Here is a 55457-nt window from a genome sequence, read left to right as displayed (position 1 = left end):
GGCCGGGCGGCGAGCGGCTGGAAGTCGGGCGGCGGACGGTGCCGGCCTTTCCGGCGGATCCACCGTCGGGTGGAGCCGGCCTTCCGGCAGACGCACCGTCCGGATGCGGGCCCGGTGGCAGGGCCTGGGCGTGGCGCCGGGGTCCCCCGGGCGTTCAGGTGCGGTGTGGCCTGGGGCGTGCGGTGTGGGATGGGAGAGGGAGGGCCGTGGTGGTCCTCCCTCTCGTTCTCGTGCGCCTCAGCGGGTCCGGGACATCGGCTCCTGGAACTGGGCGACGTCGTTGGCGCCGTCCTGGATCAGCTTGGCCGCCAGATCGGACAGGGCCCGGCCGGCGGCGAGTTCGTCGCCGATCTCCGGTACCGGGCGGTCGATCGGGTTGCGCCGGGCGTGGCCGACGCTCTCGTGCCGTTTGGCGCCCCCGGTGAACAGCACCGCGCGGGCGGTGGTGACGTCGTCGTTGTCGTCCTCGGTGAGGAAGACCTCCACCTTCCACTCTTTGGCCTGCATCGCTTACACCTCCCCCTTCCCTCCGATCCTGCCGCCGCGGCGCGGCCACGTACAGGGACTTTGGGCCCAGGCGGGATGAATAGTCCTGCTGGTAGCGTGCGGGGATGGTCAAGCGAGTGCCGTACACCGGCGGTGAGAAGGAGAGCCTGCACGCCAGCCTGGAGCGGCACCGCTCGGTGGTGCTGTGGAAGCTCGACGGGCTGGACGACGAGCAACTGCGGCGTCCCATGACGCCCTCCGGCACCACTCTGCTCGGCCTGGTCAAGCACCTCGCGAGCGTCGAGTACGGCTGGTTCTGCCAGGTCTTCGGGCGCGAGACCGAGCCGTTGCCGTTCGTGGACGACGATCCGGAGGCCGACCTGCGGGTCGAGCCCGGCGAGACCACCGCCGGCATCCTCGCCTTCTACGCCAGGGCGCGCGCCGCGGCCGATCGGTCCATCGCCGAGACGGGGCTGGAGGAGGCCGGCGTGGTGCCCTGGTCGGGCGCGACCGTGTCGATGCGCTGGACCCTCATCCACATGATCGAGGAGACCGCGCGCCACGCCGGGCACATGGACATCGTCCGCGAGCTCATCGACGGCGCCACCGGCGACCACCCCGGCGATTGACGCGCGCGCGCCCGGCGGCGCCGGATGCCGCCGGGCGCGATCGGGGCCGGTCGGCCACGCCCAGGCATCCCCGGGTGGTTCGGTAGTCGGATCAGTTCTCGCGCGTCCAGACGGGCGTGATCCGCACCTCGCGGATTCGCCAGCCCGCCGGCGTCCGTGCGACGGTGGCGGTCAGTCGCAGCCCGCCGGTGAAGTAGGGCGCCTGGCCGTCGCGGTAGTAGTACACGAGCGAGTTCGCCGAGGCCGCCGCCTGGTCACCCTCGACGCTCACCAGCAGGTCGGTGGTCGTGTGCTGGGCGTACTGCCCCTCGACATCACCCTGTCGCATGAAACCGACGACCTTGTCGATGCCGCGGAGCTCGCCCCCACGCGGCGAGTGCACCGCCACATCATCGGTGAAGACGGTGTCCACATCCTCCCACCGCTTCTCGTCGAGCAGGAGCGCATAGCGGCTGAACAGGTCGGCGATCTCGATGCGGTCGGCGATCAAAGCATCCGTGGACATGACGCAACCTTTCGTTGGCGACTCCAATGTTGGTGCCACCCACTATATACGGATTCATTGGCTGCGCCAACGATTTATGATGGCAGTCGCCGCAGTCACGCCGGCGTGGGGGACCAGGGACACTCGCGCAGCTCCTCGCCGGCGAGGCGGTAACAGGTGATGCCCGCGGGGGAGATCAGGGCGGCGATCTGCCAGGGGTGGCCGAACAGGTCGCGGTGCAGGGCGGTGTCGGCGGGGGAGGGGTGCGGGGGAGCGTCGCCGGGGTGGGTGTGGAACCAGCCGACGAGCCGGTGGCCGTTCATGGCGTCGCGCAGGCCGAGGAGCGATGTGGTGGCGAAGGTCCAGCTTGTCCGGGTGGCCGGGCCGCCGGCGTCCTCGACCGCCCGCAGGACCTCGACGACGTACCGCCCCTCGCGGGCGTGCACGCGTCCCAGCAGGAAGCCGCCCCGCTCCACGCCGGCCTGCTCGTACCGCTCCAGGCGCACGCCGGCGCCGATCACGACCGCCGTCTCGCGCGGCGCGCGATCAGCGCGCCGGTCCGGCCCGGCCGCCTCACCGTAAGCCCCGCGTGGCCGATGCGGCGGCCGTGGAGACCGGTTCGAGCGTGGGCGAAGGCTCCACTCAAGCGCTTGTCGCGGCGGGTGCCCGGCCACAGGCGAAGCTCTGCGGAGACCCGGCCCGTCAGCGGGGTGGCCGGGCCGCTGGTACACGGCGGCCGACGCGCGGGTGCGCCCGGCGGCGCTGGGTGCCGCCGGGCGCGATGGGGGCCGGTCAGCCCACGGTGAGTGTCAGCCCGTAGGCGGAGAGGATCTCGTTGACCGGCTGGTGGTAGGTCGTGCCGCCGATCGAGCAGTTGCCCGAGCCGCCCGAGGTGACGCCCTGGGCCTGGCTGCCCGAGATGAACGACCCGCCCGAGTCACCGGGCTGGGCGCACGCGCTGGTGCGGGTCAGGCCGGTGACCGTGCCCTGCGAGTAGCGTACGGTCGCGTTGTGCTGCTGGATCGTGCCGCAGCGCCAGCCCGTCGTCGAGCCGGAACGGCAGATCGAGGAGCCGACGACCGCCTGCGTGGACCCGCGGACGATGACGTTGGCCCCGCCCGAGCCGCGCACCCACGGGCGCGGGGTGTGGCCGGGGGTGGCCACCCAGGCGTAGTCGTTGCCAGGGAAGGAGGAGCCCTGGAAGGTGCCGGAGGGGTTGCTGGTGGTGCTGCCGGCCCGGCCGCAGTGGCCCGCGGTGACGAAGCCGGGCGTGCTGCCGCGGGTCACCGAGAAGCCGATGCTGCACCGGGAGGAGCCGATGTAGTACGCCGAGCCGCCGATCAGGTCGATGAACGGCTGGGGCTGCTCGGCGGAGACGGCCACGCGGACCATGTTCTTGTCCACGCCGGCCGCGGTGGCCAGTGCCTCGCCCGCGGCGAGCTGCCCGGCGAGGATGACGACGCTGTTGGTGGTCACATCGACGTACCACAGCGCCGCGCCGCTCTTGGCCTGCTCGGGGGCGCGGTCGAGCTGCTCCTTGACCGCGGTGAGCTGCTGGAGCGTACGGCCGACGACCACGGGCTGCGCGCCCTTGGCCTGGATCGCCGGGACGGCGGAATGATCGGTGGTGGCCACCATGAGCTGGGAGGCGTCCCAGTTGACCCAGGAGCCGCCGTAGCTGGCGCCGAGCGAGGTGGTCAGCTCGGCGCTCGTGGTGGCGGCGCGCTGCTCGTTGGCGAGCCGCGTGGCGACCTGCTCCCGGGTGAGGCCGAGGTCGCGCTGCATCGCCTCCACCATGGCCGGCGGCACCGGGTCGAGCGGCGGCGCGGGAGTCGCCGAGGCCGCTGCCGGGATCGCCGGGATGAGCAGGCAGAACGCCGCGATGGCGGCGCCGGCGAGGCTGGAGCGTTTACTTGGCATGTGCACTCCTTTGTGGGGGGTGCTGTCAAGTTAATGGGTCGGGATCGCTCGGGGGATCTATCAAAGGGCCCCTATCGCCGTGATATGGGCGCACTGGCGACGAGCCTGCCACACGAGCGCTAGGCCGCCGGGCCCGCCACGCCGATGATCGGCGACAAGGACGCAGGTGGCGGGGCGGTCAGCGGGCGGCGTACGCGGCCAGGGAGCGTAGGATCTCGGCCCGCATCGTGCCGCTGCCGGTGTGCCCGGCGTCGTCCACGACCCGCAGCACCGCGCCCGGCCAGGCCCGCGCCAGGAGCCAGGCGGTCTCCAGCGGGGCGCCGAGGTCGAGCCGCCCGTGCAGCAGGACCCCGGGAATGCCGGTTAGCCGCCCCGCGCCCCGCAGCAGTTCGTCCTCGCCGAGCCAGGCGCCGTGGGCGAAGTAGTGCGCGGCGATCCGGACGAAGGCCACCTTGGCCGCGGGCGGCCGGGCGTCGTAGGGGGCCGGTACGCCGTTGGGCTCCAGGGAGACCACCGCGTCCTCCCAGGCGCACCAGGACGCCACCGCCCTCGCGCGCACCTCGGGGTCGGGGTGTTCGAGCAGCCGGGCGTACGCCGCCACGAGGCCGCCGTCGCGCTCGGCCTCCGGCACGAAGTCCCGGAACCGCGCCCACTGCTCGGGGAAGAACCGGCCCACGCCCCGGTAGAGCCAGTCGATCTCCGACCGGCGGGTCGTGGTGACGCCGGAGATCACGATCTCGGACACGCGCCCGGGGTGCCGTTGCGCGTACGCCAGGATGAGCGTGGACCCCCACGAGCCCCCGAACAGCAGCCAGCGCTCCACCCCGAGGTGCTCGCGCAGCAGCTCCATGTCGGCGAGCAGGTGCCCGGTGGTGTTGCGGTCCATCGGCGTGGCCGGGTCGGCCGCGTGCGGCGTGCTGCGCCCGCATCCGCGCTGGTCGAACTGGATCACCCGGTACCGCGCCGGGTCGAACAGCCGCCGCGCGCCGGGCGCGGAGCCCGAGCCGGGCCCGCCGTGCACCACCAGGGCGGGCTTGCCGTCCGGATTGCCGGAGACCTCCCAATAGACACGGTTCCCGTCGCCGGTGTCGAGCAGGCCGTGCTCGTACGGCTCGATCGGTGGGAACCGCCCCTCGGCGGCGGGCGCGGGCACGCCCGGCACCCTGTACCGGATCGGGCCGGGTCAGCCGCGGCGTGCCCAGTGGGCCGGGCGGGTGCGCCCGGCCGGTAGCCTGGTGGCGGAGTCGCCGCGGGCCGCGTCGAGCTGCGCCTGGGTGACGAAGATCGCACCGGTCAGGTCGGCGCCGCCGAGGTCGGCACCGCGCAGGTCGGCGCCGAGGAGGTCGGCCGAGCGCAGGTCGGCGCGGCGCAGGTCGGCCCCGATCAGGTACACCCCGCGCAGCCCGGCCCCCCGCAGGTCGGCGCCCCGGAGCCGGGCCCCGATGAGGTCGGCCCCGCGGCGGTCCTTCTTCCTGCCCGGCACCCCGGCGCGCACCAGCTCGCTCGCCCGCCCCAGCAGCTCCCCGGCCTCCTGCCGGCAGGCGGCCACGTCGATCTCCGCGAGCGCGCCGGGGTCGCCGTCGGACAGCCGCCCGATCCGCTCCAGCGACTGCCGGATCTCGCCGTGCACCGGGCGGGCCGCCGGCAGCGCCAGCGCCTCGGTCAGGTACCACAGCAGCTCGTGCAGGCCGCGCATGACCGCGAACGCCGAGAACATGGCCCCGGCGGTCTCGGGGTGCCGCCGCCAGTCGCGCCCGCCGAAGGTGACCTGGGAGATCTTCTGACCCGCCCCGAAGCAGTCGTAGACGGCGCACCCGGAGAAGCCGCGCTGACGCAGGTCGCGGTGGATGCCGCAGCGGAAGTCGCCGCCGAGGTGCCGGCACGGCCGCCCGGCCTCCTTGTCCACCGCGAAGTCGGCGGACGCGGTGAACGGCAGCGCCACACAGCACAGCGCGAAGCAGCTCCCGCAGTCGGCCCGCAGCTCACGGGACTCCGGCCGCGTCGCGGCCCCGCCCGATCGCCGCTCCTGGTGCGGTGTGTCCTGATCCGGTGTGTCCTGGCCCGGCGCCGTGCCCGGCCCCCCTCGTACGTCGTGCGCGCTCACCCTAGTGAGGCTACGGCCAATCCGGGCCTCGATGGACCGTGCGAAAGGTCCGCCCGGCCCGGCCGCCCCTTGTGCCGCCCCTGACCCGCCACTTAGGTTACCCATACGTTTGAGCGACGATCAGTGACTGGAGTGCCCGTGCCCCGGCCCATCCCGGACCTCGACTCCCGCGTCGCCGCGCTCTCCCTGGAGCAGAAGGTGCGGCTGCTGACCGGCGCCGACTTCTGGTCGCTGCACGCCGAGCCCGCGTGCGGCCTGCGCCGGCTCGTCGTCTCCGACGGGCCCGCCGGGGTGCGCGGGGAGGTCTGGGACGAGCGCGACCCCTCCGCGAACATCCCCTCGCCCACCGCGCTGGCCGCCACCTGGGACGAGGCCCGGGTCGAGGCCGTCGGCCGGCTGCTGGCCGCGGAGGCGCGCCGCAAGGGCGTGGACGTCCTGCTCGCGCCCACCGTGAACCTGCACCGCACCCCGTACGGCGGGCGGCACTTCGAGTGCTTCAGCGAGGACCCCCTGCTCACCGCCCGCATCGGCGTCGCGTACGTGCGCGGCGTGCAGGGCGGGGGAGTGGCCGCGACGGTCAAGCACTTCGTCGCCAACGACTCCGAGACCGAGCGGATGACCGTGGACGTCCAGGTGGACGAGCGCACGCTGCGCGAGCTCTACCTCGCGCCGTTCGAGGCGATCGTGCGCGAGGGCGGGGTGTGGGCGGTGATGGCCGCCTACAACGGGGTCAACGGCTCGACCATGACCGAGAGCCCGCTGCTGCGCCGCGTCCTGCACGAGGAGTGGGGCTTCGACGGCCTCGTCATGTCCGACTGGTTCGCCGCCCGTTCCACCGAGGCCGCCGCCAACGCCGCGCTCGACCTGGTGATGCCCGGTCCCTCGGGGCCGTGGGGCGAGGCGCTGGCCGCGGCCGTGCGCGCGGGCAAGGTCCCCGAGGCGGTGGTGGACGACAAGGTGCGCCGGGTCCTGCGCCTGGCCGCCCGCGTCGGCGCGCTCGACGCGGAGGGCGGCGCCGGGGAGGCGGCGGAGGAGGCGTACGACGGAGAGCGGATCGCCCGGGAACTGCGCGAGGCCGCCGCGGCCGGGTTCGTGCTGGCCCGCAACGAGGGCGCGGCGCTGCCGCTGGAGGCGACCGCGCTGCGCAGGCTGGCCGTGCTCGGCCCGAACGCCGAGGTCGCGCGGACCCTCGGCGGCGGCAGCGCCACCGTGCTGCCGCCGTACACGGTCTCGCCGCTCGACGGGCTGCGCGCCGCGCTCGCCGGGGTCGCCGAGGTCGTGCACGCGCCCGGCGTCCTGGCGCACACCCGCACCCCTGTCGCCCGCGCCCCCTGGCTGGCCGGCGAGGTCGAGGTACGCTACCTGGCCGAGGACGGCACGGCACTGGCGGTCGAGCGGCGGGCCACGGCGACGTTCAACTGGGTCATGGGCGCCCTGCCCGAGGGCGTCTCGCGGCAGCGGCTCGCCGTGGTCGAGGTGCACGCGGTGATCCGGGCCGGGGAGGCGGGCACGTACGAGATCGGCTCCTCCGGGCTCGGCCGGCACCGCCTGCTGCTCGACGGGCGCGAGGCGTACGACGTGGTGCTCACCCTCCCGCCCGGCGCGGACATCGTCGAGGGCATGCTCACCCCGCCGCAGCGCACCGTGCCCGTGCGCCTGGAGGCCGGGCAGAGCGTGACGGTGACGCTCGCGCACGACGCCCGCGAGGGCGCGGCCGAGGGCACCCTCGGCCTGTCGCTCCAGCTCAACCTGGAGCCGCCGCACGGCACCGACGAGGAGGAGATCGCCAGGGCCGTGGCCCTGGCCCGCGACGCCGACGCCGCCGTGGTGGTCGTGGGGACCAACGAGGAGGTCGAGACCGAGGGCCGCGACCGGGCCTCGCTGGCGCTGCCCGGCCGCCAGGACGATCTGGTGCGGGCCGTCGCCGCGGCCAATCCGCGTACGATCGTCGTGGTGAACTCCGGCGCCCCGGTGCTGCTGCCGTGGAGCGAGGAGGCCGCGGCGGTCCTGCTCACCTGGTTCCCCGGCCAGGAGTTCGGCAACGCCCTCGCCGACGTGCTGCTCGGCCGGGCCGAGCCCGGCGGGCGGCTGCCCACCACCTGGCCCCTCACCGAGGCCGACCGCTCCGCGGTCGAGCCCGAGGGGGGCGTCCTCGTCTACCGCGAAGGACTCGCCGTCGGCCACCGGGGCGAGGCCCCGGCCCGCTACCCGTTCGGGCACGGCCTCGGCTACACCACCTGGGAGTACGTCTCCGTGTCGGTCGCCTCTCCGGGCTCCTCTGGAGGCTCCTCAACGGGCTCGTCACGGGGCTCGTCAACGGGCGAGGTGGTGGTGCGGGTGCGCAACACCGGCTCCCGCCCCGGCCGCGAGGTCGTCCAGGTGTACGCGAGCCGCCCCGGCGGCGCCGTGCCCCGCCCCCGGCGCTGGCTGGCCGGTTTCGCCACCGTGGACGCGGCCCCCGGCGAGGAGGCGGCCGTCACCGTCACGCTGCGGCGGCGCGCCTTCGAGCACTGGGACGCCGCCACCGGCGCCTGGGCCCTGGAACCGGGCGCCTTCCGCCTGGAGATCGGCTCCTCGGCGGCCGCACTGCCCCTGACCACGGAGATCGTCCCCTAGGCGGAGCGCCCCCGTATCCAGGACCTGAGCGCCGTGCCGCCAGAGGGCCGTGCCTCCCTGACCGCCATGCCGCCAGAGGGCCGTGCGCCGAGAGGGGGGCGTGCGGCAAGAGGGGGTGGTGCGGCGAGGGGGCCGTGCGGCGAGGGGTGGCGTGCGGCGAGGGGTGGCGTGCGGTGAGAGGGGGTGGTGCGGCGAGGGGTGGCGTGCAGCGAGAGGGGTGGTGCGGCGAGAGGGGGACGTGCCGACCGGGAGGCCGAGTCGCCGGCGGAGGGGACCCAGTTGGTCCCGCCGCGGGCGCGGAGATCGTCCCCGGCCCCGAGCCGCTGCCGGAACACGCCCGAATCCCGGCCCCGAGCCGCTGCCGGAGCACGCCCGAATCTCGACCCGAGCAGGCGTGGAGATGATCCCATATCCCGGAGCCGACCGCGGGCCTGACCGACCAACCAACACCGGCCGATATTTCGGTTATCCGCATTCCTTAACTACGGCGTCACCGTATCGTCGGAAAAATCATGCCGGCAGGTTCGTGATCAGCCACCGGAGACGCCGCGGATCTCGCTATGGTCGGTCACGGCACGGACGGCTTGACGGTGGCTTCGCCCCGCGGCGTCGCCGGCACGGAGATTTCCCCGTGGCCGGAATCGGCGCCATGACCTGGGGCGGAGAGCCGCGACGCCACGGCGGTCCCGCACCCCGCCCGCATGCGTGTGGCGGAAGCGGGCACTGTCGGAATGCCCCTCGGGTAGATCGTCACGAGCGGTCCAGGCCGCCGCCGCGGCACCGTGGCGGGGCGGCCGAACGATGATCTTATGCCGCTGTTAGCCCGGCGGGCGTTCAATCAGAACACCGTAGACGGGAGGACATGGTGACGCCGACCAACCGTGACAAGCCAAACGACGAGGTGACGACGCAAGCGGGAGGCAGACGCCGGGGCGTCCCCCAGCCGCTGATCGTCACCGCCGCGGCCGTGCTGCTCGCCACGAGCGGCATCGGGGTGGCGGCGGCGTCCGCGGCGACGACGCCCGGCCCGACGGACACGCCCACGGTCAGCGAGACCCCCACCGGCACGCCCACGGAAACCCCCACCCAAACCCCCACGGAAACCCCGACGGAGACGGTAACCCCCACCCCCGAGCCCACCCCCACCGAGCTGCCCTCGGTCCACCCGCTGGAGTTCGCCGGCGCGGTGCACGGCGAGTTCGTGGTGCCCGCGGGCGACGACCCGTGCGCCTTCACCACGGTGTTCGCCCAGACGGGCGAGGCGACGGCGGTGGCCGACGGCTCGATCACCGTACGCAGCCAGGACGGCTTCGAGCAGGTGTACACGGTCGTCGAGGAGACCCGCGTGGTGGCGGGCAGGCGCGGAAACTCGGAGATCCGGCAGGGCGACTGGGTGGCCCTGACCGCGGTACGCCAGGGCGAGTCCGCCACGGCCGCGTACGTGTACGACCTGTCCCGGGCCGGCAAGAAGAGCTGGCGGAGCGGCGGCTGGTGGTACCGCGGCCACTGGTGGCCGGGCAAGATCAAGTGGCGCACGCCCACCCCGTGCCCGACCCCGCCGCAGACGCCCGTCCCCACTCCGACCGAGACCCTGACCCCCACCGACACCCCGACGGTCTCCGAGACCCCCACCATCACCGAGACCCCGACGGTCACCCCCACCGTGACCGGCACGACGACCCTGACCCCGACTCCGACCCCGACCCCCAGCCCGTCCCAGTGACCCGGACTCCGGCGTCCCCGTAGCCGGACGCCGTGGCTTCCAGGGAGGCCCCGGAGCGTGCCCGCCACGCCCGGGGCCTCCCTCGTTCCCGGGTACCCGCGTCCCCAGCGGCGCAGCGGAATCCTGGTGGGCGCTTCGTCCATACATGACGGAATTGGGGGCGCATGTCGAGCCGTATGCGGGTAGGCGGCACACGACCCCCTGTACGCATCCGACAGAAAGGGGCAGCCGAATGACCTTCAACCCGCTGCGCGAACGGGGCATCCCGCTGGACCGGCAGTTGCGGAACTGGCGCGAGCTGGACGTCAATCCCATCGACCCCGACCACTCCGACCCCTACACCAGGTGCCGGATCATCACCATGAACGGGATCGAGACCGAGGCGATCTTCTTCAGCCATCACCTCTCCCGGCACTGCCCGGACATCGAGCTCAAGCAGCAGCTCGCGCGGGTGCGCTACATCGAGGCGCAGCAGCAGCGGGTGATCAACTGGCTGCTTCCGGGAGTGGCCTCGGTGCTGGAGACCACCATCGCCTACGAGCAGGTCGCGGTGGACCTCACCGCGTGGGTCGCCCGCATGGAGCCCGACCCGTACCTGAAGCAGGCCTACCAGTTCGGCGTCCTGGAGGACTTCGACCACCTCTACCGGTACGCCAACCTGTTCGAGATGATCGAGCACCGCAAGGCGGAGAAGATCGTCGACCAGCTCACCGAGGTCATGCCGGGGCGTCCGACCTACCTTCACCACCGCGATCCGGTGGACAACGTGCGCGAGCCGTACGACAAGACGTCCGCCGCGCCGATCTCGAAGATGCACGCGCTGACCATCATGGCGGCCGAGCAGCAGACCATGAACTTCTACATGAACGTGGGCCCCACCTACATGGAGCCCATCGCCCGCCAGCTCTACCAGGAGATCGGGCTGATCGAGGAGGAGCACGTCACCCACTACGAGTCGCTGGTGGACCCCGGCGAGAGCTGGTGGGAGATGCTGCTCAACCACGAGTACAACGAGTGCTACATGTACCACTCGTTCATGGAGACCGAGTCCGACCCGCGGGTGAAGCAGATCTGGGAGCTCCACCTGAACATGGAGCTGGAGCACCTGCGCCTGGCGGCGGAGCTGTTCAAACGCCACGACGGGCGCGACCCGGAGCAGGTGCTGGCCCCCGAGCTGCCCGCCCCGGTCACCTTCGAGCCGAACAAGGCGTACCTGCGCGAGCTGATCGGCACCCAGATCGACTACACCACCCTCGGCACGGGCTACGTCCAGGAGGCCCACGAGCGCTTCGAGAAGATGCAGGAAGCGATCATGGGCGGCGAGCGCGCCCCGTCCGAGCGGGTCATCGAGGAGAACAAGCACAAGTCCGGCGAGGAGTACCGGCTGGAGACCGAGGGCCCGCACCCGGTGGCCAGCCTCCGCGTCGGCCGTAAGTGAGGAGCAAGAGATGTCGAATCCGCAGCAGCCGGAGATGCGCCGCTCGGGCCGGGGCGCGACCACGCCCGAGGGCACCGAGGCGGCCACCGAGAAGCAGAAGATGAGCAAGGGCGCGGCCAAGGCCAAGGGCCGCCCCCACGGCACCGACAAGGGCGGCGCCGGCGGCAAGGGCGGCGGCAAGGGCGGCGGCGTCCCTCCCGAGCAGAGGCCCCCGCACCCCGCCTGACCCGGACCATCCACCCCCACACCGGATAACACACCGGCTCAGCCCCTCCGCCGACCCGCGCCGCCCCAGCGACGCGGGTCGACGGGCCTCCCACCCCCAGGCCGCCCTCCGCGCCCGGGTGTTCTCACGCTACGGGCCGCATGCCCGGCCTCTGGGCCTGGTGTTCGCAGGGCGCGCAGGTCGTATGCCCTGGGCCTGTGCGCTTCGTGCGTGCGTGCGGTGAGTTGTGTGCCGGGTGTGCGTTTGGTGCCTGCGGTGGGTGCCTGGTGTGGCCTTTGGTGCTTGCGGGGGATGAGTCTGGTGCTTGGTGCATGCGGCAGGTAGGTCGTGTGCCGGTGTATGCGTTGGTGCTGGCGGGGCGCGGGTCGCATGCCCTGCCTGCGCGCCCGGTGCTCCCACGGCACCGGCCGCAGACTGCCCCGCGCCCGGTGATCCCACGGCCGCATGCGTGCCTGGCCAAGCACCGCGCCAGAGGTGGGCCGGGCGACGCGCCCGCCGGCCACCCACGCATCGGGCCGGGCCGCGGGCCCGCCGGGCCAAGGGTGCTCACTCGCCGGGGTGCCCGCCGGCGTGCATGCCGGCTACGCGTCCGGAAACCGGGGGCGGGCGAGGTGCGCACCTGATCCGGGCGCATGCAGGCCCGGCGCCCACTCGGCCCTGCCCCGGCTGACCCCAGCACGGCCCAGACGAGGCGGCACAACGCAGGGCCAGGCGGCGCCCCCTTGCAGAAGGCGGGGGCCTCCGGTGCGCACCGGATCTCATGCCCCGAATGACCATGCGTCCGGGGCATGCGGCGCGCAGCATGCCTGGCCGTCGCCCCGCCAGGCCACGCACACGCCGGGCATCCCCCATTGGTGCGTCCATGGGCGTGACGACGGGAGTGCAGGCGGGACGCCGGACCCCTGACAGGTAGAGGCACCGGCCTCACGGGCGGAGGGGCCGTGCCGGTCCTCTCCGGTGCGGGGCGGAACGCCGGCGCGGGGGCCGGGCATGGAGCCCGTGCGGGTACTCCCTCAGGAAGCCGCCGACCGGGCGCGGGCCGGTTCGGGCCTGTGATGTTCCCTGCCCTGTTCACCCCCGGGCGCACCCGGCCCACACCCGTCCGCATACGACGCATACCCGGCCGTGCCGGGGCACACCGGCCGCATACACGGGCCCACACCGAGGCACACGCGGTCCACACCGGACCACACCAGCGCGTACCGGGGGCGCACTCCGGCACATTCGACGCGGCGCACCGGCACACACACCGGGCGGCCTGGTTCGGCTGTGGCCCGCATGCATGTGGCGGGGGGCGTCGGTGGTTCACCCGCTGGGAGTTGGGAGTCTCGTGGGGGGCGGGGTGTGGGTCCGGCCGGCGTGCCGGGTGCGGGCCGCTGGGCGCGGGTGCGGGGCGGGCGCCGGCCGGAGGGGGGAGATGGGCTGTGCGGTCTAGTGGCGGGTGGTCAGCGCTTCATGGCCTTGCGGATGACGTCGCGGGTGCGGTCGATGATGGCGGCGGGTGGGCCGAGCAGGATGTTCTTGGTGGCCGACTCCACCCCGGGGTGCGGGTGCGTCGGGGCCATCGCCTCGGCCGCCTTGACGCCGGCGGCCATGGCGCGGCGCTCCGCATCGGTGGTGAGCTCGCGCAGGCGGCCGAACTCGTAGCGTTCCTCGCTGCGGGCGTGCTCCAGGACGGCGGTGCGCAGCTTCTCCAGGTTGTCCATGAAGTCGGGCGCGTCGGTGCCCGCCTGGTCCATCTGGCTGAGGAGTTGCTTGGCCTCGTGCTCCTCCTCCAGCCGGTCCTGGATGATGTCGTGCCCGCCGTCCAGCTTGCTCCTGGCGTACGGGTGGACGATCTCCTCCTCGGCGGTCTCGTGCACGGCCAGCAGCCGCACCAGCCTCTGGAACGCCTCCGCGCGGGCCGACGCCGGGGCCCTTTCGACCTCGTCGAACATGTCCCGGATCATTCCGTGCTGGCGCAGGAGCAGATCGACGACATCGTTCTCCTCCATCGTCTCCGGCGCCACGTGTTGATCAACCATCGTGTCCTCCTTCATCACCCGCCCTTGCCGCCACCGGGCCGCCGAAACGCGGCCAGCCGGTTCCTTGACCGCGCCCAGGTCACACCCTGGATCTAGTTGTCGATCTACGTTGTAAAGGCGGGCTCAGAAGTCGTCGGGGGTGCGGATGCGCTCGCGCACCCAGGCGCCGGCCTCCTTCAGGCGGGTCGTGCCGGTCCACGGGCCGCCCGCCGCGCAGGTTCCGGTGGTGAAGACCGCGCCGGAGCGGAAGTCGTCGGAGAAGTTCCAGTTCACCCAACTGATCTTCTTGCTCGCCATGAGGTCGAGGTACTGCTGGGAGCGGGTGAAGTCGTTGGCGCCCTCGCCGGCGGAGTTCTGGGTGCCGAACTCGCTGACGAACACCGGGATGCGGTCGGCGGCGCGGGAGAGTGCGGCGAGGTAGTCCGCGCCGTGGCTGGCCGCGTAGAAGTGGAAGGTGTACATGATGTTGGCGGCGTCGACCGGGTCGGCGATCACCTCGGCCTCGGTGGCGCCGTCGGAGACGCCCAGGGAGGACCAGGCCCGGGTGCCGACGAGGATCGGCGCGTCGGGGTCGTGCTGCCGGATCACCGGGATGAGGTTCTCGGCGTAGTTCTTGATCGTGGCCCAGCTCACGCCGTTCGGCTCGTTGGCGATCTCGTAGATGACGTTCTGCTTGGCGTCGTGCCGTTGGGCGATCTCGGTGAAGAAGGTCCTGGCGCGGGCGAGGTTGTAGGTGGGGTCGCCGGGGGAGAGCATGTGCCAGTCCACGATGACGTACATGCCGCGGGCGCTGACCTGGTCGATGAGGGTGTGCATCAGGTCGGTGAAGCCGCGCGGGTCGGTCTCGTAGCCGCCCTCCTGGACGTACAGCGACAGGCGTACGACGTCGGCCTTCCAGTCGGTGGCCAGCGCGTCCAGCGAGCCGCCGGTGACGCACTGGCGGTACCACTGCAGGCCGTGGGTGCTCATGCCGCGGAGCTGGATCGCCTTGCCGTTCCGGTTGCACAGCCGGGTGCCGCACACCCGCAGCTGCCCGTTCGCGGCGACGGGCGTGGCGGCGGGGCCGCCCGGGTCGGGGGTGCCGCCGCCGCAGGACGCGCCGTTGAGCGTGCAGGACGCGGGGGTGCCGGAGCCGAAGACGGTGAAGCCGAAGGTGGTCTCGGCGCCGGGGGCGATGGTGCGGTTGTAGTCGCGGGCGGTGAAGGTGTAGCGGTTGCCGGAGGCGGTCATCAGGGCGTCCCAGTACGTCCCGACGCTCGTGCCCGCGGGCATCTCGACGACGACGGTCCAGCCGCTCATGGCCGTGGCGCCGGTGTTCCTGATCGTGTACTGCGCGGTGTAGCCGGTGCCCCAGTCGGAGGTCTTGGCGAAGGTCGCGGTGTCGGCGTGGGCGGTGGCCGGGACGAGCAGGGCGAGCAGCAGCGACAGCGGCCCGATGAGCGCCAGTGCGCGGATGCGCCGCATCATCACGTCCTCTCTCCATCGGGTTAGGAAACTTTCCTAACGATTGGTGGGTGTGACGATAGGACGGCCCGCCGCGCCGGGCAAGGCCCAATCGAGGGGGCCCTTGCCAGGGGCCGGCTCCGGGCGGATCATGCGGGCACCGCGCTCTCCGCGCTCTCCGTGCCCCCGCGCTCCCCGCGAGGAAGGAAGGACTGTCCCGTGATCCGTCGCGCGCTGCTCGCCGCGGTCCTCGCCGTCACCGCGTTCGCCGTCATCCCCGGCGCCCCCGCGCAGGCCAGGGTCTGCCGGATCGACCACACCTGCTACACGACGTACTTCTCCGACGCCACGCACACCACCGTCGTCGGTGGCAAGCTGGAGACCTGCGACGGGTCGGTCAGCACGTGGGGCGTCAGGACCGGTTACATCGAGTTCGAGGAGAGCCCCTGCTGAGCGGTTGAGGCGCGGCGCCGCGTCATCCCCGGGTGACGAGGATGCCGTCGTCGTCGGAGAACAGCTCGGCGCCGGGGTGGAAGGTGACGCCGCCGAAGGTGACGGGGACGTCGCGCTCGCCGGCGCCGTCCTTGGCGCTTCTGCGCGGGTTGGAGCCGAGCGCCTTGACGCCCAGCGGCAGCTCGCGCAGCGCGGCCACGTCGCGCACGGCGCCGTTGACGACCACGCCGGCCCAGCCGCCGGCCACCGCCATGCCCGCGATCACGTCGCCGATCAGCGCGGTGTGCAGCGAGCCGCCCCCGTCCACGACCAGCACCCGTCCCTCGCCGGGCTCCGAGAGCGCCGCCTTGACCAGGGCGTTGTCCTGATGGCAGCGCACCGTCGCGATCCGGCCACGGAACGCGGAGACGCCGCCGTACTGGCGGAGCTGCAGGTCGCAGGAGTCGAGCTCGTCGCCGCGCTCGTCGTACAGGTCGGCGGTCACGATGGTCATCTCTGGCCCTTTCCGGTCGGTGCCGACATTCTCCGGCACCGGCTCCGACGCCGCCGCGCGGGGCCTGCCGGGCCTACGACGGGCGGCAAGGGAGGCGGCCCCGCGTGCTGGGACCGCGCCTTCTGCCGCGCCTTCTGCCGCGCCTTCTTCCGTGCCTTTTCTGGGGGCGCTGGTGCCGGCGTTCCCGCCGCGTCGTGGGCTGTGGGCCTGCCGTGACATGGCGATGACTTTTCGTAGTCATTACGTTACCCTTGGTGACGTCCCGGGCCGCGACCTGCGGCCCCTCACCTTTACGGAGGGTTCCCCCATGCGACGCATCGCCTCGACGCTCGCCACCGTAGCCGCGGCCGGAATGCTGGCCCTGTCGCTGCCCTCGGCCGCGCACGCCGCCAACGGCGTGCTGCTGTTGAACGGCGAACTGTACTTCGATCCCAGCGGGTGCTACCCCAGCGATCGGTGGCCGCTGGCCGTGCGCAACGACACCGACCAGGTGGTGGCCATCTACGAGACGCCCGACTGCACCGGCGAGGTGCTGGAGTTCGTCTTCCCCGACGAGTCCTCCATCTCGGAGTTCGGCAACAGCGTCTACGTGCCGTGACGGCGCGGCTCAGCCGGCCGGCGCGGGCTTGATCGCCCTGACGTAGGTCAGCGACGGGCGCAGGTCGCCGGTGGCGTCGATGCGGAACCCCGCGTCGGTGACCCACCCGATGAGGTCGTGACGCAGGTCGTGCCGCATGGCGGGGCCGGTCAGCGCCCCGGCGATCAGCCGGCCGAGACGGCTCGACGGCGGGCGGTACTCCGCGATGAGCAGCCGCCCGCCCGGCCGCAGCACCCGGAACATCTCGCGCACCGCCGCCGCGCGCCCGTCCTCGGGGATGTGGTGCACGGCCAGCGTGGAGATCACCAGGTCGAAGGCGGAGTCGGGCAGGTCGAGCGCCTGACCCTCGCCCACGATGTACTCGCAGTTGGCGGGCGCGCGCTCGCGGGCGTACTCGATCATCTTCGGCGACGGGTCCACCCCGGTGACCCCGCCGTCGTGTCCCGCGGCCGGCGAGATGAGCCGGCTCAGGTAGCCCGTGCCGCACCCGACGTCGAGCACCCGGTGCCCGGCGCGCAGCCCGGCGATCGTCGCCAGCCGGGCGAACACCTCGCGGCGGCGCCCGGCGTAGCCGAGCACGGAGAAGATTTCATAGGCCCGCGGATGGTCGATCACGCCGCCGGCGTGCCCGTGGTGCCCCTTGTGCCGGTCGTGCCCGCCGTGCTCGCGCCCTTGGCCGCCGTGGCGGGCGTGCAGCAGTCTGCCGATGCCCATTGATCGTCCTCCTCCCCGGCCAGTTTAGGCTTCCCCGCCCCCGTGTCCGCGGGTTTCCGCGCGCGGCGCGCCCGGCCGGCCGAGATCAACGCCGAGTTCAGCGCCGCGATCAACGCGGAGTTCAACCGGGGCGCCGGCGCGGTGGGAACTCGCGCATGTGGACGGCCAGCAGGCAGGCGTCGTCCTCGGGGTTGGGGCCGCCGATCTCCTCCAGGAGCCGGTCGAGGTCCTCCTCCAGGGAGGCGGGGCGGAGTTTGGCGGCGGCGGTCAGGGTGTGGGCCAGGCCCTCGTCGATGTCGCGGTGGCGGCGCTCGACCAGGCCGTCGGTGAACATCAGCAGCACGTCGTCGGGGCGCAGCGTGATGCGCGCCTGCTCGTAGGCCCACTCGTCCACGCCCAGCAGCAGCCCGTCCGGCGGCCTGAGCCGCCGGGCCACGCCCTCGCGGACCAGGACCGGCGGCAGGTTGCCCGCCTGGCTCCAGACGAAGCCGCCCGAGGCCGGGTCGAGGTGGCCCACGATCGCGGTGGCGGTGGTGCCGTCGAGCCGGTGGCGCACGAGGTCGTTCAGCCACGACAGCAGCAGGTCGGCCGGGCGGCCGGTCATGGACAGGCCGAGCAGCGCGTGGCGGAGCTGCGCCATCTGGGCGATGACCTCCAGGCCGTGCCCGGCGACGTCGCCGATCGCCAGCAGCACCCGGCCGTCGGGCAGGGGCGCGGCCTCGTACCAGTCGCCGCCGAGGTTGGCGGTCTTCTCGGCCGGGACGTAGCGCACCGCGATGCGGGAGTGGGGCAGCTCGACGGTGGTGCCGGGCTGGGGCAGGATCGCGTCGCGCATGGCGAGGGTCACCTGCCGATCGACGGCCGCCTGCTCGCGCGCCTCGGACAGCTCGCGGCGCGACTGCGACACGATGCGCTCGGCGCGGCGGCGGCTGGTGATGTCCTGGATCAGGCCGTGCACACCCACGCGGCCGGACTTGCCCTCGACGCGTTCGAGCACCGCCCTGACGTTGCGGACGCCGCCGTCGCGGCGCACCCGGAACTCGGCCTGCACGGGCTCCGGCTCGCGGGTGACCTTCCACAGCAGGCGGTCCAGGGTCTGCGCGTCGGCGGAATCGACGTGGGCCGGCAGCTCGTGCAGCCGGATCGGCCCCTGCGCGCGGGACCTGCCGAAGATGACGTACAGGTGGTCGGACCACAGCGCCTCGCCCGATTCGAGGTCCCACTCCGCCCACCCCATGTTCCCCAGCCGCTGGGCGTGCGAGAGCAGCTCGAGCGCGCGGCTCTCGTGCTGGGGGTCGGCGCTGTGCACGAGCCGGCGCACCATGTCGGCCGACGCGGACGGCGGTGGGGCGGTGACGCGGTCGTCACGAGGGAAGAGAGGGGGCTGGAAGCCGCCCACGGCGCCGGCCATGAGTCTCGCTCTCGTGGGATGGGGTGCTATGGGGGCGTTCGCCCTACTAAGCGTGCTCGGTTTGAGACTCAGTGTAGCTATGTGCGCGACAGGTGCGAAACCGTTTCGGGTCCACGCCCCTACGCGTTCACGCACGCCCCGGGCGTACGCCGGGGGTGTGGAGCCGCCCTGGACCGGGAGGGCGCGGCCCCCGGCCTTCGTTAGATTGGTGCCGTGACCTCTGATGACCTCTATCCGGTGACCCGGCTGGCCGCAGTCCGCGAGGCGACGCGGCGCGCGGGCATCGACGCGCTGCTGCTCACGCCCGGACCCGACCTGCGCTACGTCACCGGCTACAACGCGCTCCCGCTGGAGCGGCTGACCTGCCTGGTCGTCCCGGTGGCAGGGGAGCCGTTCCTGGTCGTGCCCCGTCTGGAGCTGGCCGCGGCCGAGCACTCGCCGGCCTCGCGGCTCGGCATCGAGTTCGCGCCCTGGGACGAGACCGACGACCCGTACGCCCTGGTGGCCGCGCGCCTCGGCCGGGTCGCCACCGTCGGCCTGGCCGACCGCATGTGGGCGATGAGCACGCTGCGCTTCCGCGACGCGCTGCCCGGGGCCAAGCAGGTGCTCGCGGGCTCGGTGCTGCGCGAGCTGCGCATGCGCAAGAGCCCGGCCGAGGCCGCGGCGCTGGCCGAGGCGGGCGCGGCGATCGACGCCGTGCACGCGCAGGTGCCCGGCTTCCTGCGCGCGGGGCGCACCGAGCGCGAGGTCGGCCGCGACATCGCCGACGCGATCATCGCCGCCGGTCACGACACCGTCGACTTCGTGATCGTGGGCAGCGGCCCCAACGGCGCCAGCCCGCACCACGAGCTGTCCGACCGGGTCATCCAGGCCGGAGAGCCGGTCGTGGTGGACATCGGCGGCCAGATGCCCAGCGGCTACTGCTCCGACTCCACGCGCGTCTACTGCGTCGGCGAGCCGCCCGCCGAGTTCGCCGCCTACTACGAGGTGCTGATGGCGGCCCAGGAGGCCGCGTGCGCCGCGGTGCGCCCGGGGGCCACCTGCGCCTCGATCGACGCGGCGGCGCGCGAGGTGATCGCCGACGCCGGCTACGGCGAGCGGTTCATCCACCGCACCGGCCACGGCATCGGCCTGGAGACCCACGAGGAGCCCTACATCGTCGCCGGCAACGACGAGCCGCTTGCGCCGGGGTTCGCCTTCTCCGTCGAGCCCGGCATCTACGTCCCCGGCGCCCACGGCGCCCGCATCGAGGACATCGTGATCTGCACCGAGGAGGGCGGCGACCGCCTCAACCACACGCCCCGTACGCTGACGGTGGTATAGGCCGCCGGCGACGACAGGAGCGTGCGGAGATGACCGTCGAGCGCGTGCTGCCGACCCAGGAGGCCCGCGACCTCATCGCGCTGGTCAGGGAGCTTGCCGCCAAGGAGGTCGCGCCGCGCGCCGCGGCCGGCGAGGCGGCCGGGCGCTTCCCGCGCGACGTCTTCCGCACGCTGGGCGCCGCCGGGCTGCTCGGGCTGCCCTATCCCGAGGAGCACGGCGGCGGCGGGCAGCCGTACGAGGTGTACCTGCAGGTGGTGGAGGAGCTGGCCGCCGCCTGGCTGGCGGTCGGGCTCGGCGTGTCGGTGCACACGCTCTCGTGCCACCCGGTCGCGGCGTACGGGAGCGCGGCGCAGCGGGAGGAGCTGCTGCCCGCCATGCTCGGCGGTGACCTGCTGGGGGCCTACTGCCTGTCGGAGCCGCAGTCGGGCTCCGACGCCGCCGCGCTGACCACCCGCGCGGCCCCGCAGCCCGACGGCGGTTACGTCGTGGACGGCGTCAAGGCGTGGACCACCCACGGCGGCGTCGCCGACTTCTACACCCTGATGGCCAGGACCGGCGAGGAGGGCGCGCGGGGGATCTCCTGCCTGCACGTCCCGGCGGGGCTGCCCGGCCTGTCCTTCGGCGCCCCCGAGCGCAAGATGGGCATGCGCTCCTCCATCACCGCCCAGGTCCGCCTGGACGGCGTGCGCCTGCCGCCCGGCTCGCTGGTCGGCGAGCCCGGCGCGGGCTTCCGGATCGCCATGGCCGCGCTCGACGGCGGCCGGCTGGGCATCGCCGCCTGCTCGGTGGGGGTCGCGCAGGCCGCGCTCGACACCGCCTCCTCCTACGCCCGCGAGCGCCGCCAGTTCGGCACGGCCATCGCCGAGTTCCAGGGGATCGGCTTCATGCTCGCCGACATGGCCACCCAGATCGCCGCCGCCCGCGCCCTGTACCTGGAGGCGGCCCGCGACCGCGACGCCGGCCGCCCGTACGGGCCCAAGGCCGCGATGGCCAAGCTGTTCGCCTCCGACGTCTGCATGAGGGTCACCACCGACGCCGTGCAGATCCTCGGCGGTTACGGCTACGTCGAGGACTTCCCGGTCGAGCGCTACATGCGCGAGGCCAAGGTGCTGCAGATCGTCGAGGGCACCAACCAGATCCAGCGCCTGGTCATCAGCCGCGGCCTGGCGCGGCCAGGGGCGTGAGCCCAGCCGGGCGAGGGGCCCGAGCGGTCGGGTGAGCGCGTCGGGTGAGCGGGCCGAGCGAGCGGGCCGGGCGGCCGGGTGAGCGCGTCGGGTGAGCGCCGTCGGGTGAGCGCGGCCGGAGGCCGCGGTCATGCGCCCGGGACCAGTTCGATGCCGGTGACGATCTCCGGCTTGATCCGGATCACGTGGTCCATGTGCCCGCTGACCCAGGGGCGCAGCAGCCCCCGGTAGCGCTCGACCTGGAGGGGGTCGCGCACCAGCTCGGCGGTGCCCCTGACGATCACGCTCCAGCCCAGGTGGGTCTCGTGGTCGATGTCGTCGGCCTCGTAGGCGACCACGGTCACCAGGCCGGCGACGGCCGAGACCGCGGCCGCCCCCACGTGGCTGCGGACGATCACGTGGCCGTCGTCGAGGACGTGGTTGACCGGCCGGATGTCCGGCAGGGCCTGGTAGGTGAACACCAGCCTGCCCAGGGACACCCCCGCCAGCCGCTCCAGCGACTCGGCCTCGGAGAGCGGCTTGATCAGCCGCTCCTGCCCGTTCATCCCGGAGCGCCCGCGGCGCGGATGTCGAACCCGGTGACCAGCTCGGGCCGGATGCGCATCACGACGTCGATGCGCTCGCCGGGCAGCGGGCGCAGGCTCCGCCGGGCCCGCATGAGCTCCCGCGGGTCCTCCACCAGCCCGGCCCGCCCGGTGAGCACCACGCTCCATCCGAGCCGGGTCGCGGCGTCCATCAGGTCGGCCTCGTAGACCACCCGCGTGACCTGGCTCAGCAGCGAGGCGATGGCGGAGTCGTACGGGAGGCCGACGAGCAGGGCGTCGTCGTCCATGGCGTGGCTGACGAGCCTGAGGGCCGGCATCGCGCGGCTGATGAACACGATGCGGCCGAAGCTCACGTTCCCCAGGAAGCGCAGCCCCTCGTCGCGGGACAGCTCCCTGCTCACAGGGCTCGCCGGGCTCTGCGGGCTCACTGGGCTCTCCGGCCTGAGGGGTGTGGCCGGGGTCGCGGGATGGTGCACGGCCCCACGATCGCGCGGCCGGGGCCGCCGCCGATAGGGACCAAGGTCCTTCGTTCGGGCCCGCCGATGCTGGGCAGGGGAGGGGTGTGCCGGACCGCCGTCCGTTATGTCCGATTTGCTACTATTCTGAGTTCAGCTCCCGGTCGTCGCGCTACGGCGTCGCTCCTGCCGGCCGAGCGGAGTGAGGGAGAGGCAGGCGTGGGCGAACAACGTGATCGAGTCTCGGACTCCCCGCCGCCGGACGTGGTGGCGGGGTACAGGGCGCTCATGCGCGGAGTGCGCGACTGGGCCGCCCGGCGCCTGCGGCCCGCCCTCCCGCCCGCGTCCCCGTCCTCCGCGGGGCTGTCCGGCTTCCAGGAGGCCGGAGCCGGCTTCTGGTCCTGGAACCTGGTCACCGGCGAGGTGACGCTCGACCCGGTGGCGTGCTCGGTGCTCGGGATCGGGCCGGAGGGCCACGACGGGCGGATGGACACCTGGCTGGCCCGCCTCCACCCCGATGACCTGGGCCGGGTGCCCGCCGTGCGGGACGCGGCCATCCAGGCCCACGACGCCTTCAGCGTGGAGTACCGGGTGTGCCGGCCGGACGGGACCTTCCGCTGGGCGCGCGAGTGCGGCCACGTCGCGCTCGGCGAGGACGGCCGTCCCGCCCGGGTGGCCGGCGCGCTCTGGGACACCACCGAGATCCCCTGCGGCCGCGAGCCGATGGACCGGGCCCTGCTCAGGATGCGGGACGGGTTCCTGGTGCTCGACGCCGACCTGCGCGTCACCTTCGCCAACGCCGAGGCCGAACGCCTGCTCGGCGCGCGCGGCGCGCTGCTCGGGCGGCGCCCGTCGCAGGTCCTCCCCGGCGTCGTCGCGCAGGACCTGGAGCGGTCCTGCCGGCGCGCCGCCGCCGAGGGCGCGCCCGTGGACCTCGACGTCGAGTGGCCCGGCGACCGCCGCTGGTACCACCTGCGGCTCGGGCCGGTGAACGGCGAGGTGACCGTCTACATCACCGACTTCACCGCCAAGCGGCTGGACGCCCAGCAGCGCGCGGCGGCCGAGCAGGCGGCGGCCGAGCGCACGGCGCGCATCCAGGAACTCACCACCGCGCTCGCCGAGGCGCTGACCACGCGGGACGTCGTGGAGGCCGTCGCCGAGCACGTCATGCAGCCCTTCAACGCCGCCGGCCTCGTGGTCGCCGACATCAGGCCCGGCGAGCGGCAGATCGCCGGGGCGGTGGGGTACCCCGCGGAGTTCATGAACGCCATCGGGGGAGAGAAGATGCTGCGACACGGCCCCATCGGCGACATCGTGCGCAGCCGCACGCCCCTGTGCATCGGCAGCGTCGAGGAGTACGTCAGGCGCTACCCGCACCTGGCGGACGTGCCGGCGGCGGGCGGCAAGCAGGCCTGGGCCTTCCTGCCGCTGATCGCCTCCGGGCACGTCATCGGCTGCTGCCTGATCTCCTTCGCCCGGCCCCGGCACTTCACCGGCGAGGAGCGCGGCCTGCTCCTGGCGATCAGCGGCCTGGTCGGCCAGGCGCTGGAGCGGGCCCGCCTGTACGACGCGGAGCGCGCCCGCGCCCGGGAGCTCCAGCGCGCCCTGCTCCCGCGCGTCCTGCCCGCCCTGCCCGGGATCGCCGCCGCCGCCCGATACCTGCCCGTCGGCAAGGACATGGAGGTCGGCGGCGACTGGTACGACGTGATCCCGCTGTCGGCCGACCGGGTCGCGCTGGTCATCGGCGACGTGATGGGCCACGGCATCTCCGAGGCCGCCACCATGGGCCGCCTGCGCACCGCCGTGCACACCCTCGCCGACCTGGAACTGCCCCCGGACGAACTGCTCGCCCACCTCAACGACCTGGTCATCGGCCTCGGCGACGACTTCTACGCCACCTGCCTGTACCTGATCTACGACCCGGCCGACCGCGCCTGCACCTTCGCCAGCGCCGGCCACCCCCCGCCGGCCGTCGTCCACCCCGGCGGCACGGTGATCTTCCCCGGCACGGACCCCGACCCGCCGCTCGGCGCGGCCACCCCTCCCTTCGCCGCCACGGAGCTGACGCTGCCGGAGGACACCCTGCTCGTGCTGTACACCGACGGCCTCGTCGAGTCCGCCGGCCCGGACATCGACGAGGGGCTGGCCGAGCTCGGCCGTACGCTCTCCGCGGCCTGCGCCGGCCGCGACCTCCGCCGCAGGCGACACGACCAGCCCCTCCTCGCCGAGGCGGCCCCGGCCCCCGCGCCGGGGGACGGCGAGGGCGACGGGCCCCTGCACGTCCTGTGCGACTCGCTGATCGCGACCCTGCTCCCCGCCCACCAGGCCACCACCGACGACGCCGCGCTGCTCATCGCCAGGACCCGGGCGCTGCGGGCCGAGGACATCGCCTGCTGGGCGCTGCCCGAGGACCCCGTCGCCGCGGGCGAGGCCCGCAAGCACGTGCGCGAGCAACTGTCCGCCTGGAACCTGGACGCCCTGTCCATGACCACCGAGCTGCTGGCCAGCGAGCTGGTCGGCAACGTCATCCGGCACGCCCGGGGCCCGATCACCCTGCGCCTGATCCGCGGCCGGGTGCTGACCTGCGAGGTCTCCGACGGCAGCCTGACCACGCCGCGCGTACGGCGGTCCTCCGAGACCGACGAGGGCGGCCGGGGCCTCCAGCTCGTCACGGCGCTCGCCCAGCGCTGGGGCACCCGCTTCACCCCGGAGGGCAAGAGCATCTGGACCGAGCAGCCCCTGCCCGATTCCCCCTTGTGACGGGCTCTTCCGGGCGGCTCGCGCTCTCGTACGATTGGGGCGTGCAGGGCCTTCTCCGCTCGTTATGGCGCGAGCCCCGTCCCCCCGGCGTCCCGGCGCGGGTGTGGCGCGACTGGCTGCTCGTGGGCGTGCTCGTGCCGGCCGCCGTGCTGGAGGGAGTGCTCCGGCCCGACCTCCCCTGGGGGGCCGCCTCGGTCGTCCTCACCGCCGCTGTGATGCCCACGCTGCTGTGGCGCCGCACCCGGCCGCTGGCGATGCTGGTGATCGCCCTGGGCGCCGCGCACGTGGCGCCGTTGCTGATCATCGGCTCCACCCCGGACAACAACGCGCTGGCGTTCGTGGTGGTGCTGGTGTACGCGCTGTTCCGGTGGGGGTCCGGGCGTGAGGCGATGCTCGGCGTGCCGGTCATGTTCGGCTCGATGGGGCTGGCGTTCGCGTTCGGCCGCATCCCGCCCTCCGACGTGGTCGGCGGGCTCATCGTCCTGTCCTCGGCCGCCGCCCTGGGCTTCGCCTTCCGCTACCGCGCCGGCGCCCGGCTGCGCGAGCTGGACCGGGTCAAGCTGCTCGAACGCGAGCAGCTCGCCCGCGACCTGCACGACACCGTCGCCCACCACGTCTCGGCGATGGCGATCCGCGCCCAGGCCGGCCTGGCCACCTCGGCCACCCGGCCGGAGGCCGCCGACGAGGCGCTGCGCGTGATCGAGGCCGAGGCGGCGCGCACCCTCACCGAGATGCGCGCCATGGTGCGCCTCCTGCGCCGCAACGAGCCGGTCGAGCTGACGCCCGGCCGCCGGATCGCCGACATCGAGCAGCTCGCCGGGCGGGGCCGCGTCGGCCCGTCCGTCAAGGTCACGATCGAGGGCGACGTCGAGGCCGTCCCCCCGTCGGTCGGCGCCGCGATCTACCGCATCGCCCAGGAGTCGATCACCAACGCCAGGCGGCACGCCCGCCACGCCACCCGCATCGACGTCCACGTCGCCGCCGACGACACCTCGGTGCGGCTGCACGTCAGCGACGACGGCGACGCCGGCTCCGCGCGCTCGCACGTCACCCCCGGCTACGGCCTGCTCGGCATGATCGAGCGGGCCGGCCTGCTCGGCGGCACCTGCGAGGCCGGCCCGAACCCGGGCCGGGGCTGGACGGTGACCGCCGTGCTACCCCGGGCGGGAGCGGCCACGTGAGCATCGAGGCGGCGACGTGAGCATCAAGGACGTGAGCATCAAGGTGGCCATGTGAGCATCAAGGTGATCGTCGCCGACGACCAGGAGATCGCCCGCACCGGGCTGCGGATGATCCTCGACGCCCAGCCCGGCATCGAGGTCGTCGCCGAGGCCGGCGACGGCCGCCGCGCCGTGGAGCTGGCCCGCCGCCTGCGCCCCGACGTGTGCCTGTTCGACATCCGGATGCCCGGTCTCGACGGCATCGCCGCCACCCAGGAGCTGGCCGGGCCCGACGTCGCCGACCCGATCGCCGTCGTCGTCATCACCACCTTCGACCTGGACGAGTACGTCTACTCCGCCCTGCGGGCGGGCGCTCGGGGGTTCCTGCTCAAGGACGCCGGCCCAGACCTGCTCGCCCAGGCCGTGCGCGCCGCCGCCAACGGCGACGCGCTCATCGCGCCCAGCATCACCGCGCGGCTGCTCACCGCCTTCGCCGGCTCCGGCCCCGCCGCGCGGCCGCCGCAGCCGATCGAGGCGCTCACCGACCGCGAGGAGCAGATCCTGGCCACGGTGGCGCGCGGCCGGACCAACAGCGAGATCGCCGACGAGCTGCACATCTCGCTCAGCACGGTCAAGAGCCACATCGCGAGCCTGATGGCCAAGCTCGGCGTCCGCAACCGGGTCGAGATCGCGATGTGGGCCTACGAGACCAAGCGCATCCGCAACTGATCGGGCCGGGCCGAGGGGGCCGATCGGCCGGTCACGTCGTCGTACTTTCGGCGGTACTGCTCCGGGGACGCCGCTGGAGACACTGGGCGCGTCGGCATGAGCCCGCGACGATTCGGGAGATGTGATGAAGGCGTTCGTCCTGCGCGGTTACGGCCCGCCCACCGCCCTGGAGCTCACGGAGATCGGCACCCCGGTGCCCCGCGACGACGAGGTGCTGGTGCGGGTGCGCGCCACCTCCGTCCAGCCCTACGACTGGCACCTGATGCGCGGCGAGCCGTACGTCGCCCGCCTGATGGGCGGCGGCCTCGGCCTGTTCGGCCCGAAGATCCGCATTCTCGGCGCGGACGTGGCCGGGGTGGTCGAGGCGGTGGGCGCGGCCGTGACCGGGTTCCGCCCCGGCGACGAGGTGTTCGGGATGCCCAAGCAAGGCGGCTTCGCCGAGTACGTCTGCGTCCGCGCGGACGAGCTGGCGCCCAAGCCGTCCGGCCTGACCTTCGAGCAGGCCGCGGCGGTGCCGCTGGCCGCGGGCACCGCCCTGCTGGCCGTGCGCGACCAGGGCCGGGCCGGGCCGGGGCGCAAGGTCCTGGTCAACGGCGCCTCGGGCGGCGTGGGCACCTTCGCCGTCCAGATCGCCAAGGCGTACGGCGCCGAGGTCACCGCCGTGTGCGGCCCGCGCAACACCGACCTGGTCCGTTCGCTGGGCGCGGACGAGGTTATCGACTACACCAAGCAGGACTTCCCCCGCGACGGCGGCCACGACGCGCTGGTGGACGTCTGGGGCGGCCGGCCGGTCTCGGTGTGCCGCCGGGCCCTGCGCCGCGATGGCGTCTACATCCTCGTCGGCGGGCCGGGCGGCCGGTGGGTGCAGCCGGTGGGCCGGGTGTTCGGCACCCTGGCGCGGGCGCCGTTCGTGCCGCAGCGGATCGTGCTGACCGACGTGGTCCGGTGCGAGCACACCCGGGAGAACCTGATCACCCTCACCGCGCTGATCGAGAAGGGCGCGGTCACCCCGGTCATCGACCGGACCTACCCCTTCGCGGAGATCCCCGAGGCCGTCAGGTACCAGGAGGAGGGCCGCGCCCGGGGCAAGGTCGTCATCACGGTCTGAAGGATCACGGTCTGAAGGTTGTTCACAGTCTGAAGGTTCATGGTCTGAAGGTTCACGATCTGAAGGCGCGACCGCGCCCGGTGCCGCTCCGGATCGCTGCTCACGGGGGGATCGCCACCCCCCTCATCATGCCCCTGACCTGCGCCGAGGCCGCCGGTGTGATTAGCGGGGCGGTGTCCGGATAGTCTGCATGGGAGAAGGAGTTCGGATTTCTGTCGCCATCGTGCGCGTGGGAGTCCTTTCACCGCCGAGAAGGGGCCTATGGCGCATCCGAGCACGGTGGACCGGCTGGCCGCCGGCGACCACGTCTGCTGGACGTTCGACGATCATGAACGGCATCTGGAGGCGCTGGTGCGCTTCGTGCGCGGGGGCCTGGAGCGGGGCGAGCAGGTGCTGTACTTCACCGACACCTTCCTGCCGGAGGCGTTCCTGGTGGCACTGGGCGGCTACGGCGTGGACGCCGCGGCGGCGCAGGACGGCGGGCGGCTGCGGGTGACCTCCGCCGACGACTCGTACCTGGCCGGGGGGTTCTTCGAGCCCGAGCGGGCGCTGGAGGGCTGGGTCAAGGCGATCCAGGACGCCCGGGGCGAGGGGTACGCGGGGCTGCGGGTGGCGGTCGACATGGGCTGGACCGCCCGCCTCGCGCCGGGGCTGGACCGGCTCGTCTCCTACGAGCGGGAGGTCAACCGGATCTTCTCCGAGGGGTACGCCATGGCGCTGTGCTGCTATGACCGCCGCCTGTTCACCGCCGCCGAGCTGGAGCGGCTCGGCGCCGCCCACCCGGGTACCGCCCGCGGCGGCGCGGGCACCGACGAGGAGTGGACCCCGCTGCTGCGCATGCGGCGCGAGGGCGGGGTGCTGACGCTGAGCGGCGAGGCCGACGCCACGAACCAGGACGCCCTGCGCGTTATGGTGGAGGACGTGGTGGAGTCGGCGCGAGACGCGGGCGGGCACGCGGTCATCGACGTCAGTGCGCTGACCTTCGCCGACCTCGCCGCCGTCCGACTGCTCGCCGGCGCGGTCACGGCCGGCTCGGCCCGGCTGAGGGGCGCGGGCCCGTGGCTGACCGACGTGCTGGCCCTGGTCGGCGTGCACGATCCGGGCGAGGGGAGCGCGCGATGAGCGCAGGCCCCTTCGAGCACGCGGGCCCCTTCGAGCACGCAGGCCCCTTCGAGCACGCGGGCCCCTTCGAGCACATCGGCCTGCTGTACTCCACCCCCGCCGAGTACGCCGCGGGCTGCGGCGCGTTCCTGCGCCGCGCCCTCGACCGCGGCGACCCGGCCATGGTCGCCGTCCCCGGGCCCAACGGCGCGTTCCTGCGCGAGAGCCTGGGCGCCGAGGTGGCGGACCGGGTGTCCTTCGCCGACATGACGGTGGCCGGGCGCAACCCCGGGCGGATCATCCCCCGCGTGCTGCTCGACTTCGCCCGGCGGCACCGGGGCAGGCGGGTGTGGATCATCGGCGAGCCGATCTGGCCGGGGCGCACCGAGCTGGAGTACCCCGCCTGCGCCGCCCACGAGGCGCTGATCAACCTGGCCTTCGCCGGGCGCGACGCGGCGATCCTGTGCCCCTACGACGTGGTGGGCCTGCTGGATGAGGCCGTCTCCGACGCGCACCGCACCCACCCGGTCATGGCCGACGCGTCCCGCTCCTGGGCCAGCGCGGCCTACGACGACCCGGTGCGCACGGCCGCCGGGTTCGACCGGCCGCTCCCGCCGCCGCCCGCGACCGCCCGCTCCCGCGGCTTCGCCTCGCCCGGCGAGCTGGGCGCGCTGCGCGCGTTCGTGGCCGCGCGGGCCCGGGCCGAAGGGCTCGGCGCCGCCGTGGTGCACCGGGTCCTGCTGGCGGTCAACGAGGTGGCCACCAACGCCTTCGAGTACACCCCCGGCGGCTGCGAGGTCACCGCGTGGGGCGAGCCCGAGGCGTTCGTGTGCCAGATCGACGACGCCGGCCACATCGAGGAGCCCCTGGCGGGCCGCCTCCCGCCCGACGACCCGCTGGAGCGCGGGCAGGGCCTCGTCGCGGTCAACGAGGTCACCGACCTCGTACGCGTCCACCGCCACCCCGGCGGCACCACCACCCGCCTGCACTTCGCCCGCGGCTGAGGCTCGGCGGGCGGCCACCTGCCAGGCCGCGCCGGGCCGGCGAAGCGCCGGCCGGACGGGACCCGAAGGTCAGCCGCGACGGCTGCGGCTCCTGCGCCAGGAGAAGCCGCCCGGCAGGTTGACCGACACCGTACGCCGCCCGTCCGGGCCGTGGGTGATCCGGAAGAGGCGGTTGCCGTAACTGTGGCCCACGCCCCGGTGGGACAGGTTGACGCGGAACGGCCCGAGCTTGATGGACTTGCGGAAGCTGAGCCCCATCGTTTCTCCTTTTCGATCGGTAACGGGACCGTCAACTACCCGTAAACGGCCCCGGCACCACCCCGGCGCCCGGAGCGTCCACGTTTCGCCTGCTCTGGGGGGGTACGGGGTCACCAGGAACACCGGACGAAGGAGGCCAGTGATGCCGCAGAGCGTACGCGAGATCATGAATACCGGGCTGGTCTGTGTACCGCCGGACGCCTCCCTGGTCGACGCCGCCAGGGAGATGAGGGACAAGGGCATCGGCGACGTCCTCGTGGTGGAGGACGGGCGGCTGCGCGGCATCCTCACCGACCGCGACATCGTCGTGCGCTGCGTCGCGGAGGACAAGCCGCTGCGCGACACCAAGGTCGGCGAGGCGTGCAGCGAGAACGTCTCCTGCCTGAAGCCGGACGACGACGCCGACCGCGCCGTGGAGATGATGCGGGCCATGGCCGTGCGCCGGCTGCCCGTGTGCGAGGACGACCGCCCCGTGGGCGTGCTGTCCCTCGGCGACCTGGCCAGGGAGCGCGACCCGCACTCGGCGCTCGCCGACATCAGCTCCGCCCCCCGTAACACCTGACCGCTCCCGCGCGCCCCGCGAGCGCGCCCCGGAGAGGCATCCGAACGAACGAGGGGGATGTGCCGATGAACGCTCGCCGTACCGCGGAGGGCCCGGACGCCGGCGTGGTGTTCGTGCTCCGCGACTCGCAACCGCTGCGCACGGCCGCCGCGGCCGGGCTGGGGGCCTGCGCCGGGGCCGCGGCGGCGTACCTGCTCGATCCGGACCGGGGCCGGGCGCGCCGGGCGCGCCTGCGCGACAAGACCGGCCACACCGTGCACGTGATGCGGAACGGGGGCGGGGTGCTGGCCCGCGACCTGTCCAACCGCGGGCGCGGAGTGGCCGGCAACGCCCGCTACCGGATCGCCGGGCGCAGGGTGGACGACCGGGTCCTGCACGAGCGCGTCCGCGCCGAGCTGGGCCGGCACGTCGCCCACCCGCACGCGGTGCAGGTCCAGGTGCGCGACGGCGCCGTGACGCTGACCGGCGACGTGCTGGAGGGACAGGACCGGCAGGCCCGCAAGGCGGTGCGCCGCGTGCCCGGGGTCAGGCGGGTCGAGACGCGCTGGACCGTGCACCGCGACACCGCCGGCGTGCCGCAGCTCCAGGGCCGGGGCCGTCCGCGCGAGCCGGTGCCCGAGCTGTTCCAGCAGACCTGGTCGCCGACCGCCCGCCTGCTCGCGGGCTGCGCGGGCGTGACGGGCTGGGTCATGGCCCGCCGCCTGCCCGCCCCGTTCTCCTGGGCGGCGCGCGGCGCCGCGGCGGCCATGGCCACGCGCGCCGTGACGAACCTGCCCATGCGCCGGCTCACCGGCGTCACCGCCGGCAGGCGCGCGGTGGACATCGAGGACGCCGTGACGATCTCCGCGCCGGTCCGCGAGGTGTGGTCCATGATCGCCGACTACAGCGCGTTCGAGCAGTGCATGCCGGACGTGCTGGAGGTGCGCCGCTCCGCCGACGGCCGCGTCTCGCACTGGAAGCTCGACGGCCCGGCCGGCATCCCCATCCGCTTCGACGCCGAGGAGACCCGGCGCGAGGAGGGCCGGGAGATCGTCTGGAAGACCGTCGAGGGCCAGCTCATCGCGCACACCGGCGCGGTGCGCCTGACGCCGGAGGGCGAGGACCGCACGCGGGTGCAGGTGCAGCTCACCTACAACCCGCTGGCCGGGGCCGCGGGCCACGCCGTGGCCAGGCTGCTCGGCACCGACCCGCGGCGCAGGCTCAGGGAGGACCTGTCCCGGCTGAAGACGTACGCCGAGAGCCGGGCGCGCCGCCCGGTGGCGGGCTCGGCCCCGGCCACGTGAGAGCCGCGGCGATCTACCGCGGCCTTCGCGGCACCTGACCGGATCGCGGTCGTGCGTGACCAACATTTGACCCGGCGGTCCCGAGGCATTGCCCGCCACCGGGTGTCGAGTGGTCGTCCCCGGGCAGGGCCTCATCGAGGGATAAAACACCCGTTCAGTCTGTGGGAGGACGGTGTCACCCATGGTTCGTGACACACCGATCAGGCAGCATCCAGACCTGGTGGAGATGCGTGAGCGCTACGACATCGCGGCGGCCAACCCCGCGGTGCAGGTGGCCGACGGCCTGACCCTGCTGAGCGGTGTCTACCTCGCGCTGTCGCCGTGGATCGTGGGATTCACCGAGCGCGGGGCACTCACCGTCAACAACCTCATCGTCGGGATCGCGGTCGCGCTGCTGGCGCTCGGGTTCAGCTCGGCCTTCGGCCGTACCTACGGCATAGCGTGGGTGGCCCCGCTGCTCGGCCTGTGGACCATCTTCGCGCCCTGGATCATCCGGGGTGACCAGGCCACGACGGCGACGATCTGGAACAACGTCATCGTCGGCATCATCATCACCGTCCTCGGGCTGGCCGCCCTGGGCGCGGGCATGATGCGCAGGAGGTGAGACGCCAAGCCCCGGGCCGGTGCCGCACGGCGCCGGCCCGACGCGTGCCGGGCGCTTAACCCACGCAGGCGGGGTACGGCGGAGAGCATGGTGAACGTCATCGACCGCGAGGGCGTGCGACGGCTCCTCGCGACCTCGCGGGCCCGGCTCGTCGAGGTCCTGCCCGAGAAGGAGTACGCCTGGGCGCACCTGCCCGGCGCGGTGAACCTGCCGCTCAGGAGCCTGGACGAGGCGGCGGCCGGCACGCTGGACCCGGCGGAGCCCGTCGTCGTCTACTGTCACGACCTGGTCTGCGACATGAGCCCGCGTGCCGCGCACCGGCTGGAGCACCTCGGCTTCCCCGATGTCGCCGACTACGCGGCCGGCAAGATGGACTGGATCTCCAGCGACCTGCCCTACGAGGGCGAGGCCGACCTGGTCGGCCCGCACACCCGCCGCGACCCGGTGACCGCCCGCCTCGACGACCCGATCGGGCAGGTCGGCGACCGGATCGTCGCCGACCCCGCCGGGCTGTGCGTGGTGGTGGACGAGCACGACGTGGTCCAGGGCACGATCGGGCCGCGCGAGCTGGCCGGCACCGACGGCGCCGCGACGGCCGGCGAGGCGATGCGCTTCGGCGTCCACACCGTGCGTCCCAGCGAGGAACTGGCCTCGCTCCTCCAGCGCCTGGACCGCGCCGGCTCCGACCACGTGGTGGTCACCAGGACCGACGGCACCCTCGTGGGCCTGCTCGTCGTCGGGGCGCTGCGCGGAGCACCCGGCTGGGAGCCCGACCTCGGCTGAGCGCGCGGGCGGTCCACCGCGGGTGGCGGGTGGTTCCCCTCAGTGGACGGGGCTTATGCTGGCGGGATGTCACTGGAGGAGATCATCGCGATCCGGGTGCGCGAGAGCCGGCAGGACCGGCGGATCTCGCTGGCCGAGCTGGCCCGGCGTACCGGGATGTCCAAGGCGATGCTCTCCAAGATCGAGAACGCGCAGACCTCGTGCAGCCTGTCCACCCTGGCCAAGCTGGCCGAGGCGCTCCAGGTGCCGGTGACCGCGCTGTTCCGCGGCGTGGACGCCGAGCGCGAGGCGGTGTTCGTCCCGGCCGGGCACGGCGCCCAGATCATCCGCCGCGGCAGCAACGTCGGCCACCTGTACGAGCAGCTCGGCTCGCTGCGCGGCGAGCACAAGCGCATGGAGCCGCTGCTGGTCACGCTGACCGAGGCCAGCGAGGTGTTCCCGCTGTTCCAGCACGCCGGGACCGAGTTCCTGTACATGCTGGAGGGCGTCATGGTCTACGGCCACGGCGAGGCGCGCTACGAGATGCACGTCGGCGACGCGCTGCAGTTCGACGGCGAGGGGCCGCACGGGCCGGTGGAGCTGATCGAGCTGCCCATCCGGTTCCTCACCGTCACCGCCTACGGCACCATCGGCCCCGGCCGGTAGCTATCGCGCGCCCGCGGCGGCCCGGTGGCCGGCCAGGGTGAAGCGGGGGTCGGGGGAGGGCGCCCCCTCGGCCAGGTCGGCCGCCAGCTCGCCGATCAGCGGGGCGAACTTGGCGCCGTGGCCGGAGCAGGGCGAGCAGATCACGAGCGGGCCCTCCCGGTCCAGGACGAAGTCCTCGGTGATGGTCGAGGTGTACAGGCAGCTCGTCTCGCCGAACGGCTCGGGCTCCAGGCCGGGCAGCCACTCGCGCACGTACGCGGCCACACGCTCGCGCGCGGCCGGATCGACCACCCCGGAGCGGGTGTCGGCCGTGGTGGGGGTGCCGCCGTCGTGCTCGGCGACCTTTCGCCCGCCGCCGGGGCCGCCGTCGCGGCCTCCGGGCAGGCTGTAGCACGACACCCCCTCGTCCTTGTGCACGACGACCGGCCAGTCCACGTCCGGGTCGCGGCGGGGGAAGTGGAAGGCCTGCTGCTGGGTCACCGTCAGCGGCGGCAGCGGCACCAGGCCGCCGGCCAGGCCGGAGACCCAGGCCCCCGCCGCGACCACCACCCGCCTGGCGGCGACCGTGCCCCGCTCCGTCTCCAGCCGCACGCCCCCCTCGTACGGCGTCAGCCGCAGCACCGGGGTCCGCGGATGGAACGACGCCCCGGCCGCCCGCGCCCGCGCCGTGAACGCGGCCACCGCCCTGGCGGCGTCCACGGTGCCCGCCTCGGGGTGGAACAGGACCGGGCCGGTGAAGCGCAGCCCCGGCCAGCGCCGCCCGGCCTCGGCGGCGGGCATGAGCTCGTGCTCCACCCCGGCACGGGCCAGCACCGCGGCGATCCCCCCGGGGTCGCGCAGCCCGCCGTGGTCGAGCCCTCCGGTGATCCGGATCAGCCGCTCGCCCGACTCCCGCTCCAGCTCCCGCCACAGCGCCATCGCCCGGCCGGTCATCGCGACGTAGAGGGGGTCGGGGTAGGCGCGGCGGACGATCCTGGCGCTGCCGTGGGAGCTGCCGCGATCGTGGCCGGGCGCGAACCGCTCCAGCAGCGCCACCGCGCGCCCGCGCCGCGCCAGCGCCCAGGCGGTGGCCGCGCCCATCAGCCCGGCCCCGGCCACCGCGATCTCCACCTCCCGGGGCAGGTCGTCGCCGCTCATCGCCCCGTCCCGGGAATCCAGTCGGTGCCCGCCAGCGGCACTCGGGCCATCGCGGCCGACTCCACGGTCAGCGCCACCAGGTCCTCGGGCTCCAGGTTGCGCAGGTGCGCCTTGCCGCAGGCGCGGGCGATGGTTTGGGCCTCCATCGTCATCACCCGGATCAGGTTGGCCACCCGCCGCCCGCCCTCGACCGGGTCCAGCCGCGCGGCCAGCTCCTCGTCCTGGGTGGAGATCCCCGCCGGGTCGCGGCCGTCCTGGTAGTCGTCGAAGTACCCCGCCGCCGAGCCGAGCTTGCGGTACTCGGCGTCCCACTTGGGGTGGTTGTCGCCGAGCGCGATCAGCGCGGCGGTGCCGATGGCCACCGCGTCGGCGCCCAGCGCCATGCACTTGGCCAGGTCGGCGCCGTTGCGCACCCCGCCGGAGACGACGAGCTGGACCCTGCGGTGCAGCCCCTCCTCCTGCAGCGCCCGCACCGCCTGGGGGAGAGCGGCCAGGGTGGGGATGCCGACGTGCTCGATGAACACCTCCTGCGTCGCGGCGGTGCCGCCCTGCATGCCGTCCACCACGATCACGTCCGCGCCCGCCTTGGCCGCCAGCTTGACGTCGTAGTACGTCCGGGTGGCGCCGACCTTGACGTAGATCGGCTTCTCCCAGTCGGTGATCTCGCGCAGCTCCCGGATCTTGATCTCCAGGTCGTCCGGGCCGGTCCAGTCGGGGTGGCGGCAGGCGCTGCGCTGGTCGATCCCCGGCGGCAGGGTGCGCATCGCCGCCACCCGGTCGGTGATCTTCTGCCCCAGCAGCATGCCGCCGCCGCCCGGCTTGGCGCCCTGGCCCAGCACCACCTCGATCGCGTCGGCCCGGCGCAGGTCGTCGGGGTTCATGCCGTAGCGCGAGGGCAGGTACTGGTAGACCAGCGTCTTGGAGTGGCCGCGCTCCTCCGGGGTCATGCCGCCGTCGCCGGTGGTGGTCGAGGTGCCCGCCTCGCTCGCGCCCCGGCCCAGCGCCTCCTTGGCCTGCGCCGACAGGGCGCCGAAGCTCATCCCGGCGATGGTGACCGGGGTGGCCAGGCGCAGCGGGCGGGTGGCGTGGCGGTCGCCGAGCACCACGTCGGTGTCGCACCGCTCGCGGTAGCCCTCCAGCGGGTAGCGCGACATGCTCGCCCCGAGGAACAGCAGGTCGTCGAAGTGCGGCACCCTGCGTTTGGCGCCCCAGCCGCGGATGTCGTACACGCCGGTCTCGGCGGCCCGCTGGATCGCCGCGATCGTGGCGCGGTCGAAGGTCGCCGACTCGCGCAGGCCCAGGGCCGCCGGGTCGTCGTGCATGGAGGTCTCCCGTCAGTAAGAGTTGCCGGTGGTGAAGTGGTACAGGCGGCGCGCGGAGCCGTACCGGCGGAACCCGGCCGGGTCGTCGTCGCGCCCGGCCGCCTTGAGCAGCATGGCCAGCTCCGCCAGGTGCTCGGGGCCCATCTCCTTCTCCACGCAGTCGGCCCCCAGCGACCGCACCCGGCCCTGGACGTAGATGCGGGCCTCGTACAGGGAGTCGCCCAGCGCGTCGCCCGCGTCGCCGCACACCACCAGGCGCCCGGCCTGCCCCATGAACGCGCTCATGTGGCCGACGTCGCCGCCGACGACGATGTCCACCCCCTTCATGGAGATGCCGCAGCGGGCCGAGGCGTCGCCGTCGATCACCAGCAGGCCGCCGTGCGCCGTTGCGCCCGCGGACTGCGAGGCGCTGCCGCGCACCCGCACCGTGCCGGACATCATGTTCTCCGCCACGCCCACGCCCACGTTCCCGTGGACCGTGACCGTGGCGTGCTGGTTCATCCCGGCGCAGTAGTAGCCCGCGTGGCCGTCGATCACCACGTCCACGGCGGCGTCCAGGCCCACGGCCAGGTTGTGCGCGCCGCCGGGGTGCAGCACCCGCCACGACGTGCCGGGCTCGGCCCGGTGCAGCGCGCCGTTCAGCTCCCGTACGGACGCCGACCGCAGGTCGATCTCGGTCACCGGCGCCATGTGCGGACCTCCTCGGGCTCGGGTTCGAAGATGCGCGCGGACTCGATGCCCGGCAGGGCGGCCAGGCAGCGGTACTCGGAGGCCATGGCCACCCACGCGTCGGTCTCGGCGACGACCGCGGGCTTGCACGCGATGGCGTCGCGCACCACGGCGAAGGCGTCGCCGGTGGTCACCAGCAGGGTGTAGAAGCCGTCGAAGCGCTCGCACAGCGCCAGCAGCGCCTTCTCCAGGTCCATCCCCTCGGCCAGGCGGTGGGCCACGAACCGGGCGCCCACCTCGGTGTCGTTGTCGCTGTCGAAGACGGCGCCCTCGGCGATCAGCTCCCGGCGGATCGTGGCGTGGTTGGCGAAGGAGCCGTTGTGCACCAGGCACACGTTCTCCCCGACCGAGTACGGGTGCGCGCCCTCGGGCGTGACGGCCGACTCGGTGGCCATCCGGGTGTGCGCGATGCCCTGCCAGCCGCTCGCCTCGCGCAGCCCGAACTCCTCGATCAGCGCGTCGGGGTGGCCGACGCCCTTCAGCACGGCCAGCCCGGTGCCGCGCCCGGTGACGACCGCGCGCGGGAACGCCGCGCGTACGGCCGCCTCCAGCTCCCCGGCGTCCAGCTCCGCGCTGCGCACCACGACGGCCTGGCCCGCGGCCACCGCCTCGGCGCCCACGCGGGCGGCGACCTCGGCGGCCGGGACGCCGAGACTGGTCAGGCTGACGGTCGCGCACCCCGGCGGGCTCAGCCGCGGGTCGCCGTACAGCGCCACCCCCGCCGAGTCGGGGCCGCGCTCGGCGGCCTGGTGCAGCATGCCCGCGAGCAGCTCGCCCAGCCTCGGGCGCAGCGACGGATCGCGGACCTGGATGCCTGAGATGCCGCACATGGTGGTCCTTTCGTGAGACGGCGGTTCAGACGGTTCAGACGGCGGTTCGGACGGCGGTTCAGACGGCGGTGAGATAGCGGTCCAGCTCCCAGCGCGTGACCGTGTTGTGCCAGCCGTAGAACTCCTCCCGCTTCAGCTCGGCGTAGTAGGCGCTGACCCCGGCCTCGGGATCGACCGCGTCCAGGACGCCGCGCACCACGTCGTCCCCCTCCAGCGCGTGCACCGCGTCCAGCAGCGTGCGCGGCAGGCCCGGTCCCCGCCGCGCTCCGGGCGCGCCCGGGTCCAGGCCGCGGTGCACCCCGTCCAGTCCCGCCTCCAGCGCCGCCGCCGCGGCGAGGTAGGAGTTGGCCGAGCCGTCGCCGCCGCGCAGCTCGACCCGGTTCCCGTCGGGCACCCGCACCAGGTGGGTGCGGTCGTTGCCACCCCAGGACGCCTCCCGCGGCGCCCAGGTGGCGCCGGAGGCCGTGGTGGTCGCGCCGGTGCGCTTGTAGGAGTTGACCGTGGGCGCGATCAGCGCGTGCATGGCCGGGGCGTGCGCGACCAGCCCGGCTATGAAGGCGTACGCGGTGCGGCTCAGCCCCATCCCGTACGGGTCCTCACCGGAGGCCGGGAAGAGCGCCCGCTCGCCGTTCCACAGCGACAGGTGCATGTGCAGCCCGTTGCCGGTGCGGTCGGCGAACGGCTTGGGCATGAACGTCGCGGTCATGCCGCGCTGCTCGGCCAGCATCTGCACGATGTAGCGCAGGGTCACGATCCTGTCGGCCGTGGTGAGCGCGTCGGCGTGGTGGAAGTTCTGCTCGAACTGCCCGTTGCCGTCCTCGTGGTCGCTGGCGTACGGGCCCCAGCCGAGCTGGACCATCGCGTCGGAGACCGCGGTCAGGTGCTCGTACATCCGGGTCAGGCCGCGGGCGTCGTAGCAGGGCTGGTCGGCGTCGTCGCCGGCGTCGGCGACCACCACCGAGCCGTCGGCGGCGCGGCGGACCAGGAAGTACTCCAGCTCCGCGCCGCTGACCAGCGACATGCCCTCGGCGGCGGCGCGCTCGGCGAGCGTGCGCAGGATGACGCGCGGCGCGAAGGCGTACGGGCGGCCTTCCACGTGCGGGTCGCAGTGCACCAGGCCCAGGCCGGGCCGGACGAAGGTGAGCGGCGTGTACGACCGCACGTCCGGGATCGCGATCACGTCGGGGTCGCGGGGCTGCTGGCCCATGCCGCCGGCCGCGTACCCGGCGAAGCCGACGCCCTCGCCCTCCAGGGCGTCGGCCGCCTCGACCGGCACCAGCTTGGCGCACGGCTTGCCGGTGAGCGTGGTGAACATGGCGAGCAGGAACCGAACGCCGTCGGCCTTGGCCAGCGAGGTGAGGGACTGGGTGGCGTCAGGGCCGGGGGCGGCGGGGGCCTGGGCCGGTGCAGGGATCACGGGGACGGTCACGGGCACTCCCCAAGAACGGTGAGGTGTTCACTGACATTATCTGAAGTGTCATGGCGGTGAACATCTCTGCCATGTCGGCAGTGTTACGGCCGCGTTAACCCGTTTTCGCGCCCGACCGGCCCCCGGCCTCCGCCGGGATCGGCGGCACAGGGCCGCCCCTGGTCTCAGCGGCCCCGGCGTCCCCCGAGGGCGGCGACACCGGCCCCGGCCGCCAGCACCACCACGACCGCCAGCGCGGTGAGGACCAGCGGCAGCCCGGCCAGGACGAGGAGCACCGCCAGCGCCGCCGCGACGGCGGCCGTCGTGCCCCAGACCGCCGAGGCCCGGTGGCGCCCGTCGCCGGCGGGCTCGGGCCGCAGCGCGGCCTGGACGCCGGTCACCAGCCCGAAGGCCACCAGCCCGTTCACATAGGCCAGCACGTTGAGCGTCACGTCCTGCGCCTCCGCGCCGTCCCCCGACGACAGGCCGTCCACCAGGGCCACGAGCACGAGCGGCTGCAACGGCAGCACGGTGAGCGCGACCCACACCCGGTGCCGGCCGAACAGGCGCCGGGCCGCCGGGATCGAGAACACGATCGCCCAGACGATCACGCTGAGCGGCAACAGCAGCGAGATGGTCACGCGGTCCTCCGTCCGTCGCGGCGGGCCCGCCGGAAGGAGATGACGCGCAGCACCACCGCCGCGGCCGTGCCCAGGCAGATCCAGGCGATCACGCCCGCCCAGAATCCGGCCCCGGCCCAGGTCAGCGGCCCGTCCGTCACGCCATAGGCGTTCCGGCCCTGCTCCGCCGTGACCTCCCGGCCGTAGTCCGCCCACTCCGCCGACGCGTAGGTCAGCACGCCGGCCGCGATCTGCGCCAGGACCGCGAGGAGGAACGGGCGATGACGCGGCGCCGCGGGCGGGCCCACCGCGCTGCCCGGATCGGCGGTCGTGGCCGCGGAGAGCGGACGCGCGACGGGGCGGGGCCGCACCGGCGTCGGCGTCGGAGCCGGGCCCGGCGTCGGAGCCGGCGCGGCCCCCGCGGGCGGCGCGTGACCCAGGATCGTGTGCAGCAGGTCGTCGGCGCTGGGCCGGTCGTCCGGGTCCTTGGCGAGGCACGACGCCACCAGGTCGCGCATGTCGCCGGGAAGCCCGGTGAGGTCGGGCTCGTGGTTGAGTATCCGGTTGAGCACGGCAGGGATGCTGTCCTGGCCGAAGGCCGGCGTGCCCGTGGCCGCGAACGCCATCGCGATCCCCCAGGAGAACACGTCGGAGGCGGGCCCGACCCGCTGCCCGGCCACCTGCTCCGGCGACATGTACGTCGGCGTGCCCACCACGCCGCTGGACGCCAGCGTGGTGCTCTCAAGGGCCCGGGCGATGCCGAAGTCGATCACCCGCGGCCCGTCGGGGCCGAGCAGGACGTTGCTCGGCTTGAAGTCGCGGTGCACGATCCCCGCCTGGTGGATCGCGCGCAGCGCCGCCGCGGTGGCCAGGGCCAGGCGGCGCAGGCCGCCCTCGTCGCGCGGCCCGTCGCGGGTGATGAGCTGCTGCAGCGACTCGCCGTCCACGAACTCGCTGACGATGTAGGGCCGGTCGCCCTCGATGTCCACCGCCAGCACCCGGGCCGTGCTGAACGGCCCGACCCTGCGGGCGGCGTCCACCTCGCGCAGGAACCGGCGGCGGGACTCCTCGTCCCGGGCCAGCCGGGCGTGCAGGATCTTCACCGCGACCGGAGCGCCCGACGCGTCGTGGCCGAGGTAGACCGCGCCCTGCCCGCCCTCGCCCAGCAGACCCGTCAGCGGGTACGGCCCCGCCTGCCGGGGGTCGTCGCGCCTCAACGGCTGAGGCATCGGCGGCCCTCCGTCCCCCCGCATTCGCATGTCACGAGGAGATCGGGGGTGACGGGCGCGGCGTTACGGCCTGCCGTGACCGCGGCCCGGGGCGGGGCCGCCGGTAGAGGCCCGGACGACCAGGCGCGCCGGGAGCACCACCGCCTGCGCGGTGCGCGGCCGGGCGCCGCCCAGCACCGAGATCAGGCCGCGGACCGCGGCGCGGCCTTGGGCGCGCAGCGGCGCCGCCACCGTGGTCAGGCCCGGGGTGACCAGCTCCGCGCCGAAGATGTTGTCGAAGCCGACCACGCTGACGTCCTCCGGCACGCGCACGCCCGCGGCCTGCAGGCCGCGCATGAGGCCGATCGCGAGCTGGTCGTTGTAGGCGATGACCGCCGAGGCCCCCTGGCGGCCCACCCCCTCGGCGGCCAGGGTGCCCCCGGGGATGGTGGGCGGGTAGGGCCCGATCCGGTTCAGGCGCAGCCCCAGCTCGGCCGCCGCCTCGCGCAGCGAGCGCCACCGCATGCCGTCGGCCCACGACGCCTCCGGCCCGGCGACGTAGGTGACGGCGCGGTGCCCCAGATCGGCCAGGTGCCGGGCGGCCATCCGCATGCCCTGGGCGTTGTCGCTGACCACGCTGGGCACGTCGGCGACCTCCCGGTTGAGCACGACCGTCGGCCGCTGCTTGGCGGTCATCCTGATCGCCGAGTCGGACATGCGGGAGCCGGTGAGCACCACGCCCTCGACCGCCGGCAGCGCCCGGTCCAGGGCCTCCCGCTCCTGCCGGTCGGACTCCTGGGCGTCCACGAGCAGCAGGACGTACCCGGCCTCCGCCGCGGCCGACTCCGCGCCCCTGATGATCTCGCCGTAGAACGGGTTGGTGATGTCGGCGATCACGCAGGCGAGCATCGAGGTGCGCCCGGTCGGCAGCGCGCGGGCCAGCGGGTTGGTGCGGTAGCCCAGCTCGGCCGCGATCCGGCGGATGCGCTCGGCGGTCTCGGCGTTGACCCGCCCCGGGCGGGAGAAGGCCCGCGAGACCGTCGAGGGGGCGACCCCGGCGGCCCGCGCCACGTCGTAGATCGTCGGGGGATGCCGCCGCTCGGGCGGGTCGGGGTCGGCCACGGCCTTCACCTACTCGGGGTCGTGCGGGGGGCGCGACAACAGATGGCAACCGCTTGCCATGCCGGTGTGAGCTCAGCTTAATGGAACCGTAACGGCCGGTGACAGCCGGTCCGAAACGACGCCTCGCAGAGCAGGAGGACGGATGCTCCGCCCACAGGACAGCGCGACCCGCGAACGCAGATCACTCGACGGGCTGTGGGCCTTCCGCCTCGACCCCGGCGGCGCGGGCCGCGCGGCCGGGTGGTGGCGGGGCCCGCTGCCGGAGCCGCGCGAGATGCCGGTGCCCGCCAGCTACAACGACATCGTCCCGGACATCGCGGTCCGGGATCACGTGGGCGACGCGTGGTACCAGACCGTCTTCCGGGTGCCCGCCCGCTGGCACGGCGAGCGCGTCGTCCTGCGCTTCGACGCCGCCACCCACCGCGCCGCCGTCTGGGTCGGCGACACCCTGGTCGCCGAGCACGAGGGCGGCTACACCCCGTTCGAGGCCGACGTCACCCGCCACCTGGCGTACGGGGCGGAGAACCGCGTCACGGTCGTGGTCGGCAACGAGCTGACCTGGTCCTCCATCCCGCCCGGATACGTCGAGGACACCCCGGCGGGCCGCCGCCAGCAGTACTTCCACGACTTCTTCAACTACGCCGGGCTGCACCGCTCCGTGTGGCTCTACACCACTCCGCCCGCCCACATCGCCGACATCACCGTGGTCACCGGCCTGGACGGCGCGACCGGCACCGTCCGGTACGCCGTGGCGAGCGAGGGCGCGCCCGGCCACGGCGTGCGGGTGACCCTGCGCGACGCGGAGGGCGCCGTGGTCGCGGCGGGCGAGGGCGCCGAGGGCCTGCTGACCGTGCCGGACGTGCACCCCTGGGCCCCCGGCGACGGCTACCTGTACGACCTGGAGGCGACCCTCGTCGCCCCCGGCGGCGAGGTCGCCGACACCTACCACCAGAGCGTTGGCGTCCGCACGGTCGAGGTGCGCGGCACCCGCTTCCTGATCAACGGCGAGCCGTTCCACTTCCGCGGCTTCGGCAAGCACGAGGACTCCGCCGTGCGCGGCAAGGGACACGACGACGCGCTCATGGTGCACGACTTCGAGCTGATGGAGTGGATCGGCGCCAACTCCTTCCGCACCTCCCACTACCCCTACGCCGAGGAGGTCCTGGACTACGCCGACCGCCACGGCGTCGTGGTGATCGACGAGACCGCGGCCGTCGGCCTCAACCTGGGCCTCGCCGGCGGCATCATGGGCGGCGCGAAGCTGCCCACGTTCTCGGCCGAGACGATCGGCGAGGGCGCCCGCCAGGCACACCTCCAGGCCATCCGCGAGCTCGTCGCCCGCGACAAGAACCACCCCAGCGTGGTGCTGTGGAGCATCGCCAACGAGCCGGAGTCGCACACGCCCGAAGCCCGCGCGTACTTCGAGCCGCTGTTCGCCGAGACCCGCAAGCTCGACCCCTCCCGCCCGGTCGGCTTCGTCAACGTGATGCTGGCCCCCGCGGGGGAGTGCCTGGTCAGCGAGCTGGCGGACGTCGTCATGATCAACCGCTACTACGGCTGGTACGTGTCCCCCGGAGACCTGGCCGCCGCCGAGGCCGCCCTGGAGGCCGAACTCCGGGCATGGGCCGAGGGACAGGGCAAGCCGATCATCGTCACCGAGTACGGCGCCGACACCCTCGCCGGCCTGCACTCCGCCGTGGACATGCCGTGGACCGAGGACTACCAGGTCCGCCTGCTGGAGATGCACCACCGCGTCTTCGACCGCGTGGACGCCGTCGTGGGCGAGCACATCTGGAACTTCGCCGACTTCGCCACCCGCCCCGGCTTCTTCCGGGTGGACGGCAACAAGAAGGGCGTCTTCACCCGCGACCGCCGCCCCAAGGCGGCCGCCTTCGCGGTACGCCGCCGCTGGCGCCCGGACGCCTGACGCCACGCCCGACCCCGCCCACACCCGGGAATCCCGCACCCACGCCGGAGTCCCGCACGCCGAAGAATCCCTGAACCCCCAGGCCACCGAACTCCCACGCCACCGCGCCCCCCATCCCCCCGCAGGCGGCAGCCTGCACGCACCACCGAAGGAGCAGCGATGAAGCTCCGCAGAATCCAGGTCATCGGCTACGGCGCCGGAGACGCCGGCAACAACCTCGCCTTCAGCCTCACGAGCATGTTCCTGCTCGTGTACTACACCGACGTGGTGGGGCTGTCCCCAGCGGCGGTCGGCACCATGTTCCTCATCGTCCGCATCTGGGACGCGCTCGCGGACATCCTCGCCGGGCGGCTCGTGGACCGGACCCAGACCCGGTGGGGCAAGTTCCGCCCGTACATCCTGTTCGGCGCGGTGCCGCTGCTCCTGCTCAACGTGGCCACCTTCCACGTGCCGGAGATGTCGAGCGGCGCCGAGCTGGCGTACGCGTACGTCACCTACGCGCTGCTCGGGCTGGCGTACAGCCTGGTCAACATCCCGTACGGTTCGCTCGCGACCGCGATGACGCAGGAGCCGCGCGAGCGCGCCCGGCTGGCCGCCGCGCGCGGCGTCGGCGTGGCGGTGATCATCCTGATCCTGGTGCTGGTCATCTCGCCAGCACTGCAGGGCGGCGGCGACCTTCAGGGCACGCTGACAGCCGTCACCTGGATCTTCGCCGTCGCCGGGGCGGCGATGTACCTGTTCACCTTCCTCACCTCCAAGGAGGCGGTGCCGCGCGCCGTCGCGCGGGTGACCCTGCGGCAGACCGTGGCGGCGATGCGGGGCAACCGGCCGCTGCTCATGCTGTGCGCCAGCGCGCTGGTCTACCTGACCGGCATGTCCTCGCTGACGGCCGTGGGCGTCTACTACGCCCGCGACGTGCTCGGCGACCCCTCGCTGTTCATCGTCCTGACCGTGGTGACCACCGCCGAGCTGTTCGTCGTCGCCCCGCTCGCGCCGGTCCTGGTCGCCCGGATCGGCAAGAGGCGCGCGTACGTGCTCAGCGGCGGCCTGTCGGTGGCCGGCGGCCTCGGCGTCTTCCTGGCCCCGGCGGACCCGGTCGCGCTGCCGATCTTCTTCTGGGCGGTCGCGGGGCTCGGCACCGCCCTGGTCAACACGTTGATGTGGGCCCTGGAGGCCGACACGGTGGAGTACGGCGAGTGGCGATCCGGCGTGCGCACCGAGGGCGCGACGTACGCCGTGTTCTCCTTCACCCGCAAGCTGGGCCAGGCGCTCGGCGCGGCGGCGGGGGCGTACGCGCTGGCACTGGGCGGCTACGCGGCCCAGGCGGCACAGCAGAGCGAGGGCGCGCTCACGGCGATCCGCTTCGCGGCCGGCGCCGCACCCGCCGTCACGGCGCTGCTCGCCATCGCGATCATGTGGTTCTACCCGCTGACCGAACGCAGGTTCGCCGAGATCGTCACCGAAGTGGCCCAGCGCCGCGACCACGCCTCCGCCCCGGACAAACAGCCCCGGGAGGCCCTGGACCGATGACGACACGGCCCCGGCTCCCGCACCAGGAGCCGGGGCCGCTCACAGTCTTTCCGGATCGAAACTTCTCCTCTTTCGGAAAACGAGTGCGTGACCCCAGGCGCACGCGCACCCGGCCCCGACCGGCTCACCCTCCCGGCTGCTCCCTGTGGACATGACGGGACGCTGCGGCATCGGCTCGGGTCCCGGCCCGCCGGTTGTGGCCTGAGCGCCGGTTATGGCCTGAGCGCCGGTTCTGGCCATGCGCGGGCAGCATCGGTGCTCGCACGGACACCAGGCCCGGGACCTGTCGCCTGTGTCGGTGCCCTGCGGCCCGTGTCGGTCGGGCCCTCGACATGGCCCCGTGTCGGTGGCCGTCGCCATGTCGGGGCCTGTGGCCCGTGTCTGCGTCTGCGGCCTTTGTCGGCGGCCCGTGCCCGTGGCCTGTGCCCGTGCCCGTGGCCTGTGCCCCGTGCCCGTGGCCGTGGCCTGTGCCTGCGGCCTGTGCCTGCGGCCTGTGCCTGCGGCCTGTGCCTGCGGCCTGTGCCTGCGGCCTGTGCTCGGGGCCCGTCGTCGCCAGCCCTCGTCGGCATGCTCGTGATCGACATGCGGCCTGCCGCGCCGGTTGTGGCCTGCCGTACTCCCTCCGGTCCCGGCGCCGGTTCCGCCCCCGTGCTGGCTTCGACGCCCCGTGCCGGTTCCGCCCCCCGTGCCGGTTCCGCCCCCCGTGCCGGTTCCGCCCCCCGTGCCGGTTCCGCCCCCCGTGCCGGTTCCGCCCCCCGTGCCGGCTCCGCCCCCCGTGCCGGCTCCATCCCCCGCGCCGGATTCGCCCCCCGCGCCGGCTCCGGCGTCCCGCGCAAACTCCGTCCCCTCGCGCAAACTCCGTCCTGCCGGGCCGGCTCCGGTTCTGGGGGTGGCCTGTATTCGAAGGCGGTAGCCGTGGTGGTGGGCGCGACGTGGCCATGGCCGTTGAAGGTCCGGTGGATGGGACCTGCGCTCGTCCGTGGGCCGCAGCGCGGCTGGGGTCGGTTGATCCATGGGGGAGGAGCGGGCCCGTCGTGGCGGTTCGGCGGGTGGTGGGCTCTGTGTTCTTGCACAGCAGGATGGGGTGTTTTGTGAGGTCAGAGCGTTTCATTTGATATCGGGAAATACTTGTCAGTGCAGCTCGCTCCTTTGTAATGTGTCAGCTCTCGGTGTCCGAAAGGTCACCTTTAGGAAGGAGCGAGCTGTGCCGGTCACTAATACAGCGGAAGCCCGGAAAAGTGCTCGTGGGTCGGCGCGTGTGCTGATGGCGGGTACGGCCGCGTTCGCGCTCGCGATCGGGGTCGCGGCCTGCGGCGGCTCATCGTCGCAGGACGCGACGCAGGCCGTGTCGCCCGCTGCGGCTCCGGCGGCGGCGTTCGACCAGGCGCTGCACGACCTGTTGCCCGACCGTATCAAGCAGAGCAAGCAGATCGTGTTCGGGGCGCTATGGGAAACGCCGCCGATCATCGGCATCGAGACCGGTGACACCTCCAAGCCGGTCGGCATCACGCCCGATCTCGCGGTGGCGATGGGCGAGGTTCTGGGCGTCACTCCGGTGTGGAAGAACCTGCAGTGGCCCGCGCAGCTCCCCGGACTGCAGAGCGGAAACGTGGACGCGCTGTTCGGGCAGGTCAGCGATGGCAAGGAGCGCGAGCAGGTCATCGACCTCGTCCAGTTCTACCGCTCGCCGATGGCCCTGCTCGTCAAGAGCGGCAACCCGCGCGGGGTCAAGAGCATGTCCGACACCTGCGGGATGAAGATCGGCGTGCCCACCGGCAGCCAGCAGGAGGCCGTGGTCAAGGGCAACAGCGAGAAGTTCTGCACCGGCCAGGGCAAGCCCGCGATCGTCCCGGTCGGCTATCCGGGCGCGCAGGGCGCGATCGTGGCGATCAAGGGCGGCACCGTGGACGCGTGGATGGACGCCTCCGCCTCCACCCGGGTCATCGCCAAGGAGTCCGGCTTCGAGAGCGTGACGCTGCCCGACGAGCAGGTCGACGCCTACATGGAGCGCGGTGTGGCCATCGCGGTGTCCAAGGCGCAGCCGGGCCTGACGAACGCGCTGGCCGGGGCGCTCGGCAAGCTCGCGCGCTCGGGTGCGTACCAGAAGGTGATGGACAAGTGGGAGTCCGGCGACGCCGCGCTGCCCGCCGAGGACATCAAGGTGAACGCGTACACGGGCCTGCCCGCCGGGCAGGGCTCCTCCTCGGCCACCCCCGCCTCCTGATCGGCACGCGATGGCAGAGCAGATCTCCCACCCCCCGGGCGTGACCGGCGCGCCCCGCCTGACGCGGCAGGACGCCGTCCCGGTGCGGCACTACGGCCGCGGCGTGCTGGCCGTGCTCGTGGTCGCGGTCGTCGCGCTGACCGCGTACGCCTTCGCCGCCAACCCCAAGATCGAGTGGCCGGTCGTCGGCGAGTACCTGTTCCACCCCGACATCATGGCCGGCCTGATGCGCACGCTGCTGATGACCGCGCTCGGCATGATCTTCTCCGTGATCGGCGCCGTCGTCGTGGCCCTGATGCGCATGTCGCCGAGCCGGATCATCAGCTCGACCGCGGCGGCGTACATCTTCGTCTTCCGCGGCATCCCGCTGATCCTGCTGCTGATCTTCGTCGGCAACCTGGGCCTGTTCATGGAGCGGATCACCATCGGCGTGCCGTTCACCGGCCTGGTGCTGTACAGCAGCCCGGTGCAGGAGGTGCTGACGCCCTTCGCGGCCTCCGTCATCGGGCTGTCGCTGGCCGGCTCCGGCTACATGGCCGAGATCGTACGCGGCGGCCTGCTCGCGATCGGCCGCGGCCAGCGCGACGCCGCCAAGGCCCTCGGGCTCAACTCGCTGAACACCACCCGCTTCATCGTCCTGCCCCAGGCGCTGCGGGTCATCGTGCCCCCGATGGGCAACGAGCTGATCAGCATGCTCAAGGCGACCGCGATCGTGTCGGTCATCGGCGGCGGCGACCTGCTCACCGTCGCCCAGGCCATCTCCGGCGCCAACTACCGCACCATCGAGATGCTGCTGGTCGCCGCGGTCTGGTACTTCGCCGTGATCGCCGTGCTGACGGCGGTCCAGTACGTCCTGGAACGGAGGATCGCGGAACGATGACGGCCGAGCCGCAGACGCCCGCCGACCGGCCGATGGTCTCGATCGAGAACGTCAGCAAGTCCTACGGGCACCGCCAGGTCCTGTTCGACATCGACCTCGCCGTCGCCGCGGGCGAGACGGTGTGCCTGATCGGGCCGTCGGGGTGCGGCAAGAGCACCCTGCTGCGCTGCGTGAACAACCTGGAGGACATCGATCGCGGCCTGGTGCTGGTGGACGGCTCGCTCGTCGGCTACCGGGTGCACCGCGGCAGGCTGCGCGAGCTGCGCGAGAACGCCGCCTGCCGCCAGCGTACGCAGGTCGGCATGGTCTTCCAGCACTTCAACCTCTTCCCGCACATGACGGCGCTGGAGAACATCGCCTTCGCGCCCGTGCGCGTGCTCGGCGAGGACAGGACCGCCGCCCGCGCCCACGCCCAGGAGCTGCTGCGGTCGGTCGGCCTGGCCGACAAGGCCGACGCCTACCCCTCGCGGCTGTCGGGCGGCCAGCAGCAGCGCGTGGCCATCGCGCGGGCGCTGGCGATGCGCCCGAAGGTGATGCTGTTCGACGAGCCCACCAGCGCGCTCGACCCCGAGCTGGTGGGCGAGGTGCTCAACGTGATGCGCGACCTGGCGGCCGGCGGGATGACGATGATCGTCGTCACCCACGAGATGGGCTTCGCCCGCGAGGTCGCCAGCCGCGTGGTGTTCATGGACGCCGGCCGGATCGTGGAGCAGGGCCCGCCGCACGAGGTGCTGGGCAACCCCCGCCACGAGCGCAGCCGCGCGTTCCTGTCGGCCGTGCTGCCCTGACGCCCGCCGCCGAACGACGACGACGATTTCGATAGGAGAGTCATGACCACGACCAACGAGCTCCCCGGCGAGACGACGCTGCGCGCGCCGGAGAGCCGGGACGCCGTGCTGGCCAACGCCGAGGCGGTGCTGGACCTGGTCGCCGAGGAGGCCGCCGACGGGGACGCCAAGGGCCGGATCACCGAGCGGGCCGCGCGGGCGCTGCGCCGGGCGGGGCTGTTCGAGATGGGGTTCCCGGCCCGGCTGGGCGGGCTGGAGATGACGCTCGCCGACCAGGTCGCCGTCGTGGCCAAGATCGCCCGGGTGGACGCGGGCACGGCGTGGAACGTCGGCGTGCTCAACGCCACCGGCTTCTACGCCGGCAGGCTCGGGGACGAGGCGTACCACGAGCTGTACCCGACCCGCGACATGCCGACCAGCGGCTCCTTCCACCCCAAGGGCCGGGCCCAGGTGACCGACGGCGGCTACCTCGTGACCGGCCGCTGGGACTGGGGCAGCGGCAGCTACGTCGCCGAGCACATCATCGGCGGCTGCCTGGTCTTCGACGGCGACGAGCCGGTGCCCGCGCCGGGCGGCGGCCAGCTCACCCTGGGCCTGTGGCTGCCGCGCGAGGCGGTGGAGCACGCCCACAACTGGCACACCCTCGGCGTACGCGGCTCGGGCAGCTCGTCGTACTCGATCACCGAGCCGGTGTTCATCCCGGCCAAGTACTCCTTCGACCGGGAGGCCCCGGCCAACCCCGACGCCGACCCGCTGAACAAGCACGTCACGCTGGCGTTCTTCGGCCTGACCGGCGTCTGCGTCGGCGTGGCCCAGCACGCGCTGGACCTGGCGCTGGCCGCGGTGCGGCGCCGCGTCGGGCCCTCGGGCTCCGCCGACGCCACCGTCCGTCGCGCCCTGGGCCAGGCGTGCGCCGAGGTGGACATGCTGCTGGCGGGGGTGACCGACATCGCCAAGCGCACCGACGAGATCATCTTCACCCCGGGACGGGTGCTCACCCCGACCCAGGAGCACCGGCTGATCGCGACCAACACCATGGCCGCCGAGACGCTGCGCCGGGTGCTCGACCTGTGCGTGGAGCTGTACGGATCGCGCTACCTGTTCGACGACGACCCGATGCAGCGGGTGCTGCGCGACGCCTGGGGCGCCCTGGCGCACGCCGGCGCCAAGCGCATGCACTGGGGCTCCCTGGCCGAGAAGGTGCTGCGCGACCCGGCCGGCGAGCCGACCCTGTTCGGCGCCACGCCGCGCGCCGCGCTGTGACCCCCAGAGTGCGCGTCGTGGTCGAGCGCGCGGAGTCGCCGCGCTGCGGCCTGGCGGTGGGCGACTGCTTCGAGGTCGAGGGCTCGGCGCTGACCCTGCCGCAGGGCAGGCCGTTCTGCCTGCACGCCATGGCCGCGGTCTTCCCGGTCCTGGACGCCCGGCTGAGCGACCTGCCGCCGGACCACTGGCTGGAGCGCAAGCCGTACATCTGCTGCCCCGACCCGGCCGACGCCGTGGTGATGCGCCTGGAGCGCGTGGACCGGGAGGGGCGGTGACCGGGGGACGCAGGGTGCGCTGCACGGTGGAGTCCATGAACTACTCGGCGTGCGAGCTGCGGGTCGGCGACTACTTCGAGGTCGGCCCCGAGGGAGTGTCGCTGCCGCCGGGGGCGCACTTCTGCTTCTACGCCATCGCCTCGGCCGCCTCCCTGCTCAACGGGCGCCTGGCCGGGCCGGACGCGGACGAGTGGCTGGCCGGGCGCCCCCTCGCGGCCTGCCCCGACCCGCCGGAGAACCTGATCATGCGACTGGAGGAGGTACGCGACGATGGCTGAGGGCCCGATCTTCAGCGTGCGCGTGGGCGCCGGCGCGGGCGGCATCGCCGGCGTCACCGAGGCGGCGGTACGCGCCGAGGCCATGGGCTTCGACCAGGTGTGGACCGGCAACGACCTGTTCGGCGGGCCCGGCGTCGCGAGCATGGCCGCCATGCTCGCCGCCACCGAGCGGATCAAGGTCGGCTCGGGCGTGCTGGACCCGGTGTCGATCCACCCGGTCCAGCTCGCCCAGCTCGCCTCCGGCTTCCAGGAGCTGTCCGGCGGCCGGTTCATCCTCGGGCTGGGCGCGGGCTCCGACGTCTTCTTCCGCCGCGCCGGGATCGCCGCGCCGCGTCCCGTGCCGCGCACGCGTACGGCGGTCGTGGCGATCCGCGCCCTCACCGACGGCCGCAGCCCGGCCGGGCTGCCCGGGGCGGGCGAGGGCTGGCACGAGTCGGCGCACATCGAGTCGCCCCGCCCGGTGCCGATCTACGTCGGCGCGATGGGCCCGAAGATGCTGGAGATGGCCGGGCGGCACGCGGACGGCGTGCTGCCGCTGTGCCTGCCGCCGCGCCAGGTGTTCGACGCGATGGAGCAGATCGGGCGGGGCGCGAAGGCCGCCGGGCGTACGGTCGCCGACCTGGACATCGCCGCGTGCGTGTGGTGCTCCCTCGACGAGGACCGCGACCGGGCGCGCCGGGTGCTGGCCCGGTTCATCGCCCGCTACAGCGGCTCGCTGTCGGCCGACGCCCTGGCCGCGCACGGCCTGGACCCGGAGGAGTTCGCCCGCACCCAGGCGCTGGTGGACGACGGGCGGCTGGACGAGGCGACCGAGGCGGTGCTCTCCTCGCCGTCGATGCTCACCCTGGGCATCGTCGGCGGCGCGCACGACGTGCTGGAGCAGTGCGAGGAACTGCTGGCGGCCGGGGCGCGGCACATCTCCTTCGGCCCGCCGCTCGGCCCCGACCCCGGCCACGCGATGGGGATCTTCGGCGAGCGCGTCCTGCCCCGTCTGCGGGCGACGCCGTGAACCCCGGGCCGCTCGCGGGGCGGGTCGCGCTGGTCGCGGGCGGCACCGGTGCGATCGGGCGGCATGTCGCCACCGGCCTGGCCGCCGCGGGTGCGGCCGTGGCCGTGCACTGTCACCGCTCGGCGGGGCTCGCGGCCGAGATCGTCCGTGAGTGCGGCGGCGGCTTGGCCGTGTGCGCGGCCCTGCCGGGCGAACGGGCCGCCGAGCGGCTGTTCGCCACGGTGGAGGCCGAGCTGGGGCCGGTGACGATCCTGGTCAACGCGGCCGAGCCGGGTGGCGCCCTCGGGGTCGCGGCCGTGGCGGACGTGGAGGCGGGCACGCTGGAGCGGCACCTCGACGGCGTGCGTGCCCACCACGACCTGTGCCGGCGGGCCCTGCCCGGCATGCGGGCGGCCGGGTTCGGCCGGATCGTGTTCGTCTCCGGGGCGCTGATGGCCCGGCCCATGCCGGGCATGGGCGCGTACGCGGCGGCGAAGGCGGCGGCGTCGGCGCTGACGCGCTACGTCGCCGCCGAGGAGGGCGGGCACGGGATCACGGCCAACGTGGTCGCCCCCGGCCGGGTGGCCGAGCCCGACGCTCCCGAGCCGGACGATCCCGCGCTGCTGGAGATGTCGCGGGCGCTGCGGCAGCGCATGGCGCTGCCGCGCTTCCCCACGGCCCAGGAGGTCGCGCGCACCGTCGTGGCGCTGACCTTCCCGGAGTTCGACCAGGTCACCGGCCAGACCGTGTGGCTGACCGGCGGCGAGTTCACGAGCTGAGCGGCGTGCGGGTGTAGACCCGCACCCTCTCGCCGTCCCGCCACAGCGCGAAGTCGGCCCCCCATTCGCGCAGCCGGGCCTCATCGACGGCGGAACCGGTGACATCCCAGCCCGTCAGGTCCCAGCCGATCGCGCAGCCGGACCCGCGGGCCGCCGCGGTGATCGCGATCAGGTCCGCCTCGCGTGCGGGCGCGGGCAGCCACGCGACGGCGTACTCGTGGCCGTACTTCTCCAGGAAGCCGGCGACGTCCTCGGGGCGTTCGGCCGGCTCGCCGGGGCGGGGGAGCAGCCGCGCCAGCCTGCGCGCCGGGGCCTGCCCGTGCGCGGTGAGGACGTCCGAGGCGGCCGCGGCGACCTGCTCCGCGCAGCCGCCCGACAACACGATGCCCAGGCGGAACCCCTCGGGCCGGTAGTACGCCGCGAGCAGGTCTCGCAGCACGGTGATCTGGCTTTCTGGCACGTTCCGCAGCCTAGCCACAATGCTAGACAGGTCACAACACTGACTTGTAATCTATTGCTGCGCCCCGGAGGGGCCACTGCGAAAGGAGCCGCGGATGGGCATGCCGCCCGCTGGACCTCGTTCCGCACCCGTCGACTCGGCCCTGCTGCGCGAGGTGATGCGCCGCTTCGCCACCGGCGTCGCGATCGTCGCCACGCTCGACCGGGGCACCCCCTACGCCGCGTCGGTCAACTCCCTGACCTCGGTGTCGCTGGAGCCCCCGCTGATCCTCGTCTGCCTGAAGATCGGCTCCCACACCTGCGCCGCCATCCAGCGCGCCGGCCGGTTCAGCGTGTCGGTCCTGGCCGAGCAGCACGAGGAGCACTCCCGGCGCTTCGCCGGATCGCAGCCCGCCGTGGACGACCCCGCCTTCGAGCCGGTGGACGGCCTGCCGGTGATCCGCGACGCGCTGGCCGGCATGATCTGCGAGGTCGAGTCCACCCAGCGCAAGGGCGACCACGTGATCGTCATCGGCCAGGTCGTGCGCACCCACCACGAGCACGACACGCCCCTGCTGTTCTTCAACAGCGGCTACCACCGGCTGGCCCCCGCCGAGCCGGCCTGACCTGCTCCGGTCTAGGTGCGGGTCAGCTCGCGGAAGTGCGCCGCGGCGGGCTCCCTGAGCCGGTCCAGCGCCTCGCGGTAGACCGCGATGGCCTCGCGCCGCGCCCCGGCGTGCGTCGCCCACTCCTCGGGCAGCTCGGGGTCGATGTCGGCGAAGGCGCGGAAGGACTGCAGCATCTCGGTGCAGGTCACGAACGCCTCACGCGGCGACATCTCACGCGGCCGGGTCAGGGGCGCGTACTTGGCGGCGAAGCGGCGGTAGCGCTCGGCCACCTCGTCGAGCTGCCACAGATGCCCGATCAGCGGCCCCGCCGCGACATCGCCCGAGGGCGCGGCCCGGAAGATCGCGACGGCGTCGCCGATGCCCAGCGTGTGCACCAGGTCGGTCACCTCGACCACGTAGTCGCGCGGCGAGGCCCACATGCCGTCCTGAAGATGGCCGAAGCCGTGGAAGCGGAGCTGCCGCACGAAGTTGGACCGCTCGGCCTTGCGGCTGTCGGGGAGCTGGTGCCACACCAGCGTCCAGGTGACGGCCTCGCCGGGGCGCTCGCCCAGGGAGGAGATCCGCTCGTCGCCGTCCTCCAGCAGGTGCACGCTCCGCTTGGTCAGCGTGTAGTAGACGTGCCGTCCCTTGCGGTGCCGCTCGGCCAGCTCGCGCTGCACCAGGCGCGCCAGCGCGATCCGCGCCGCCGCGGTGCTGAAGCCGAAGTAGCCGAGGATGGCGTCCAGGCCGCCGGACCACACGGGCGCCGTGCGCGGCTCCAGGAATGCGCCGAAGATCGTCAGCAGCAGGCTCTGCGGCTGCGCGTCGAAGAGATCG

55 protein-coding genes are annotated in these 55457 nt (G+C 73.7%); 31 read left to right on the top strand and 24 right to left on the bottom strand.

Annotated elements, in window-relative coordinates:
* Positions 1 to 237: 237 nt before the first annotated feature.
* Positions 238 to 507: a DUF1876 domain-containing protein gene (locus HNP84_RS26800; protein ID WP_185052689.1), complete on the bottom strand. Its 270-nt coding sequence runs from the start codon at positions 505 to 507 to the stop codon at positions 238 to 240.
* 104 nt (positions 508 to 611) lie between these two features.
* Here HNP84_RS26800 and HNP84_RS26795 point away from each other — a divergent pair, with 104 nt between their 5' ends.
* On the top strand, positions 612 to 1115 hold the full coding sequence (locus HNP84_RS26795; protein ID WP_185052688.1) for a DinB family protein: 504 nt from the start codon (positions 612 to 614) through the stop codon (positions 1113 to 1115).
* 91 nt (positions 1116 to 1206) lie between these two features.
* Here the strand turns inward: HNP84_RS26795 and HNP84_RS26790 are convergent, their stop codons facing one another.
* The 5 genes from HNP84_RS26790 to HNP84_RS26770 form a co-directional block, all read right to left on the bottom strand.
* On the bottom strand, positions 1207 to 1620 hold the full coding sequence (locus tag HNP84_RS26790; RefSeq protein WP_185052687.1) for a nuclear transport factor 2 family protein: 414 nt from the start codon (positions 1618 to 1620) through the stop codon (positions 1207 to 1209).
* A 95-nt stretch (positions 1621 to 1715) separates the two neighbouring features.
* On the bottom strand, positions 1716 to 2120 hold the full coding sequence (locus HNP84_RS26785; RefSeq protein ID WP_185052686.1) for a M67 family metallopeptidase: 405 nt from the start codon (positions 2118 to 2120) through the stop codon (positions 1716 to 1718).
* A 271-nt stretch (positions 2121 to 2391) separates the two neighbouring features.
* Positions 2392 to 3519, bottom strand: a complete 1128-nt coding sequence (locus HNP84_RS26780) for a S1 family peptidase (RefSeq protein WP_185052685.1) — start codon at positions 3517 to 3519, stop codon at positions 2392 to 2394.
* A 178-nt stretch (positions 3520 to 3697) separates the two neighbouring features.
* A complete protein-coding gene (gene pip / locus HNP84_RS26775) occupies positions 3698 to 4672 on the bottom strand; it encodes a prolyl aminopeptidase (RefSeq protein ID WP_185052684.1) in 975 nt (324 codons plus the stop codon).
* Between the two features lie 30 nt (positions 4673 to 4702).
* The gene (locus tag HNP84_RS26770) at positions 4703 to 5500 is read right to left on the bottom strand and encodes a pentapeptide repeat-containing protein (RefSeq protein WP_246518756.1); all 798 of its coding nucleotides are present in this window, start codon (positions 5498 to 5500) and stop codon (positions 4703 to 4705) included.
* Positions 5501 to 5761: 261 nt separating this feature from the next.
* On the opposite strand from HNP84_RS26770, the gene HNP84_RS26765 reads away from it, so the two are divergent.
* The 4 genes from HNP84_RS26765 (at position 5762) to HNP84_RS26750 (ending at position 11626) form a co-directional block, all read left to right on the top strand.
* Positions 5762 to 8239 carry a beta-glucosidase family protein gene (locus HNP84_RS26765; RefSeq protein WP_312925757.1) on the top strand — a complete coding sequence of 826 codons (2478 nt, stop codon included), beginning with the start codon at positions 5762 to 5764 and terminating at the stop codon, positions 8237 to 8239.
* A 901-nt stretch (positions 8240 to 9140) separates the two neighbouring features.
* Complete coding sequence (locus HNP84_RS26760) at positions 9141 to 9962, top strand: hypothetical protein (RefSeq protein ID WP_185052681.1); 822 nt, start codon at positions 9141 to 9143, stop codon at positions 9960 to 9962.
* 232 nt (positions 9963 to 10194) lie between these two features.
* Entirely contained in the window at positions 10195 to 11400 is a 1206-nt protein-coding gene (locus tag HNP84_RS26755; protein ID WP_185052680.1) for a hypothetical protein, read from the top strand.
* Between the two features lie 10 nt (positions 11401 to 11410).
* Positions 11411 to 11626 carry a hypothetical protein gene (locus HNP84_RS26750; protein ID WP_185052679.1) on the top strand — a complete coding sequence of 72 codons (216 nt, stop codon included), beginning with the start codon at positions 11411 to 11413 and terminating at the stop codon, positions 11624 to 11626.
* A gap of 1445 nt (positions 11627 to 13071) precedes the next feature.
* Here the strand turns inward: HNP84_RS26750 and HNP84_RS26745 are convergent.
* Together HNP84_RS26745 and HNP84_RS26740 are read right to left on the bottom strand one after the other, a co-directional pair.
* Complete coding sequence (locus tag HNP84_RS26745) at positions 13072 to 13650, bottom strand: hemerythrin domain-containing protein (protein WP_246518736.1); 579 nt, start codon at positions 13648 to 13650, stop codon at positions 13072 to 13074.
* Positions 13651 to 13773: 123 nt separating this feature from the next.
* Positions 13774 to 15117, bottom strand: a complete 1344-nt coding sequence (locus tag HNP84_RS26740; RefSeq protein WP_185052914.1) for a cellulase family glycosylhydrolase — start codon at positions 15115 to 15117, stop codon at positions 13774 to 13776.
* A 195-nt stretch (positions 15118 to 15312) separates the two neighbouring features.
* Here HNP84_RS26740 and HNP84_RS26735 point away from each other — a divergent pair, with 195 nt between their 5' ends.
* Positions 15313 to 15546, top strand: a complete 234-nt coding sequence (locus HNP84_RS26735) for a DUF6289 family protein (RefSeq protein ID WP_185052678.1) — start codon at positions 15313 to 15315, stop codon at positions 15544 to 15546.
* 22 nt (positions 15547 to 15568) lie between these two features.
* Here HNP84_RS26735 and rraA read toward each other — a convergent pair whose 3' ends face one another.
* Positions 15569 to 16039 (bottom strand): ribonuclease E activity regulator RraA, encoded by a 471-nt coding sequence (gene rraA, locus HNP84_RS26730; protein ID WP_185052677.1) that lies wholly within the window; start codon positions 16037 to 16039, stop codon positions 15569 to 15571.
* Between the two features lie 307 nt (positions 16040 to 16346).
* Here rraA and HNP84_RS26725 point away from each other — a divergent pair, with 307 nt between their 5' ends.
* Positions 16347 to 16637, top strand: coding sequence for a hypothetical protein (locus tag HNP84_RS26725; RefSeq protein WP_185052676.1), 291 nt, complete (start codon positions 16347 to 16349; stop codon positions 16635 to 16637).
* A gap of 9 nt (positions 16638 to 16646) precedes the next feature.
* Here HNP84_RS26725 and HNP84_RS26720 read toward each other — a convergent pair whose 3' ends face one another.
* A complete protein-coding gene (locus HNP84_RS26720) occupies positions 16647 to 17351 on the bottom strand; it encodes a class I SAM-dependent methyltransferase (protein WP_185052675.1) in 705 nt (234 codons plus the stop codon).
* Positions 17352 to 17472: 121 nt separating this feature from the next.
* The gene (locus HNP84_RS26715) at positions 17473 to 18762 is read right to left on the bottom strand and encodes a PP2C family protein-serine/threonine phosphatase (RefSeq protein WP_185052674.1); all 1290 of its coding nucleotides are present in this window, start codon (positions 18760 to 18762) and stop codon (positions 17473 to 17475) included.
* A gap of 213 nt (positions 18763 to 18975) precedes the next feature.
* Here HNP84_RS26715 and HNP84_RS26710 point away from each other — a divergent pair, with 213 nt between their 5' ends.
* Positions 18976 to 20085 carry a M24 family metallopeptidase gene (locus tag HNP84_RS26710; protein ID WP_185052673.1) on the top strand — a complete coding sequence of 370 codons (1110 nt, stop codon included), beginning with the start codon at positions 18976 to 18978 and terminating at the stop codon, positions 20083 to 20085.
* Positions 20086 to 20114: 29 nt separating this feature from the next.
* A complete protein-coding gene (locus HNP84_RS26705) occupies positions 20115 to 21269 on the top strand; it encodes an acyl-CoA dehydrogenase family protein (RefSeq protein ID WP_185052672.1) in 1155 nt (384 codons plus the stop codon).
* A 128-nt stretch (positions 21270 to 21397) separates the two neighbouring features.
* Here the strand turns inward: HNP84_RS26705 and HNP84_RS26700 are convergent, their stop codons facing one another.
* Positions 21398 to 21814, bottom strand: coding sequence for a pyridoxamine 5'-phosphate oxidase family protein (locus tag HNP84_RS26700; RefSeq protein ID WP_185052671.1), 417 nt, complete (start codon positions 21812 to 21814; stop codon positions 21398 to 21400).
* Complete coding sequence (locus HNP84_RS26695; protein ID WP_185052670.1) at positions 21811 to 22242, bottom strand: pyridoxamine 5'-phosphate oxidase family protein; 432 nt, start codon at positions 22240 to 22242, stop codon at positions 21811 to 21813. Before HNP84_RS26695 ends, HNP84_RS26700 begins: the two co-directional genes overlap by 4 nt.
* 315 nt (positions 22243 to 22557) lie before the next feature.
* Between HNP84_RS26695 and HNP84_RS26690 the strand changes: the two genes are divergently transcribed.
* From HNP84_RS26690 to HNP84_RS26665, 6 genes are all read left to right on the top strand, one after another.
* Positions 22558 to 25029 (top strand): SpoIIE family protein phosphatase, encoded by a 2472-nt coding sequence (locus HNP84_RS26690; protein ID WP_185052669.1) that lies wholly within the window; start codon positions 22558 to 22560, stop codon positions 25027 to 25029.
* Positions 25030 to 25070: 41 nt separating this feature from the next.
* Positions 25071 to 26210 (top strand): sensor histidine kinase, encoded by a 1140-nt coding sequence (locus tag HNP84_RS26685; RefSeq protein WP_185052668.1) that lies wholly within the window; start codon positions 25071 to 25073, stop codon positions 26208 to 26210.
* Between the two features lie 51 nt (positions 26211 to 26261).
* Positions 26262 to 26918 carry a response regulator gene (locus tag HNP84_RS26680; protein WP_185052667.1) on the top strand — a complete coding sequence of 219 codons (657 nt, stop codon included), beginning with the start codon at positions 26262 to 26264 and terminating at the stop codon, positions 26916 to 26918.
* A 124-nt stretch (positions 26919 to 27042) separates the two neighbouring features.
* A complete protein-coding gene (locus tag HNP84_RS26675) occupies positions 27043 to 28026 on the top strand; it encodes an NAD(P)-dependent alcohol dehydrogenase (RefSeq protein ID WP_185052666.1) in 984 nt (327 codons plus the stop codon).
* A gap of 261 nt (positions 28027 to 28287) precedes the next feature.
* Positions 28288 to 29148 (top strand): MEDS and STAS domain-containing protein, encoded by an 861-nt coding sequence (locus HNP84_RS26670; RefSeq protein WP_185052665.1) that lies wholly within the window; start codon positions 28288 to 28290, stop codon positions 29146 to 29148.
* On the top strand, positions 29145 to 30131 hold the full coding sequence (locus HNP84_RS26665; protein WP_185052664.1) for an anti-sigma factor RsbA family regulatory protein: 987 nt from the start codon (positions 29145 to 29147) through the stop codon (positions 30129 to 30131). The genes HNP84_RS26670 and HNP84_RS26665 overlap by 4 nt, the downstream gene beginning before the upstream one ends.
* A 69-nt stretch (positions 30132 to 30200) precedes the next feature.
* Here HNP84_RS26665 and HNP84_RS26660 read toward each other — a convergent pair whose 3' ends face one another.
* Positions 30201 to 30389, bottom strand: a complete 189-nt coding sequence (locus HNP84_RS26660; RefSeq protein WP_185052663.1) for a DUF4236 domain-containing protein — start codon at positions 30387 to 30389, stop codon at positions 30201 to 30203.
* Positions 30390 to 30531: 142 nt separating this feature from the next.
* Between HNP84_RS26660 and HNP84_RS26655 the strand changes: the two genes are divergently transcribed.
* The 5 genes from HNP84_RS26655 (at position 30532) to HNP84_RS26635 (ending at position 34266) form a co-directional block, all read left to right on the top strand.
* Positions 30532 to 30951 (top strand): CBS domain-containing protein, encoded by a 420-nt coding sequence (locus tag HNP84_RS26655; protein WP_185052662.1) that lies wholly within the window; start codon positions 30532 to 30534, stop codon positions 30949 to 30951.
* Between the two features lie 65 nt (positions 30952 to 31016).
* Entirely contained in the window at positions 31017 to 32234 is a 1218-nt protein-coding gene (locus tag HNP84_RS26650; protein WP_185052661.1) for an SRPBCC family protein, read from the top strand.
* Positions 32235 to 32415: 181 nt separating this feature from the next.
* On the top strand, positions 32416 to 32838 hold the full coding sequence (locus HNP84_RS26645; protein ID WP_185052660.1) for an SPW repeat protein: 423 nt from the start codon (positions 32416 to 32418) through the stop codon (positions 32836 to 32838).
* An 87-nt stretch (positions 32839 to 32925) separates the two neighbouring features.
* Complete coding sequence (locus HNP84_RS26640; RefSeq protein ID WP_185052659.1) at positions 32926 to 33621, top strand: rhodanese-like domain-containing protein; 696 nt, start codon at positions 32926 to 32928, stop codon at positions 33619 to 33621.
* 66 nt (positions 33622 to 33687) lie between these two features.
* On the top strand, positions 33688 to 34266 hold the full coding sequence (locus tag HNP84_RS26635) for a helix-turn-helix domain-containing protein (protein WP_185052658.1): 579 nt from the start codon (positions 33688 to 33690) through the stop codon (positions 34264 to 34266).
* Here the strand turns inward: HNP84_RS26635 and HNP84_RS26630 are convergent, their stop codons facing one another.
* The 8 genes from HNP84_RS26630 to HNP84_RS26595 form a co-directional block, all read right to left on the bottom strand.
* Positions 34267 to 35403, bottom strand: coding sequence for an FAD-dependent oxidoreductase (locus tag HNP84_RS26630; RefSeq protein ID WP_185052657.1), 1137 nt, complete (start codon positions 35401 to 35403; stop codon positions 34267 to 34269). It lies immediately after the preceding gene.
* Complete coding sequence (locus tag HNP84_RS26625; RefSeq protein WP_185052656.1) at positions 35400 to 36725, bottom strand: FMN-binding glutamate synthase family protein; 1326 nt, start codon at positions 36723 to 36725, stop codon at positions 35400 to 35402. The genes HNP84_RS26630 and HNP84_RS26625 overlap by 4 nt, the downstream gene beginning before the upstream one ends.
* A 12-nt stretch (positions 36726 to 36737) precedes the next feature.
* Positions 36738 to 37415, bottom strand: a complete 678-nt coding sequence (locus HNP84_RS26620; RefSeq protein WP_185052655.1) for a glutamate synthase — start codon at positions 37413 to 37415, stop codon at positions 36738 to 36740.
* Positions 37403 to 38284: a class II glutamine amidotransferase domain-containing protein gene (locus tag HNP84_RS26615; protein WP_185052654.1), complete on the bottom strand. Its 882-nt coding sequence runs from the start codon at positions 38282 to 38284 to the stop codon at positions 37403 to 37405. Before HNP84_RS26615 ends, HNP84_RS26620 begins: the two co-directional genes overlap by 13 nt.
* A 58-nt stretch (positions 38285 to 38342) precedes the next feature.
* Positions 38343 to 39713 carry a type III glutamate--ammonia ligase gene (gene glnT, locus HNP84_RS26610; RefSeq protein WP_221336790.1) on the bottom strand — a complete coding sequence of 457 codons (1371 nt, stop codon included), beginning with the start codon at positions 39711 to 39713 and terminating at the stop codon, positions 38343 to 38345.
* 164 nt (positions 39714 to 39877) lie between these two features.
* Complete coding sequence (locus HNP84_RS26605; protein ID WP_185052653.1) at positions 39878 to 40333, bottom strand: hypothetical protein; 456 nt, start codon at positions 40331 to 40333, stop codon at positions 39878 to 39880.
* On the bottom strand, positions 40330 to 41541 hold the full coding sequence (locus HNP84_RS26600) for a serine/threonine-protein kinase (RefSeq protein WP_185052652.1): 1212 nt from the start codon (positions 41539 to 41541) through the stop codon (positions 40330 to 40332). The genes HNP84_RS26605 and HNP84_RS26600 overlap by 4 nt, the downstream gene beginning before the upstream one ends.
* A gap of 63 nt (positions 41542 to 41604) precedes the next feature.
* Positions 41605 to 42642: a LacI family DNA-binding transcriptional regulator gene (locus HNP84_RS26595; RefSeq protein WP_185052651.1), complete on the bottom strand. Its 1038-nt coding sequence runs from the start codon at positions 42640 to 42642 to the stop codon at positions 41605 to 41607.
* 142 nt (positions 42643 to 42784) lie between these two features.
* Between HNP84_RS26595 and uidA the strand changes: the two genes are divergently transcribed.
* From uidA to HNP84_RS26545, 10 genes are all read left to right on the top strand, one after another.
* Entirely contained in the window at positions 42785 to 44569 is a 1785-nt protein-coding gene (gene uidA / locus HNP84_RS26590; RefSeq protein WP_185052650.1) for a beta-glucuronidase, read from the top strand.
* 159 nt (positions 44570 to 44728) lie between these two features.
* A complete protein-coding gene (uidB, locus tag HNP84_RS26585) occupies positions 44729 to 46099 on the top strand; it encodes a glucuronide transporter (RefSeq protein ID WP_185052649.1) in 1371 nt (456 codons plus the stop codon).
* Between the two features lie 1264 nt (positions 46100 to 47363).
* The gene (locus tag HNP84_RS26580) at positions 47364 to 48323 is read left to right on the top strand and encodes a transporter substrate-binding domain-containing protein (RefSeq protein ID WP_185052648.1); all 960 of its coding nucleotides are present in this window, start codon (positions 47364 to 47366) and stop codon (positions 48321 to 48323) included.
* 10 nt (positions 48324 to 48333) lie between these two features.
* On the top strand, positions 48334 to 49203 hold the full coding sequence (locus HNP84_RS26575; RefSeq protein ID WP_185052647.1) for an amino acid ABC transporter permease: 870 nt from the start codon (positions 48334 to 48336) through the stop codon (positions 49201 to 49203).
* Positions 49200 to 49991: an amino acid ABC transporter ATP-binding protein gene (locus tag HNP84_RS26570; RefSeq protein WP_281396279.1), complete on the top strand. Its 792-nt coding sequence runs from the start codon at positions 49200 to 49202 to the stop codon at positions 49989 to 49991. Before HNP84_RS26575 ends, HNP84_RS26570 begins: the two co-directional genes overlap by 4 nt.
* 42 nt (positions 49992 to 50033) lie before the next feature.
* The gene (locus HNP84_RS26565) at positions 50034 to 51254 is read left to right on the top strand and encodes an acyl-CoA dehydrogenase family protein (protein ID WP_185052646.1); all 1221 of its coding nucleotides are present in this window, start codon (positions 50034 to 50036) and stop codon (positions 51252 to 51254) included.
* Between the two features lie 17 nt (positions 51255 to 51271).
* The gene (locus HNP84_RS55235; protein WP_221336789.1) at positions 51272 to 51529 is read left to right on the top strand and encodes a TIGR04076 family protein; all 258 of its coding nucleotides are present in this window, start codon (positions 51272 to 51274) and stop codon (positions 51527 to 51529) included.
* Positions 51526 to 51807: a TIGR04076 family protein gene (locus tag HNP84_RS26555; RefSeq protein ID WP_221336788.1), complete on the top strand. Its 282-nt coding sequence runs from the start codon at positions 51526 to 51528 to the stop codon at positions 51805 to 51807. Before HNP84_RS55235 ends, HNP84_RS26555 begins: the two co-directional genes overlap by 4 nt.
* Positions 51800 to 52816 (top strand): LLM class flavin-dependent oxidoreductase, encoded by a 1017-nt coding sequence (locus HNP84_RS26550; RefSeq protein ID WP_185052644.1) that lies wholly within the window; start codon positions 51800 to 51802, stop codon positions 52814 to 52816. Before HNP84_RS26555 ends, HNP84_RS26550 begins: the two co-directional genes overlap by 8 nt.
* Entirely contained in the window at positions 52813 to 53574 is a 762-nt protein-coding gene (locus HNP84_RS26545; RefSeq protein WP_185052643.1) for an SDR family NAD(P)-dependent oxidoreductase, read from the top strand. The genes HNP84_RS26550 and HNP84_RS26545 overlap by 4 nt, the downstream gene beginning before the upstream one ends.
* On the opposite strand, the gene HNP84_RS26540 is transcribed toward HNP84_RS26545, so the two are convergent.
* Positions 53564 to 54034 (bottom strand): hypothetical protein, encoded by a 471-nt coding sequence (locus HNP84_RS26540; RefSeq protein WP_185052642.1) that lies wholly within the window; start codon positions 54032 to 54034, stop codon positions 53564 to 53566. The genes HNP84_RS26545 and HNP84_RS26540 overlap by 11 nt on opposite strands.
* 94 nt (positions 54035 to 54128) lie before the next feature.
* On the opposite strand from HNP84_RS26540, the gene HNP84_RS26535 reads away from it, so the two are divergent.
* Positions 54129 to 54638, top strand: coding sequence for a flavin reductase family protein (locus HNP84_RS26535; protein WP_185052641.1), 510 nt, complete (start codon positions 54129 to 54131; stop codon positions 54636 to 54638).
* Positions 54639 to 54649: 11 nt separating this feature from the next.
* Here the strand turns inward: HNP84_RS26535 and HNP84_RS26530 are convergent.
* Positions 54650 to 55457 (bottom strand): PaaX family transcriptional regulator (locus HNP84_RS26530; RefSeq protein WP_221336787.1); only part of this gene is annotated, 808 nt, incomplete at its 5' end.

Source organism: Thermocatellispora tengchongensis (assembly GCF_014202315.1).
Lineage (GTDB): Bacteria > Actinomycetota > Actinomycetes > Streptosporangiales > Streptosporangiaceae > Thermocatellispora > Thermocatellispora tengchongensis.
Note: the sequence above shows the minus strand (reverse complement) of the source record. Positions and strands in the feature narration are given on the sequence as shown.

What these genes read in the sequence shown, in the direction of transcription:
- HNP84_RS26800 (WP_185052689.1), bottom strand. Translation starts at nt 507, where the DNA reads ATGCAGGCCAAAGAGTGGAAGGTGGAGGTCTTCCTCACCGAGGACGAC.
- HNP84_RS26795 (WP_185052688.1), top strand. Translation starts at nt 612, where the DNA reads ATGGTCAAGCGAGTGCCGTACACCGGCGGTGAGAAGGAGAGCCTGCAC.
- HNP84_RS26790 (WP_185052687.1), bottom strand. Translation starts at nt 1,620, where the DNA reads ATGTCCACGGATGCTTTGATCGCCGACCGCATCGAGATCGCCGACCTG.
- HNP84_RS26780 (WP_185052685.1), bottom strand. Translation starts at nt 3,519, where the DNA reads ATGCCAAGTAAACGCTCCAGCCTCGCCGGCGCCGCCATCGCGGCGTTC.
- HNP84_RS26755 (WP_185052680.1), top strand. Translation starts at nt 10,195, where the DNA reads ATGACCTTCAACCCGCTGCGCGAACGGGGCATCCCGCTGGACCGGCAG.
- HNP84_RS26750 (WP_185052679.1), top strand. Translation starts at nt 11,411, where the DNA reads ATGTCGAATCCGCAGCAGCCGGAGATGCGCCGCTCGGGCCGGGGCGCG.
- HNP84_RS26745 (WP_246518736.1), bottom strand. Translation starts at nt 13,650, where the DNA reads ATGGTTGATCAACACGTGGCGCCGGAGACGATGGAGGAGAACGATGTC.
- HNP84_RS26740 (WP_185052914.1), bottom strand. Translation starts at nt 15,117, where the DNA reads ATGATGCGGCGCATCCGCGCACTGGCGCTCATCGGGCCGCTGTCGCTG.
- rraA (WP_185052677.1), bottom strand. Translation starts at nt 16,039, where the DNA reads ATGACCATCGTGACCGCCGACCTGTACGACGAGCGCGGCGACGAGCTC.
- HNP84_RS26725 (WP_185052676.1), top strand. Translation starts at nt 16,347, where the DNA reads ATGCGACGCATCGCCTCGACGCTCGCCACCGTAGCCGCGGCCGGAATG.
- HNP84_RS26720 (WP_185052675.1), bottom strand. Translation starts at nt 17,351, where the DNA reads ATGGGCATCGGCAGACTGCTGCACGCCCGCCACGGCGGCCAAGGGCGC.
- HNP84_RS26715 (WP_185052674.1), bottom strand. Translation starts at nt 18,762, where the DNA reads ATGGCCGGCGCCGTGGGCGGCTTCCAGCCCCCTCTCTTCCCTCGTGAC.
- HNP84_RS26705 (WP_185052672.1), top strand. Translation starts at nt 20,115, where the DNA reads ATGACCGTCGAGCGCGTGCTGCCGACCCAGGAGGCCCGCGACCTCATC.
- HNP84_RS26700 (WP_185052671.1), bottom strand. Translation starts at nt 21,814, where the DNA reads ATGAACGGGCAGGAGCGGCTGATCAAGCCGCTCTCCGAGGCCGAGTCG.
- HNP84_RS26690 (WP_185052669.1), top strand. Translation starts at nt 22,558, where the DNA reads ATGCGCGGAGTGCGCGACTGGGCCGCCCGGCGCCTGCGGCCCGCCCTC.
- HNP84_RS26675 (WP_185052666.1), top strand. Translation starts at nt 27,043, where the DNA reads ATGAAGGCGTTCGTCCTGCGCGGTTACGGCCCGCCCACCGCCCTGGAG.
- HNP84_RS26670 (WP_185052665.1), top strand. Translation starts at nt 28,288, where the DNA reads ATGGCGCATCCGAGCACGGTGGACCGGCTGGCCGCCGGCGACCACGTC.
- HNP84_RS26665 (WP_185052664.1), top strand. Translation starts at nt 29,145, where the DNA reads ATGAGCGCAGGCCCCTTCGAGCACGCGGGCCCCTTCGAGCACGCAGGC.
- HNP84_RS26660 (WP_185052663.1), bottom strand. Translation starts at nt 30,389, where the DNA reads ATGGGGCTCAGCTTCCGCAAGTCCATCAAGCTCGGGCCGTTCCGCGTC.
- HNP84_RS26655 (WP_185052662.1), top strand. Translation starts at nt 30,532, where the DNA reads ATGCCGCAGAGCGTACGCGAGATCATGAATACCGGGCTGGTCTGTGTA.
- HNP84_RS26650 (WP_185052661.1), top strand. Translation starts at nt 31,017, where the DNA reads ATGAACGCTCGCCGTACCGCGGAGGGCCCGGACGCCGGCGTGGTGTTC.
- HNP84_RS26645 (WP_185052660.1), top strand. Translation starts at nt 32,416, where the DNA reads ATGGTTCGTGACACACCGATCAGGCAGCATCCAGACCTGGTGGAGATG.
- HNP84_RS26640 (WP_185052659.1), top strand. Translation starts at nt 32,926, where the DNA reads ATGGTGAACGTCATCGACCGCGAGGGCGTGCGACGGCTCCTCGCGACC.
- HNP84_RS26635 (WP_185052658.1), top strand. Translation starts at nt 33,688, where the DNA reads ATGTCACTGGAGGAGATCATCGCGATCCGGGTGCGCGAGAGCCGGCAG.
- HNP84_RS26630 (WP_185052657.1), bottom strand. Translation starts at nt 35,403, where the DNA reads ATGAGCGGCGACGACCTGCCCCGGGAGGTGGAGATCGCGGTGGCCGGG.
- HNP84_RS26625 (WP_185052656.1), bottom strand. Translation starts at nt 36,725, where the DNA reads ATGCACGACGACCCGGCGGCCCTGGGCCTGCGCGAGTCGGCGACCTTC.
- HNP84_RS26620 (WP_185052655.1), bottom strand. Translation starts at nt 37,415, where the DNA reads ATGGCGCCGGTGACCGAGATCGACCTGCGGTCGGCGTCCGTACGGGAG.
- HNP84_RS26615 (WP_185052654.1), bottom strand. Translation starts at nt 38,284, where the DNA reads ATGTGCGGCATCTCAGGCATCCAGGTCCGCGATCCGTCGCTGCGCCCG.
- HNP84_RS26600 (WP_185052652.1), bottom strand. Translation starts at nt 41,541, where the DNA reads ATGCCTCAGCCGTTGAGGCGCGACGACCCCCGGCAGGCGGGGCCGTAC.
- uidA (WP_185052650.1), top strand. Translation starts at nt 42,785, where the DNA reads ATGCTCCGCCCACAGGACAGCGCGACCCGCGAACGCAGATCACTCGAC.
- uidB (WP_185052649.1), top strand. Translation starts at nt 44,729, where the DNA reads ATGAAGCTCCGCAGAATCCAGGTCATCGGCTACGGCGCCGGAGACGCC.
- HNP84_RS26580 (WP_185052648.1), top strand. Translation starts at nt 47,364, where the DNA reads ATGGCGGGTACGGCCGCGTTCGCGCTCGCGATCGGGGTCGCGGCCTGC.
- HNP84_RS26575 (WP_185052647.1), top strand. Translation starts at nt 48,334, where the DNA reads ATGGCAGAGCAGATCTCCCACCCCCCGGGCGTGACCGGCGCGCCCCGC.
- HNP84_RS26570 (WP_281396279.1), top strand. Translation starts at nt 49,200, where the DNA reads ATGACGGCCGAGCCGCAGACGCCCGCCGACCGGCCGATGGTCTCGATC.
- HNP84_RS26565 (WP_185052646.1), top strand. Translation starts at nt 50,034, where the DNA reads ATGACCACGACCAACGAGCTCCCCGGCGAGACGACGCTGCGCGCGCCG.
- HNP84_RS26550 (WP_185052644.1), top strand. Translation starts at nt 51,800, where the DNA reads ATGGCTGAGGGCCCGATCTTCAGCGTGCGCGTGGGCGCCGGCGCGGGC.
- HNP84_RS26535 (WP_185052641.1), top strand. Translation starts at nt 54,129, where the DNA reads ATGGGCATGCCGCCCGCTGGACCTCGTTCCGCACCCGTCGACTCGGCC.